We start from the raw sequence: 57671 nt of genomic DNA on the forward strand, positions 1-57671 counted from the left end.
TAACCGTGGATATTGCGGTTGTTGGTTGACGCTGTGTGAAGTGGATATAATTTAGACCTGAAAAGAATTACTTCTTCCGTTTTTAGTGGTGAGTGATGAAGATCACTTGCTGCGTGACAAGTTACGCTTGGCAGCCATAGCGCGTTGGACCCACGCCTTCCCATTTCGAACAGGACCGTGAAACGACGTAGCGCCGATGATAGTGAGCATTGCGCTTGTGAAAGTAGGACACTGCCGGGCACCCCACAGGAAGCCCCTGATCTGACGATCAGGGGCTTTTTACGTTTGGGGAAGAGAAAACACCGAGCCAAAAATTCCGAGTGGAAGACCGCAAACCCTCCACAAACACTTCCTGCCATTCAGACTGCTGTCATTGCGCGCCTGATACACATCCCCCTGTCAACTGACTCATGCGAGTGCGACCAGGGCCTGACGCGCCCAGGCGGCGAAGGCCTCGGGGGCGAGGAGTGGGGATGGGGCTTCGCTATTCAGTAAGGGATCTCCTGCGGGAGTTGCCGGATCTCCATGGTGGCGGTGCCGGTGTCGTCCACGCTTTGCAGTAGCACCGGGAAGCCCCACAGGTTGGTGAAATGCTGTAGCGTCTGCTGGCTGAGACGTAGCTGGTCACTGGCGTTATTGCCTGTGGGCCGTTTCTCCATGGGCAGACGCATGTCGTGGGAGTTACACCGGCTCCTCACAAGGGGGCTGGCTACTCGCCCAACCTTGGCATGCTTTCGTGTTTTCGCTGTCGTATTCAGTCCCCAACAGCACTTAACGTGTTGCCTGGATCATGTACTAATTACAGCCAGCTGATACTGGCTTATGCTTATGTTTTAAGGCTGCATGTGCATGGTTCATGCGTGATCTGCGACAGCCTCTATCTGAACTCGGGTAATTTCTTCGCCTGTAAAATCCGCACTTTTTGTAGTAAGTCTCCAGAAATCTTTCTCCAGCATTGCTCATGCTGAGTTCACATGTTCATGTATGTAAGTCTTTGAAATTAAATAGTTAATATTGGTTTCGGATGTTTGTGTGAATGCTATGTCTCCTTTTGTTTCAATTGTTACAGTCAATTAAAAAATACCGAAATGTGCCATTAACGCAAGTGCGGTTTCATGTGTCCAATCCCGGCATAAATCTGCAGTTCCAGATGAATGCCAGGTACGAATCTGCAGAGGCAAACAATGTATTTGCAATGCAAATTCATCTAAAAAACTACTTTAGAGGACACTACCATGAAATTTCAAAAAACGATTCTTGCGGTTGCACTGTCTGGCCTGACTTTGTCTGCTTACGCAGCTCAACCTATCATTGGTCTGATTACCAAGACAGAAACCAACCCGTTTTTCGTGAAAATGAAAGAGGGCGCTGAGCAGTCTGCCAAGCAGTTGGGTGCGAAACTGCTGACCGCTTCTGGCAAGTCTGACGGTGATAACGCAGGTCAGGTTACTGCGATTGAAAACATGGTAGCTGCAGGTGCTAAAGCCATTCTGATTACCCCTAGTGATTCTAAAGCCATTGTGCCTGCCATCAAGAAGGCGCGTGAGCAAGGCGTGCTGGTGATTGCACTGGACAGCCCGACTGATCCGGTTGACGCCGCTGATGCCCTGTTTGCAACAGACAACTTTGCTGCCGGTATTCTGATTGGTAAATATGCGAAAGCAGCTGAAGCTGGTAAGCCTCTGAAGATTGCGACACTGGATTTGTTCCCTGGTCATCCAGTGGGTATTGCTCGTCATAACGGTTTCCTGGCGGGTCTGGGCGTGCAGGGCATTACTACCAAGACAACCGATCTGGCCAAACCTGCTCAGGTGGTTTGTATGGGTGACAGCTATGGTGACCAGGCTAAGGGCCAGACCGTGATGGAAAACTGTTTGCAGAAAAACCCGGACATCAATCTGGTGTACACCATCAATGAACCTGCCGCAGCTGGTGCATACAAGGCCTTGCAGGCTGCTGGCAAAGAAAAAGACGTGATGATCGTGTCTGTGGATGGTGGTTGTGATGGTGTGAAAAACGTGAAGTCTGGTGTCATTGCTGCAACCTCTCAACAATATCCGCTGAAGATGGCTGCCTGGGGCGTGAAAGCTGGTGTGAACTATGCCAAAACCGGTAAGAAAGTTTCCGGTTATGTTGACACTGGCGTGACCCTGATTGCGACTAAGAAACTGGCGGGTGTTGATTCTAAAGATGCAAACTTCGGTATTAATGCATGCTGGGGTACCAAGTAAGCGGATGGCTTGATATAGCCATGTCTGGCAGGGTTTGCGCTTCTCCCCGCATGCCTTGCCAGTCTGTTAGACGATGCGCCGGCTGGTTGATGATGGCTGGCCGGTAATCAGAGGTGTGCAAAATGAAAAAGATATTTCACCAGATTGCGACGATTCCTGCGGCAGGTGCGTTCCTGGCGCTGGCAATCGCCTGTCTGTTCTTTAGTATGCAAAGTGACCGGTTCTTGTCCGGGCAGAATTTCTCGTTGATTCTTCAGCAGGTGATGGTGGTTGGCGTGATGGCGATTGGCCAGACGCTGATTATCCTGACGGCGGGGATTGATTTGTCTTGCGGCATGGTGATGGCGCTGAGTTCGATCATCATGACCAAATTCTTTGATGCATACGGGTTGAATCCGTATCTGTCGATCTTGTGTGGTCTGGCGGTTGCCATGCTGTTTGGCTGGTTTAACGGCATGCTGGTAACCCGCATCAAACTGCCACCGTTTATTGTGACCCTGGGAACAATGAACATTGCTTTTGCGATTACCCAGGTATATTCAGGCGCCCAGACGGTGACCAATGTGCCGGCTGCGCTGACGTTCTTTGGTAATACCTTCCATATTGGCGGCACCACACTCTCTTACGGGACCTTGTTGCTGGTAGCTCTGTATGTGTTTGTGTGGTGGTTTTTGCGGGATACGGCTCCTGGCCGGCATGTGTATGCTGTGGGTAACAGCCCGGAAGCCGCGCGTCTGACCGGTATTCCGACTGACCGTGTCTTGCTGTGGGTTTATACCATTGCCGGCTTGTTCTACGGGATTGCTGCGTTGCTATCTGTGGCCCGAACCGGGGTGGGTGATCCGCAAGCGGGGCAGACGGATAATCTGGACAGTATTACGGCGGTTGTACTGGGTGGTACCAGCTTGTTTGGTGGTCGTGGCGTGGTATTGGGCACATTGATTGGTGCCGTGATTGTGGGTGTGTTCCGTAATGGTCTGACACTGATGGGTGTGGCTTCTGTCTACCAGATTCTGGTGACGGGTATTCTTGTGATTCTGGCTGTGGCAACTGACCAGATGTCTCGCAAACGGGGGTAATCATGAATAACAGTACGCAACAATCGCAAGTACCACTCGTATTGCAGGCAAAAGGGCTGATCAAGCGTTATGGTCATGTGACTGCGCTGGACGGGGTGGATCTGGAGTTGCGCCAAGGCGAGATTCTGGCCGTCATTGGTGATAATGGTGCCGGAAAGTCTTCTCTGATCAAGGCGTTATCTGGGGCGATCGTACCGGATGAGGGTGAAATCCTGCTGGATGGCAAGCCGGTACATTTCAAGAGCCCGATCGATGCGCGTAAACAGGGTATCGAGACGGTGTATCAGGATCTGGCTGTGGCCCCTTCCATGACCATTGCCGAGAACCTGTTTCTGGGGCGTGAAATTTTGAAGCCTGGCATTCTGGGTACCCTGTTCCGGGCGCTGGACAAGAAGAAAATGCTGGAAGATGCCATTGCGCACATGCAAGACCTGAAGATTGGTATTCGTTCGATGAAGCAACCGGTTGAGACCTTGTCTGGCGGTCAGCGCCAGGGGGTGGCAGTGGCGCGTAGTGCAGCGTTTGCCCGGCATGTGGTGATCATGGATGAGCCGACTGCGGCGCTGGGTGTGAAAGAAGGCAATATGGTGCTGGAACTGATCCGCCGGGTACGGGACAAAGGCCTGCCGGTGATTCTGATCAGCCACAACATGCCGCATGTGTTTGAGATTGCAGACCGGATTCATATCCAGCGTCTGGGTCGTCGTGCCGCAGTGGTGAATCCGAAAAATATCGGTATGTCTGATGCCGTGGCCGTGATGACCGGGGCGATGAAGCCTGAAGAACTGGGGAGCGAAGCACATGCTTAAGGGAATTGATCCGTTACTGTCGCCTCAGTTGCTGGCGGTGCTGCGCGAGATGGGGCACGGGGATGAAATTGCGGTGGTGGATGCTAACTTTACTGCTGCTCGGTTGGCCAAGGGTAAACCGGTAATCCGTCTGGATGGCATTACGCTGCATCGCGCATGTGAAGCGATTCTGTCGGTACTGGCACTGGATGCTGCTGTCGAGCAGCCGGTATCTTTCATGAAAGTATGCGATACGCCGGATGACTTTGTCTCTTCCGTGCAGGAAGAGGTGATCAATCTGCTGGTGTCTGAAGGATATGCCGAAGCATCACAGTGTGAGCCGATTGAGCGCTTTGAGTTTTATGACCGGGTAGAGAATGCATATGCCTTTGTGCAAACCGGTGAGCGGAGAACTTACGCTAACTTCATCTTCAAGAAGGGCGTGATTTAGTTCCGGTTTCATTTAATCTCCTGTTTGTTTTTGGGGCTGTACCTGACCACCGTAGGTGATTGGCGTACAGCCTTTTTCTTTGCCTGTTGTTCCGGAATGTTCATCAATTTTTGTGGAAGGAGGCGTGGATCATGGTGCCTGATTTTCTGTTGTCATTGACGGGGTCTTTTGCAATGCCGGCGGCCGAGAACCCGACCGTTGCGATGATGGAGGCGGCGTATCGTCACCATGGTTTGCCTTGGCTGTATATCAATTGCGAGGTTGCCCCGGAAAATCTGGCGGATGCCGTGCGCGGCGCACGGGCCATGGGCTGGCGCGGCTTTAATTGCTCGATTCCTCACAAGGTAGACGTAATCAGGCATCTGGACGGGTTGGGAAAGTCTGCGGCCTTGATTGGTGCTGTGAACACGATTGTCCGGCGTGGCGACTTGCTGATTGGCGAAAATACCGATGGCAAAGGCTTTGTGCAGGCGATGAAGGAGGTGATTGACCCCGCAGGCAAACATGTCTGGATCTTTGGTGCGGGCGGCGCGGCCAGGGCCGTGAGCGTAGAGATGGCGCTGGCCGGTGCGGCAAAGATTACCATTGCCAACCGTGGGGCAGAACGGGGGCTGGAGGTGGTGGATTTGCTAAATCGGCATACGCCTGCCAAAGCAGCGTTTCACGCTTGGCACTCGGAGGTGTCGATTCCGGCGGAGACTGACATCGTGATCAATGCCACATCCATCGGCTTGTATCCGCATACGGAGCAGCGTTTAAACCTGGATGTTGCATCGCTTCGTCCGGAAATGGTGGTGGCGGATGGTATTCATAACCCGCCCCGCACGCATTTGATCCGTGCGGCCGAGGCGAGAGGATGTAGGGTGCTGGATGGTCTGGGCATGCTGGTGAACCAGGGGGCTATTGCGATTAAATACTGGACCGGGATAGACGTAGAGGTGAGCGTCATGCGGCAGGCCCTGAGCGAGATATTTGATGCATAGCACAGGGACAGATACAGATTTTTACACCTGAAACATTTGCCAGATAGCTTTGGCAGGCGGCATGACATTATCCTGTGGTTTTGGATGATGAATGGGAACAGCCAGATGAAACTGTTGCAACGAACGATGTGGCGAGCCGGTTTGGTGGGGATGTTGCTTTGCATGGCGCAGTCAGAGGCAGGCCCCTTGCTGGATCGTTTGCAGACCCTCAGGCAAACCCGGGCGGAGCAGGGTGGGATGGCGGCAGTCAAACTCCCTGTTGGCGTGACTATCAAGAAAGACATTGCTTACGGGCCATTCCAGCAGCAAGGTCTGGACGTGTATGCCCCTGCACATCCGGTGGATGCGCCGATTATGATGATGGTACATGGTGGGGCCTGGCGGATCGGCGACAAAAGTAATGACCGAGTCGTTGACAACAAGGTGGCACATTGGGTCAGCAAAGGACTGGTGTTTGTGTCGGTCAATTACCGGATGTTGCCGGAGGCGAGGCCCGATATCCAGATGCAGGACGTTGCCCGTGCCTTGGCTTTTGTGCAGCAACACGCAGCTGACTGGGGGGCAAATCTGGGCAAGGTGATCCTGATGGGGCATTCTGCAGGTGCGCATCTGGTCGCATTGCTGGCGTCTGATCCCGCACCTGTCAGACAGGCTGGCGGTCGGAACTGGTTGGCAACCGTTGCACTCGATAGTGCCGCGTTTGATATTCCGGCCATTATGCGCAAGCCACATTTTGGTTTCTATGACGAGGCATTTGGTCAGGATGCGGCCTATTGGCGGCAAATGTCCCCGCTTGAGGTATTAAGTCAGCGGCCATACCCATTCTTGGCCGTTTGTTCTACCCGACGGGTCGAGTCTTGCGATCAGGCGAATACCTTTATTCAAAAGGCGGGTCGGTTGCAAGGGATGGCACGCTTGCTGCCGGTTGATATGTCTCATGCCGAGATTAACGAGCAGCTAGGGCTGGAGAGCGAGTATACCCGGCAGGTGGATCAGTTTCTGTCGCAGCAGGATGCACGCTTGCAGCTGTTACTGAACCCTGGCCGCTAACGGACTAGTTACTCCATTGCTGAACCGCGCGCTTCAGGTGTTCGAACGTAATCGGTTTGCTCAGAAAGTCCGTCATGCCGGCTGCCAGGCAGTTTTCCCGGTCGCCTTCCATGGCATTGGCGGTCAGTGCGATGATCGGGGTCTGGAAACCCGCTTCACGGATACGGAGGGTGGCTTCAAAGCCATCCATTTCAGGCATCTGGCAATCCATGAAAATCAGCTCGAACGGTTTCTGCTGCACGGCTTTCACGGCTTCCAGTCCATTGGCGGCAATATCGGGCTCAATATTGAGTTTTGCCAGCATTTTGCGGATCACCAGCTGGTTGACCAGATTGTCTTCTACCACCAGTACTTGCAACTGGCGTGATGGGCTGCTGGCTTCGAGTACATGGGGTTCAGACGTTGCCGGTGGTGTTGCCTGTGTCAGTAAAAGCTCAAAAGAGAAGGTCGACCCTACCCCCGGTTCGCTGACACAGGTGACATCGCCTTGCATCAGTCTGGCCAGCTGGCGGCTGATGGCCAGACCCAGACCTGTTCCGCCAAAACGGCGGCTCATCGAACTGTCTGCCTGGGTAAACTGGTCAAACAGGGTTGGCAGCTGTGCGGCTGCAATGCCGATCCCCGTATCCTGGATATCCATTCTGACCCGCAGCTTGTCATCCGCGGCCATCCACTGGGTTCTGACCAGAACGCCACCCGTTTCGGTAAACTTGAGCGCATTGCTCAGCAGGTTCAGCACAATTTGCCGGATACGGGACATGTCACCCATAAACCAGTGCGGCATGTCGTGCGGGTAGGAAAACTCCAGCTTCAGGTGCTTTTCCCGTGCTTGGGGGACCAGTAGTTCAATGCATTCATGAATGGACTGCCGGAGGTTGAACGGTACCGATTCCAGCGCCAGCTTACCTGCTTCAATCTTGGAAAAATCCAGAATGTCATTGATGATCACCAGCAAGGCTTTGCCTGAATTCAGGATGGTCTGGGTGAACTCTTCCTGCTCAGGTGCCTGTTCGGTCTGCTGCATGAGCTGCGCCATGCCAAGAATGCCGTTCATGGGAGTGCGAATCTCATGGCTCATGGTGGCCAGAAACTCGCTCTTGGTCTTGACGGCCGCTTCGGCGGCATTCTTGGCCTGGATCAGGGCTTGTTCCGCGATCAGCCGTTCGCTGATATCCCGCATGGTGGTGGAGTAATACTCCGGGAATCCGTTATCGCCCAAGTGCGCAATCACCACTTGCGAGACACTGATCACTTCGCCTGTTCGTGTCATAATCGCGGTCTCGCCAGACCAGGCTTTGGACATGAACGCCTGCGGAATTGCTTCGTTCATGACCGTATCGACCACACTGGCCGGGATCAGCGTCGACAGGGTCAGGTCAGACAGGTTGTCCTCTGGGGCGTAGCCCAGCATCTGGCGACCTGCGGGGTTGATATAGGTAATGTTGCCATCCAGCGAAAACGTGGCAATGAAGTCGGTGGTGGTTTCGATGATGGAGCGTTGAATCCGGTTGACCACCTGGGTTTCTATGGATTCTTCTGCCGGCACAGCCGCTTGCTCGCCGGTTGAGGCCTCCGTCGCAGGACCAATATCCCAGAAAGCATCATCCGCGGATGGGGGCTGTGGTGCATCCGTGGCGCTAAGGGTAGGGTCATGACTGACAGGGGCTGGCAGAAATAGCAGGGAGGCCACCAGTATGCACACCGCTACCGGCCAGAACCAGTAAGAAAGACTGATGGCCAGCAGGATGACAAACCACAGGCGAACGTCTCTTAAGCGTTGGCTGACATGAAAGCGGTATGAATGATCTATCTGCATAACTGTATTTATATAGCGTATCTTTCCTCGCTGCTCAAGGTTGTTGACGGGGTGGGAAACCGCTTTATGCAGGCATATTGTCCCAAAGCAAGGAAACAGCATGACGCTTAGCCTGATGGCACTTGCCGGACTGTTTGCCAGCAGTTTTGTCTCGGCCACCATTTTGCCGGGTAACTCGGAAGTTGCGCTGGTGGCGCTTTTGCACCAGTGGCCTGCACTATGGCCATGGGCCTGGCTGCTGGCAACCATTGGCAATACCATGGGCGGTATGACTACCTGGTGGCTGGGCCGGCGGGCGCCAACCCCCAAGGCGAGCAAGACGGTTGAATGGCTGGACCAACATGGTGCGCCGGTCTTGCTGCTTTCCTGGGTACCGTTGATTGGAGACGGCCTGTGCCTGGCGGCAGGATGGTTGCGCCTGCCTTTTTGGGCCTCGCTGCTCTGGATGGCGCTGGGTAAAGCCGCCCGTTATGGTGCTTTAATCGTCATCGCCAGAAACCTTCTGTGAGCCTCTCAGGCAGTCAGGCAGTGGGTTGTATGAAATTTTCTATATAACCCTATGAAAAATATGGTAATTTAATTCGCTTTTACCAAAAATACTTGTTTGTCAAGCCTAGGCAAATCACCTATAACATAGCAAAATACGACTATAAATTTTCTAAATCCGCCCTGGCTTGATCATGACCGCTCGTTTGCGCGAAATTCCGTACAACTATACTTCTTTTTCTGACCGTGAAATTGTAATCCGTCTGTTAGGCGCCCCCATGTGGGATATGCTCGATTCGCTGAGGACCGAGCGCAAAACAGGCCGTTCTGCCCGTATGCTGTTCGAGGTACTGGGAGACATCTGGGTTGTCGAGCGCAATCCGTACCTGCAAGACGACTTGCTGGATAACAGCAAACGGCTGTCTGCGCTGATTGACGCGATGTATCACCGTTTGCACGAGATCGAAAAGCGCAACACAGAAGGTGCGCCTGCTGATCAGGTAGAAAAAGTGAGCCAGTTGCTGGCCTCTGCCCGTGAAGCTGTCAAACGCTTTGCCGAAGGGTTTGAAGAGACCCGTACGCTGCGCAAGCAGATCCTGAAACGTCTGTCCGGCATTACCCGCAAGGACAGCATCTGTTTTGACGGTCTGGCGCGTGTCAGCCATGTGACCGATGCCACTGACTGGCGCGTGGAATACCCGTTTGTGGTGATCAGCCCGGACAGTGAAGAAGAAATCGCGCCGCTGGTGCGTGCCTGTATCGACCTTGGCCTGACCCTGATCCCGCGTGGTGGTGGTACCGGCTATACCGGTGGTGCCGTGCCGCTGACCCGTCTGAGTGCCGTCATTAATACCGAAAAACTGGATACCTTGGGCGAGATCGAGCATCTGGTGCTGCCAGGGCACCAGGACAAAACCGCGACCATTCGCGCCGGTGCGGGTGTGGTGACACGCCGGGTTGCCGATGCCGCGGATGGCGCTGGATTGGTGTTTGCCGTTGATCCAACCTCTATCGATGCGTCCTGTATTGGCGGTAACGTGGCCATGAACGCCGGTGGCAAGAAAGCCGTGATCTGGGGTACCGCGCTGGATAACCTGGCCTGGTGGCGCATGGTGGATGTGAATGGCCGCTGGATGGAAATTACCCGGCTGGATCACAACCGCGGCAAGATTCATGACGTTGAGTCCGTCAGCTTCAAGATTGTCCGCTTTGGTGACGATGACAAGAGCGTGGTCAGCGAAGAGATCCTGACCATTCCGGGCAGTACCTTCCGCAAGACCGGGCTTGGCAAGGATGTGACGGACAAGTTCCTGGCCGGTTTGCCGGGCATCCAGAAAGAGGGCTGTGACGGGCTGATAACGGCTGCGCGTTTTGTGCTGCACCGTATGCCAGCGCATGTGCGGACTGTGTGTCTGGAGTTCTTTGGTGAAGTTAGCCGCGCGACACCGGCCATCGTTGAAATCAAGGACTATCTGGATGCGCATCCGGACGTGCAGTTGGCGGGCCTGGAGCATCTGGACTGGCGCTATGTGCGTGCCGTGGGTTATGCCACCAAGGCCAAGAGCCGTGGCCGCCCGAAAATGGTGCTGATTGCCGATATCGTGTCTGACAATGAAAATGCGGTTGGCGAGGCAAGCTCCCATGTGGTGCGTCTGGCCAATGCCCGTGGCGGCGAGGGTTTTATTGCCGTGACGGCAGAAACCCGCAAGAAATTCTGGCTGGATCGTGCCCGTACTGCGGCCATTGCCAAACATACCAACGCCTTCAAGATCAACGAGGACGTGGTGATTCCGTTGCCGCGCCTGGGGGACTACTCCGACGGCATCGAGCGGATCAACATCGAACTCTCGATTACCAACAAGCTGGAATTGCTGGACAAGCTGGCCGAGTTTTTCGAGAGCGGCAACCTGCCGCTGGATGAAGCCGATAGCCAGGTCAGCCACGAAGAATTGATTGGCGAGCGCGGTGCAGATGCACTGTCACTGATCGGTGCAACGCGTGAACGCTGGCAGTGGATTCTGGACCATCTGGATTCACCATTCGAAGCCTATACCGGCAAGTATCCGGATGCGCCGCTAGAACGCGCGCTAGCAGCCGATGAAGACATGCCGCAGAGCGTGTTCCATTCGCTTCGCGATTTTGTGTTGCGCGTCAGCTGGAAACGCGAGCTGCTGGACGACCTGCAAAGCCTGTTTGCGGGCCGCACAGATGCGCCGGTGCTGGATGGCATTGCCAAGCTGCATCAGCAGGTGCTGCGCGGCCGCGTATTTGTGGCGCTGCACATGCACGCTGGCGACGGTAACGTGCACACCAACATTCCGGTGAACTCGGATAACTACGCCATGCTGCAACGTGCCCACAAGGCTGTGGCCCGCATCATGGAACTGGCACGCAATCTGGACGGGGTCATTTCCGGCGAACACGGTATTGGTATTACCAAGTACGAATTCCTGCAAGACGCCGAGATTCGCCCGTTTATCGAATACAAACAGCGTATCGACCCGAACGGCCATTTCAACAAAGGCAAACTGCTGCCGGGTTCTGACCTGACCAACGCCTACACCCCGTCATTCAACCTGCTGGGCGCCGAGTCACTGATTCTGGAAGCCTCCGAGATCGGCAATATCTCGGACATGATCAAAGAGTGTTTGCGCTGCGGCAAATGCAAGCCGGTCTGTGCCACGCATGTCCCGCGTGCCAACCTGCTGTATTCACCGCGTAACAAGATTCTTGGCGTCGGCTTGCTGACAGAAGCCTTCCTGTACGAAGAACAGACCCGTCGCGGTATTTCCTTCCGCCATTTTGACGAACTGGGAGACGTAGCTGACCATTGCACGGTCTGCCACAAGTGCGTGAACCCTTGCCCGGTCAAGATTGACTTTGGCGACGTGACCGTGGCCATGCGCAACTTCCTGCGCGCAGAAGGCAAAAAGAAATTCAACCCGGGGACAGCGCTTGGCATGGCGTTCCTGACCGCCAAAGACCCGGCTACCATCAAGATGATTCGTGGCGGTCTGGTCGGTGCGGCCTACAAGGCCCAGCGATTGGCTAACAAGGTTGGCAAAAAACTGGGCGTAGTACAGACCCAAACGGCAGCGCCACCTTCCACGGTAGGCAAGCCGACGGTCAAGTCACAGGTGATTCACTTTATCAACAAGCCCATGCCAGGCGGCTTGCCCAAGAAGACATCGCGTGCTTTGCTGGATATCGAAGATCCGGCCATCGTACCGGTGATTCGTAACCCCGCCAGAACGGCGGAGGACAGTGAAGCCGTGTTCTACTTCCCGGGTTGCGGCTCCGAGCGCTTGTTCTCGCAAGTCGGGTTGGCCACCCAGGCCATGCTGTATCACGTTGGCGTACAAACAGTACTGCCGCCAGGCTATCTATGCTGCGGCTATCCACAAACCTCGTCCGGCTTCAAGGACAAGGGCGATGCCATTACCACCGAGAACCGGGTGCTGTTCCATCGCGTGGCCAACACGCTGAACTATCTGGATATCAAGACGGTGATCGTGTCGTGCGGTACCTGCATGGATCAACTGCAGAAATACCAGTTCGAGCAGATTTTCCCCGGATGCCGGTTGATGGATATTCATGAATACTTGATGGAGAAGGGTGTCAAGCTGGAAGGCGTGAGCGGTACGCGCTATATGTACCATGACCCTTGCCATACGCCGATCAAGATTCATAATCCGCTCAAGGTGGCTAACGAGCTGATGGGTACGCAAGTGGACCTGAATGCCCGTTGTTGCGGCGAGTCCGGCACGTTTGCGGCTACCCGTCCGGATATTGCGACCCAGGTACGTTTCCGCAAGGAAGAGGAAATGCGCCAAGGGGCAGAGAAGTTGCGTGCCGAAAGTGGTGATGCCAACACGCCGGTCAAGATTCTGACCTCGTGCCCATCTTGCCTGCAGGGCTTGTCGCGTTACAACGATGATGCCAACACCTCGGCCGATTACATCGTGGTCGAGATGGCTAAACACCTGCTGGGGGCCGAATGGATGGCCGATTATGTGAGCCAGGCCAGAAGCGGCGGGGTAGAACGTATCTTGCTGTAAGGCGTGCCTGATGCCGACCCCAAAGCCGCACCTATTGAAAAACAGGTGCGGCTTTTTTGTGTGCAGGTCTGCGGCAAAGCGGGCGGCCGCCAAGGTCGTCAACGATACCTGGCATGGGCGAATGTAATGTAACTTGGATAACTGGACACACGAGTCATCCCTCATGGTAAAGATATGTCTTTGCCAAGAACGTTTGTGTTTTCGGGTGGTCTGTATCTTATCCGGCGGGCTACATGGCAGGGCTGCTTCCCCGATGTATTAACACATTGTATTTGTGATGCATGCGCGTCATAATTATTTTATTGTCATTCAGGAGACGGGCGTGACTGAGCATCAACCATGCGAATTGTGTCAGGGAACGGGTGGGACCATGTTATGGCAGGATGGAAGATGCCGCGTTGTTCTGGTGGCGGATGCAGATTATCCCGGCTTTTGCCGCGTGATCTGGACAGAACATGTCAAAGAAATGACGGATCTTGACGAGACGGAGCGCTTGCACCTGATGTCGATTGTCTTTGCTACCGAGCATGTCATCCGGACGGTCATGAACCCGGACAAGATCAATCTAGCCAGTCTGGGCAACATGACCCCCCACCTGCACTGGCATGTGATTCCCCGTTTTGAGCATGATCCGCATTTCCCTCAACCCGTCTGGGCGACCCGGCTGCGGGATGCCGATGCCACCTGGCACCATGAAGCGCTTTTGCCACGGCTCAAACAAGCGTTAATCCATTTACTGGGGCAGCCAACATCATGATAAGCATGCCCTACAGTTTGCAAGTACCTTCCCCCAAAGGTGAGCCTGCTGGCGCATTTAGCGATGCGAGGGCCGCCAAGCTATGGCTGCAACAGACCCCATTACTGAATACACCCGTGGCGCAGGTGCAGCTGCTGGGCTATATGCGGCAGTTGAACCAGGTGGTGTTGTCTCATCGGGAACGCCTGAAAATCCTGGAGTTGCTGCGGGAGCCGGTGATCATGGTGCAATCGGTCGAGGGGCAGAAATATGTCGCCCGACCATTGCCGTTTGCGACCGAGCAGCAAAAGCAATGGGATCTGGTCTGCGAACTCTGGATTGAAATGCTGTATGGCTACTGGATCGTGCAGGATGCGGCCAACAAGCATGACCCCGATGCACTGGAATTTGCGGCCTTTTCCGGTCAGCGAATGATCTATTTCATCAGCCGCTGGATTTACGAGTTCTATCTGACCTACCGTAAAGTACCGGGCATGATCTGGGCCTTGCTGCACCAAACCTATCAGACGGCCCAACGCGAGGGCTGGGTGGACAAAAAGGTCCGGGATACCCATCTGCCGGGCGGAGAGGGCTCGGTGTCCATGGCACACATGTTTGCGCAGGTGATTTTCCTGTCGCAAGCCAATACCAGCAAGCTGAGTATCAAGCAGCTGGCATTTGTGGATGCTTTGCTGTTTGTCTGGCGGGACAAGTGCAGTGTGTCGACGGAAGCCGATCTGTCAGACAAGTATGAACCGTTTACCATTGATCTGGAGAGTACGTCTGCGGTGTCGTTGCCGCATGAACGGGTCTCTGAGGAAGTCTGCTATTTGCACCGGGATGCCTTGCTGGTCAGTCTGGCGAAACGCATCAAAATGCTGAGAGATGGCCAGGCGTGGGATTTGCCACAGCTGACGGACATGTTTCTCCCTGCCGGTGGCTTGCCGTTCCTCACCTTGCTGTACAAGTTTTTGTCGGAGAAGCGTGGGCGCGTTTTGCCGCGACATCAGGCAAATGAAGAGGTACTGCTGGGGGGCGACTGGGGGCAGATATACAGCCAATTGAGCGGTATGCTGTTTGACGCCAAGGACAGCGCGCCAGAGCTGAGTGCCAAAACCCTCGCCGAGTTCCAGTTGTTTGGCAAAAGGGCGAGCGAAACTTACCACGCGCGGGAATATCGTCCGCAAGTGCTGCCTGCGCTGGAGACCTGGTTGCTGAAGGACCAGAGCACCAGCGGGCTGGGCTTGATGACCAGGCAGACCATTCAGCGCTGGCAGCAAAACCAGCTGGTGATTTTGCAGCGGACCGGGCAACAACCTGTCATGGGTGTGGTCAGACGACTGTTGTTTGATGATGACGGAACTGTCGAGCTGGGGTTAAGCAGCTTTGGCGGGTTGCCAGTCGCGGCGGTTGTCCGGGCGACTGGGGCGCAGGCACTGGCGGTTGCACCGCAGCCTGCCGTGATGCTGCCCGCATTTTCTGACCCGCAGCAGCAGGAAATGATATTGATGCCGGCCGGATTGTTTCACCCCGGCAATGTGGCGCAGATTATCTGTGATGGCAAAATCCGCCAGGCCAGACTGGTCACGCTGATCGAGCGAGGTCACAATTTTGACTGTTACCAGTTCGACTGGACATAACCCCGGATCAGTCGTTCATCCGGGGTGTCAGCGGCATGACTGGGGATTATACTCTTTTGACCAGTTTCTGGACTGAGTAGACAATCAGTAGAATGACGGCGCCGGTCACCATGCCGGCCAGTATGTTCGCTACTGACGGCAGCGTCGCGGCAAAGAATGCCGGGGCGCTACCGAGCGGGTGGCTGACATAGTCATGCCACGCCGGGATGCCATGAGTGACAATGCCTCCCCCCACCAGAAACATGGCAATGGTGCCGCCGACGGATAGCACTTTCATCATCTTGGGCGCCGTTGCCAGCAGCAGCCTGCCAATCACGTGGCGGATACGCCCAACGTGGCTGGTGGCAGACTGGCGACACAAATACAGACCCGCATCATCCAGCTTTACAATGCCGGCCACAAAGCCATAGACGCCAATGGTCATGGCAATGGCAACGGCTACCAGCACCATGACCTGTTGCAACAGGGGCGCATGAGAAATGGTGCCCAAGGCAATCACAATGATTTCGGCCGACAGGATAAAGTCGGTACGAACGGCCCCATCGATTTTTTCTTTCTCGAATGCCACCATGTCCGTGCTGTCGGTTGACACGGCCTCCAGCAGCGCCTGATGGTGTGCTTCGTCCTCGGCCGGGCTGTGCAGCCACTTGTGCGCCAGTTTCTCGACACCTTCAAAGCACAGGTAGGCACCACCTATCATCAACAGGGGCATGACGGCCCACGGGATCAGCGCGCTGATGAGCAACGCCGCCGGTACCAGAATCGCCTTGTTCTTGAGTGAGCCTTTGGCAACCGCCCAGACAACGGGTAGCTCCCGCTCGGGTTCGATGCCGGTGACCTGCTGGGCATTGAGGGCGAGGTCATCCCCCAGTACCCCGGCGGTCTTCTGGGCTGCTGTCTTGCTCATGACGGCTATGTCATCCAGCAGGGTGGCGATATCATCAATCAGGGCAAAAAAACTGCTTCCGGCCATGGTTTGTCCGTTGGTAGGTAAGGGATATGGGTTTTATGGCGAGACGAATCAGCCTTCTGCCAGCCAGGCCGCCGCTTGCGGTGCAAAGTAGGTCAGAATGCCGTCCGCGCCTGCCCGTTTGAAGGCCAGCAGGCTCTCCATGACACAGGCTTTTTCATCCAGCCAGCCATTCTGGAACGCGGCCTTCAACATCGCGTATTCCCCGCTGACCTGATAGGCAAAGGTGGGGACGCCAAACTCGTCTTTTACCCGGCGCACAATGTCCAGATACGGCATGCCAGGCTTGACCATGACCATGTCGGCGCCTTCCTGGATATCTAGCGCCACTTCATGCAGGGCTTCGTTGGTATTGGCCGGGTCCATCTGGTAGGTATATTTGTTGCCTTTGCCGAGATTGCCGGCAGAACCGACGGCGTCCCGGAACGGGCCGTAGAAGCTGGATGCATATTTGGCAGAGTAGGCCATGATCTGCGTGAGTTCGTGACCCGCTGCATCCAGTGCGGCGCGGATGCGACCGATGCGGCCATCCATCATGTCGGATGGTGCCACTACGTCAGCGCCTGCCTCTGCATGGCAGATGGCCTGTTTGCACAGGATATCGACGGTGATTTCATTCAGGACATAGCCTTCGTCATCAATCACGCCATCCTGACCATGGCTGGTGTACGGGTCCAGTGCGATATCGGTGATGACGCCCAGTTCCGGAAAACGGGATTTCAAGGCTTTGATGGTTTGCGGTACCAACCCTGCCGGATTATAGGCTTCTTCGGCCAGCAAGGATTTGCGGCTGGCATCGACAACCGGGAACAAGGCCAGGGCCGGAATACCCAGTTTGACACATTTCTCTGCTTCAACCAGCAAGCGGTCAATGCTTTTTCGCACCACGCCCGGCATGGAGGCAACGGCCTCTTCACGGTCTTCACCTTCCAGCACAAACACCGGATAAATCAGGTCGTTAACGGTGAGTGCATGTTCCCTGACCAGATTGCGGGAGAAGGCATGACGACGTAAACGGCGCATGCGGCTGGCGGGGAATGAGCGTGGCAGATTCATGTGAGCGTCCTATTTAAGGTGTGATACGCAGATAACAGATATAATCCCGATATTGTAAACGAATATGCCCCATCTCCGCAGCGTCGGATAGGATGGGCTTGGAGTAGATGGACATGAGCGACGACCGACAGCATGAATTCTTTGCCACTTGCCCGCGGGGGCTGGAAGGGGTGCTGGCCACCGAACTGACCGGACTGGGGGCGCAAGAAGTCGCGCCGCTGGCAGGCGGAGTCAAGTTTGCAGGTACCTGGATGACCTGTGCCAAAGCCAACCGCCAGAGCCGGGTGGCCAGCCGGATTCTGTGGCGTTTGCGCCAGGCACCGTATCAGTCCGAACATGACGTCTATCGTACTGCCCTGGCGTTGCCATGGGCGCAATGGTTTACCGAGCAGGAAACCATCAAGGTGAGCGTATCGGCCACCAAATGCCCGCTAAACAGCCTCGACTTTGTCACGTTGCGCATCAAGGATGCCATTTGTGACCACTTCCGTGAACGTACAGGCGTCAGGCCCAGCGTGGATACCGCCAATCCGGATCATCGCATTTATGCGTTTCTGGACGCGAGAACCGTGACGTTGTATCTGGACACTTCTGGCGAAGCGTTGTTCAAGCGCGGTCTGCGTCAGGTACAAGGCGAAGCGCCGCTGAGGGAGAACCTGGCCGCCGGCATTCTGATGCTGACCGGTTGGCAGGCGGATGACGGGCAGGGCAGTTGTCAGCCTTTGCTGGATCCGATGTGCGGTAGCGGTACCTTCCTGATGGAAGCGGCGCAAATGGCGCTAGGGATTGATGCCGGCCGCGGACGCGAATTCGGGTTCGAACGTATCAAGAATTTCCCACATGCGGCCTGGCAAGCGTGGCGTGACGAGCGTGATGCGATGCCTGTCAATATCCGGGCATTGCCGATCTTTGGCAGCGACAAATTCGGCGATGCACTGAAACTGGCGCATTACAACCTGGAAAATGCCGGTTTGCGTGATGTAGTGGCCCTGAAACAGTGCGATGTACTGGAAGTCAATGCGCCGGCTGAGAATGGCATCTGGGTGACCAACCCGCCATACGGGGTACGGATTGGCGAACAGGCCGCGCTGCAGGCCATGTACCCGCAACTGGGCGATGTCATGAAGCAGCGCTTTGCCGGTTGGCGCTGTTACTTCTTTACTGCTGACCCGGCGCTTGCCAAAGGGGTGCGACTCTCTGCCAGCAAGCGGACAGTATTGTTTAACGGCGCGCTGGAATGCCGTCTGTTTGAATACAAAGTCATTGCCGGTAGCAACCGTAAACCGGAAACCCCTGTCAAAGAGGATTGATGCATGTCTTGGAGCACGTTGATTTCTGCGGACGCCTTGCTGTCCATTCCTGCTGATAAAGTCATTGTGGTGGATTGCCGTCATCAGTTAACGGACCCGGAATATGGACGGCGAGCGTATGCTGCCGGCCATGTGACCGGCGCGCGCTTTTTTCATCTGGATGAAGACCTGTCCGGTACCAAAACGGGTGTGAATGGTCGTCATCCTTTGCCGCCAGCCGACGTGCTCGCCACCAAGCTGGCTGCTGCTGGCATCCATAACGACACCCAGGTGGTGGCGTATGACGACGCAGGCGGCATGTATGCGGCCCGCTTGTGGTGGTTGTTACGCTGGCTGGGGCACGAGTCGGTCGCCGTGCTGGATGGCGGTCTGGCGGCCTATGAACGGGTCGGTGGCGTTTTGACGACAGAGGTGCCTGTACCGGTTGCCGGCAGTTTTTCCATTCGCCCATCGCTGGAAAAGACCGTCTCTGCGACGGATATCCTGACCGCTGACAGTCATCTGCTGGTGCTGGATGCCCGTGCTCCGGGACGTTATGCCGGTGAGGGCGAAACCCTTGACCCAGTGGGTGGGCATATTCCAGGCGCACGTAATCATTTTTTCCAGCAGAATCTGGATGCCGATGGCCGCTTCAAGTCGCCGGACGTGTTGGCGGCTGCATTTGCGGGTGTGCTTGCCGGTACACAACCGGATCAGGTCGTAAACCAGTGCGGCTCTGGCGTCACTGCCTGCCATAACCTGCTGGCCATGCAATATGCCGGTTTACCGGGGGCCATGCTGTATCCGGGCTCCTGGAGCGAATGGTGTGCGGATGCCACCCGTCCGGTGGCGATTGGTCCCAATCCGTAAGCGGTTATCAGGCTTCAAACTGGTGGAGTGAGAGCTGGTGCTGGTGGAGATGCAGATAACCCCAGTGCTGGCCGTGCCAGTCGGGCAATACCCAGCGTGTGCGTGTTTGCTGGTCTAGCTGCACATGATGGCAGGCAGGGCGGTGGGTGTGCCCATGAATCATGACGCAGTCAGGGTGCGCTCTGAACAACGCTGCCACGGCTTCTGGATTGACATCCATGATCTGCATGGATTTGATCTGTTTTTGCTGTTCGCTCTGGGCGCGCAAACCATTGGCAATCTCACGACGCTCCGTCAGCGGTTTGGCCAGAAAGCTGGCCTGCCACTCAGGTGAACGAACGTGCTGCCGGAATTGCTGGTACTGAGCATCATCTGTGCACAGCTCATCACCATGCAGTAGCAGCAGGCTCAACTGGCCAATGCGAAGCAGATGGGGGGCGGCAATCAGCCGCATGCCGGCCTGACGGGCAACCTCCGAACCCACCAGAAAATCCCGGTTGCCATGCATGTAATACAGATTCACGCCGCGATCGGATGTTGATGTCAGGGCAGCAATAATCTGCTGGTATTCGGGCGCAACGGCCGCATCATCCCCAATCCAGGCATCAAAAAAATCCCCCAGCATATACAGTTGATCGCCACTTTTTAGCGTGGGCAGCCAGGCCAGAAAATTCGAGGTCTCAGCCAGGGTTTGGCCGGAAAGATGCAAGTCAGAGATGAAGTAGATGTCTGGCACGGCAGGGTACCGGTAGGTGAGGGGGCAACGCTGGTATCGCCGGAAAACCCGTGAGGCATTCCGGCGATACAGGGGACAGCTTAGTCTTCGATCAACTCGGCTTTATCGATCACGACGTCTTCTTTCGGCACGTCCTGATGGAAGCCGGCATTACCGGTTTTGACTTTGCGGATTTCATCCACGACATTTTGGCCTTCGGTCACTTTACCGAAAACGCAGTAGCCGAAGCCCTGGGAGGTCGGTGCACGGAAGTTCAGGAAGTCATTGTCGGCCACGTTGATGAAGAACTGGGCGGTGGCGGAGTGAGGATCCGGTGTACGGGCCATGGCAATGGTGTAGCTGTCGTTTTTCAGACCGTTGCTGGCTTCGTTCTCGATCATGTCACGTGTTTCTTTTTGTTTCATGCCTGGTTCGAAACCGCCGCCCTGAATCATGAAGCCATCAATTACACGGTGGAAAATGGTACCGTCGTAGAAGCCGGCTTTGACGTATTCAACAAAGTTGGCTACCGTTTTCGGCGCTTTTTCGGCATCCAGCGCAATTGTGATATCACCAAAGCGGGTGCTCAGTTTGACGGAAGTAGACATTAGGATTCCTTTACTAAAATGGCTGTCTGATTATGTGTGGTGTGTTGCTCGGGGCGACATTGCGGATACGGACAAGGCCACCCGGGGCATCAGGTCGTCTTTTTCTTGACGACTTTTTTCTTTACTGCCGGTTTTTTTGCCGGGGCTGCCGGGCTAGCGGGCGCGGCCTCTGCAATGCGGGTAATGGATTCAATCACGACATCGTTAGTCGGTACGTCATCAAAATTACCCACAGCATGGGTCGGTACGGTCGATATTTTTTCTGCGACCTCATACCCTTTGACGATTCTGCCGAACACGGCATAACCGATATAGTCCGGTTGCGGCTTGTAGAAGTTCAGGTGCTTGTTGTCGTTCAGGTTAATGAAAAACTGGCTGGTGGCTGAGTCTGGGTCGTTGGTGCGTGCCATGGCCAGAGTGCCCGGCTTGTTTTGCAGAAGCGGACTGGCTTCATTCTTGATCGGGTCATGTGTCGGCTTTTGTTTCAGGCCAGGGGCAAAACCACCACCCTGAATCATGAACTTGGCAATGGTACGGTGAAACACCGTCCCGTTATAAAAGCCGCTGTCGACATAGCTGAGGAAGTTCTTAACGGTGAGCGGTGCCTTGTCGGCATACAGCTCGGCCACCAGTGTACCGGTGTTGGTCTTGATTTCGACCATCGGGTTGTTGGCATACGCAACACCCACTAGCAGTGCACAGGCAGCCACCATGCTTTGGCATAAAAACTTCAGTTTCATAGGGTATCCTTAATGCTCAGGAAGCATCTTCAAAAACAATTTTCCAATTGCCATCAATGCGCTGCCAGTACTGGCGTTTCATACTGGTGCCACTGGCGACATTACTCTGATAAGACTGTTCAAAGGTGGCGACCATCAAATCCGGTTTGCCTGGGTAAGCCAGCAGGCTCAGGTTATCAACCTTGACCTTGACCCATTTACGCGTGGCATTGACCGCCATTTTTTGCGCTTTCCATGCCGCCAGATCCATGGCGCCCGACTTGAACGTATTGGCATAATGGGTCAGGTAGCGGTTGGTATCCAGACTTTCCCAGTCTTTCCGCCATTGTTCTACCTGACTCTCCAATACCTGTTTAGTCTTGTGGTTTTCCAGAGAGTTCACCCAGTTGAACTGCTTGCTGATAATCACCGGTGTTACGCCTACCTGAAGGTATTTCTTCAGGGCGTTCAGATCCGGGTTGGTCAGGGCTACACAGCCATTGGACGACAGGGGCGGGCGGCTGTAGGTGCCGGACGGGCTGCCGTGCAACCAGATGCCATGCCCGGTTCTGCCTTCACGACGATCCCACTCATTCGGATAATTGAGCGGGAAGGCGGCATCGCCATACATGTCTGGCAGGGTGCTCTTTGGCAGTTCCGAGGTGACAAAATACACGCCCAGCGGGGTCCGCTGGTCGCCTTCGACATACTTGTCGTAACCGTTCTTGCCAATGGTGATATAAAAGTCATCCACCCGTTTCGGCAAGCCGTTGTCATTTTCGTACACGTACATGCGAGACTTGGTCACGTCGACTGCCAGCAGGTAACGCTGGGCCGGGGACATTTTGACCACATTGGCCGGAATCTGGTCAGCCGGCACATCGGCCGTGTAATGACCGATCCGGACCTTGGCTTCATGCCGCAGGTCATTGAGTGCATCTTGCTGGATGGCGGTCAGGTTGCCCAGATTGGAAATGGGCTGCTGGCGGGCCAGTAGCAGGTCGCCCTGGATCAGGTGCGCCAGTTTGTAGTTGGGGTACTCGGTCAGCAGCTGGTTGAGCATGCGCTGCGCATTCTCGAGGTCGCCCTGGCGCATGAACGAAATCACACGAATCAGCTGCTCTTCCGGCCGTTTGTGGCCTTGGGTCAGCGGAATTTCGCCAAGATGCTGAATGGCAGCCGCATCCGCGCGGATGCTTTGCGCCGGATGCAGGGAAATATTCCCCATGGAGCTCATGGAGGCTGCCGGCAATACCGTCAGAATCAGTGCACAGGTACGTTTGATCATGATGCCCGCGCTGGATAGGGTTTTCTTATGTGGCACGATACTTAACGACCGACTCGTTCTTCAATGATCACCCAACGGTCGCCGCTTTTGCTAAGCACCAGTGTCTTGGGGGTGACGCTCTTGAGTGCATCGGACTTGTAAGACTGGCTGAAGGTAACCTTGGCCGTCTTGTCATCAATAAAGGTGACCGACGGCTCATTGATACCGACCGCAATCGATTTGGGGGCCGAGATGCGGTCTTTGCGCTCGCTCTCCCAGTCTTTGCGGCTCAAGCCTTTAGGCGGGTGGAAGTCTTTGCCATAAGCGCTAAGGTAGGACGATACTCTCTGGCCGGACCAGGCCTGTGCCCAGGATTCGACGGCGCGAACCACCGGTTTGCTGTCACGTGGCGTGTCGGCCACTGGTTTTGTGTCCGGTTTGGCATCCGCTTTTGCGGTGGTATCAGGCTTGGTTTTGGTATCTGCCGGTTTGGTGGCGGTATCCGGTTTTGCCTTGGCATCCGCTACCTTGATGGCAGGCTTGGCGGCGGCATCTGCCGTTTTGCTGGCATCCGGCAACTTGTTCTCTACCGATTTTGCATCGACCGGTTTGGCAACCGGGATGGTTGTTGTGTCAACCGGTTTGACCGGCGGTGGTGTTACAGGCTTGGTACTGACATCGACCGGCGCAATGGTGGCCAGTTTGACCGGATCAGCGGCTGGGGCAATCTTGCCGCCCCCGCTCTTGCGGGAGAACAGCTCACGCACCATCGTCAGCTTGATCTGGGCATTGGCATTGCCCTTGTCCAGCTGCAACGCTTTGCTATAGGCCTGACTGGCCATCTCGGCGTAAATGTCGCCCAGGTTTTCGTGGGCAGTGGCATAGCTTGGATGGGTCTGGATGGCCATTTGCAGCGCCTGACGGGCTTTGTCAAACTGCTTTTGCTGTGCGTACAGCACGGCCAGGTTGTTATAGGGTTCTGGCAGGTCCGGGAAGTCTTCGGTCAGAGCCTGGAATACCTTGATGGCGTCCGATGATTTGCCAAGCTCGGCCAATGCCAAACCTTTGGCGAAACGTACCTGGGCATCTTTCGGGAACTTGACCAGATACTGGTTTGCCCGGTCGACGGCTTGGGTGCTTTGTCCTTGCTTGATCAGTTTGCCGATTTCTTGTGCTTCATCGGCCAGTGCAGGCAAGGCAGCCAGGGCAAGGCAGATAGGCAGGAGTCGCAAGGCGCTAATTTTCATGGCAGGTAGTGGCTTTTCAAATCTCGGTTAAACTGGTGGATTCTACCAACACCTGATAGGTACTACAATTGCATCTTGCCCGCTTTGCGCTTTCTACACGCCTTTTGCAACAAAAGGCGTGCTGCAGAAGCCTGAGGCGATTCATGTTTGATTGCTGACTATGCTCGGTTAATTGCGATCTGTTGTTTGAGCATCCAAATATCTTAATGAAAAGCCAGGTAGAAGCCAGTCATTGCCAGCGTGATCAGGGTGATCGGTACGCCGACACGTGCATGGCATCGCCAATCAATCGTGATTTTCTGTCTGGCCGCCGCATCGATGACAATGATATTGGCGATGCTGCCGACAATCAGCAAATTGCCTGCAAAGGTACTCGCTAGCGCAAGTAAAAGTCCGCTCGTCTCGTGATTTGCGACCGGTAGCAGCAACATGACGGCAGGAACATTTGACACCAGATTGGATAGGACGAATGTGGCAAAAAACAGGTGTGATGTCTGTTCTAATTGAATGCCTTTTTGAGCCAGAAACTGGATGGATTCCGCACTGATGCCGGTTTGTTGGAACGCATGATTGACCACAAAGAGGCTCATGAAGAGTACCAACAACTCCCAATCTACCAGTCCCAGCATTTTGCGGGAATGCAGTTTTCGGCTGGTCAATAAAATCCCCGCGCCAATTAACGCGACATATTCCGTAGGCCAGGGCCCCACAAGGAAGGCGATTAATAATCCTGCTGCGACGAGCAGTCCTTTTGTCGTTTGCCAGGGGTCAAATGGCATTAAGTCATCAGTGCCCAGGCTAGGTGAAGCAGGGGTAGATGAATCTAAGGCGTTGAGTTTCCATTTACCTTTGGTTTGCCAAGCAATGAGCGCCCAGCAAATGAATAGTCCGAGGGCGACAGGGATGATGGCATCTAGGAAATAGGCGCCAAAAGATATTTTGAGCGATTGGCCGATGAGCATGTTTTGAGGGTTGCCAATCAATGTTGCCGCGGATCCGATATTGGCTGCACATGCAAGGGCAAGAAGGTAGGGAATGGCCGCTACTTGCCGTTTTCTGCATACATCAATTAAGACAGGGGCTATCGCTAAGCAGACGATGTCATTGCTGAAAATCGCGGATAGGACGGCGGTAACGATAATTAAAGCACCCAAAAAACCTGCAGGGCCGACCCCTAGCCGACCTAGTTTATGCGTGATCCAGTCATAAAATCCTCCCAGGCGCATCTGAGCAGAAACCACCATGAAGGAAAAAAGCAGGATGATTGTTGGCAGGTTAATTGCTTTTACCGCCTCATCCAAACTCATGGCATTGATACTGATGATCGCGATTGCACCGAGTAACGCAACGCCTGTTCGGTCAAGCTGAAGAAATGGCAAGCCACCCAGGATCATGCCTATGTATACGATGAGAAAAATAATCAGGATTGAAAGCGTCATTGTCCAGTGTGTCTTTGAAGATAGGCAGGTAAAAATTATACAGCAGTTCGGTTGAGCAACTGGTGATGTACGTATTACCCCGGTTCATCTTGTTTTTACTGGCGGAGCGCCGTGTGGTGTTACCCCGATTCGACAAATCAAAACCGCTTGCATGGTCGCTGCGCATCAGGTCGATGGATCGCGTGTCGGCCCGCTCAAGTGAGTTGGCAAGCCAGTGTGTACCGTTCTTCATGGATGCCAGACTGGGTGGCTTTATGCATGAGGCGCGGTGTATGCCATGTTCCGCGGTTAACGGTAAAATGCAGTGGGCAACGGTTTGATTCAGGTTTGGGCGTGTTTCGGGTAGAATTAGCATATTCCTATTGATGAGTCTCTTTTGAGAACTGTGCCCAAGACATGAGCGACACACCTGTAATCTCCAACTTTATCCGTAACATCATTGATGCAGATATTGCTGCCGGTAAACATGCCTCCATCGTTACCCGCTTTCCGCCCGAGCCAAACGGCTACCTGCACGTAGGGCACGCCAAATCCATTTGCCTGAATTTCGGACTGGTACAAGGCGATGCGTCATACCCGGGGGTCTGTAACCTGCGTTTTGACGATACCAACCCGGAAAAAGAGTCCGACGAATATGCGCGCTCCATTGCGGCCGATGTGGCCTGGCTGGGGTTCCAGTGGAATGGCGAGATTCGGCATGCGTCGGATTATTTTCCGCAGTTATACCAGTACGCCGTCGAGCTGATCCAGAAAGGCCTGGCGTATGTGTGCGAGCTAAACGCTGAAGAAATGCGTGCTTATCGCGGTTCCCTGACCGAGCCGGGTAAAAACAGTCCTTATCGCGACCGTACGGTGGAAGAAAACCTGGATCTGTTCACGCGCATGAAAAACGGCGAGTTTGCCGATGGCAGCAAAACCCTGCGCCTGAAAATCGACATGTCATCCGGCAACGTGAACATGCGCGATCCGGTCATCTACCGGATCCGTCGTGCGCACCATATCCGCACGGGTGACGACTGGTGCATCTATCCGATGTATGACTATACCCATTGCATTTCAGATGCGCTGGAAGGCATTACCCATTCGCTGTGCACACTGGAGTTTGAAGACCATCGCCCGTTGTACGACTGGGTACTGGACAATATCTCGATTGATTGCCATCCGCGTCAGTATGAATTCTCGCGTCTGGAACTGCTGTATGCGCTGACATCCAAACGCAAGCTGAACCAGCTGGTCACCGAAGGGATTGTGTCCGGATGGGACGATCCGCGCATGCCAACCATTTCCGGTATGCGGCGTCGCGGTTATTCGCCGGAAGGCATCCGTCTGTTTGCCCAGCGTTGCGGTGTGTCCAAGAGCGAGAACGTCATTGACTATTCCGTGCTGGAAGGTGCCGTGCGCGAAATGCTCGAAACCCAGGCGCCGCGCGTGATGGCCGTGCTGAATCCGATCAAGGTCACCCTGACCAATTTTGAAGCGGGCGTGACCGGCTCGCGCAGCGCGCCATTCCATCCGCATCATCCGGAGTTTGGCGAACGTGAAGTGCCTATCGCCAAAACGATTTATGTCGAGCGGGATGACTTTGCCGAAGTGCCGCCGGCTGGCTGGCAACGCCTGACCCCAGGCGGGGAAGTGCGGTTGCGCTACTCCTATGTGATCAAGTGTGACGAAGTGATCAAGGATGCGTCTGGCCAGGTGGTAGAGCTGAAGTGTTCTATTGATCCGGCCACGCTGGGCCAAAATCCGGTGGGCCGCAAGGTCAAGGGCGTGATTCACTGGGTATCTGCCGAGCATGCGATTGAGGCTGATGTCCGTCTGTATGACCGCCTGTTTACCGAACCACGTCCGGATGCCGTACGTGGCGCGGATGGCGAATATGTGGACTTCAAGCAGTTCATCAATCCGGCATCGCTGGCGACAGTGACAGCCTATGTGGAAGCCTGCGTGAAGGATGCTGCGCCAGAAACCCGTTATCAGTTCGAGCGACTGGGGTATTTCTGTACCGACCGCTTTGAACATGTGGCAGGGCAGCGTCCGGTATTTAACCGTACAGTCACCCTGAAAGACTCATGGGCCAAGGAGCAGGGCTGATGTCTTTGTTTGCGCCGTATCCGGCCGGAGAACGATGTTGATTGGCTGAATGGATGTGCATTCTGCACTCGCCGTCAAAGGGCACCCCGCTGGGGTGCCTGTTCTGTTTAATAGACTCTGTTAACTTCCCGGATGTGACAGAGCTTGAAAAAGTGAAATCCTATGCTGTCTCTGTATAACACGCTGACCCGTCAAAAAGAGCAATTCGTCCCGATCGAGCCTGGCAAAGTGCGCATGTATGTGTGCGGGATGACCGTTTATGATTTCTGCCACATTGGCCACGCACGCATGCTGGCCGCCTTTGACGTGATCTATCGCTGGTTGTCGGCCACCGGGCTGGAGGTGACCTATGTTCGCAACATTACCGATATCGACGACAAGATCATCAAGCGGGCGGCCGAAAATGGCGAAACCATTGGTGCGCTGGTCGAGCGATTTGTCGGCGCGATGCATGAAGATACTGCCCAGCTGCGCCTGCTGCCGCCGAGCTTTGAGCCACGGGCAACCGAGCACGTGCCGGGCATGGTGGCGCTGATCGAAAAACTGATCGCCAACGGGCGGGCGTACCCTGCAGCCAACGGCGATGTGTACTATGCCGTGCGCGAATTTCCCGATTACGGCAAGCTTTCCGGCAAGTCGCTGGACGACTTGCGGGCTGGCGAGCGGGTGGGGGTTGACCCTTACAAGCGCGACCCGCTGGATTTCGTGCTCTGGAAAGCTGCCAAGCCGGGCGAGCCGAGCTGGCCATCTCCATGGGGTGAAGGTCGCCCGGGCTGGCATATCGAGTGCTCGGTCATGAGCTGCCATCATCTGGGTGAGCATTTTGACATTCATGGCGGTGGTGAGGACTTGCAGTTCCCGCATCATGAGAACGAGATTGCCCAGAGCGAGGGGGCGCATAACCATGCCTATGTGAATTACTGGCTGCATAACGGCTTTATTCAGGTCGATGGCGAGAAAATGTCCAAGTCTCTGGGCAATTTCTTCACGATCCGCGATGTGTTGCAGCACTTTGATGGCGAGGTGGTGCGGTTCTTTATTGTCCGCAGTCATTATCGCAGTCCTGTGAACTACTCCGACAAGGTGCTGGAAGATGCGCAGCAGGCACTGACCCGACTGTACACGGCGCTGCGCGGGGTGGAGCTGGCTGCAGACCATGGCATTGACTGGTCACAATCGCAGGCAGCGCGCTTTAAGGCAGCCATGAACGATGACTTCAATACCCCTGAGGCCGTTGCCGTGCTGTTTGAACTGGCAACTGAAGTCAACCGCTCCAAGGATCCGGCAACGGCGCGTTTGTTAAAGCAGCTGGCGGGTGTGCTTGGTTTGCTGGAGCGCGATCCTACCGAGTTTCTGCAGGCCGGCAAAGCGGATGAAGGCGGTTTGACACCTGACGCGATCGAGACGCTGATTGCAGAGCGTTTGGCTGCGCGTAAAGCCAAGAACTTTGCCGAGTCAGACCGTATCCGGGATGCCTTGCTGGCAGCGGGCATTGTGCTGGAAGACGGTCCGCAAGGAACTACCTGGCGCCGCCAGTAAGCCATTGTCGCTGAGGGTTGAGGCAACAAAAAACCGCCTGCAAGATGCAGGCGGTTTTTTGTTGGTAAGTCGTGGTTCAGACGGTTATAGGGCTTCGCAATGAAAACGGCCCTGGGCAACGCGCTGGGCGCCTGTCACTGTATTGTGGATGCCTTTACTGAGGGCGTCGAAGACCACTTTGCTGGTGCTGCCGCTGCAGTATGGCTGCGTCACGTTCTCAATGGCGGTTTGCAGGTTGCTGGTCAGTCCCAGCGTGCTGATCGCTACGGTAAAGGTCCAGTCATTCTTGCCCAACCGCGTCACGTTTCTGTCAAAGCTAAGCCCGTTTTGCCCCCCGAGCCACAGGCCGGTATCAATGGCTTTTTGAGGTATGCAGCCGGTTAGCAGAAGCACAATAAGCAAACAGAGGGTTGTCCTCAGAAGGTTCATGGATTTGGCCGTTTGTTGACTGGATATGTTGTTCTGATGGCATGTCAGGACAATCCCTGCATGCCTTACGTGGTTCACAGTGTATTGCAAGCGGGTGTTTCTATAAAGAGGGTGGTTCTTCGGGGTTTTCGGGTCTGTGCATGGTCTTGGCAGCAGGAAGTAGTGAACGGCTGATCCATTCAGTATCCACGCCCAAGGCCATTTTTTGTGGATTTCTGGTGGTTTTTGGGAGAATCTCCCACCACTTGCCTGCAGCCAAGTGGCATGACATGCGAGTTTATATTTTACTTTCTAAAGCAGCGCTATCTCATTCATTTTAAAGGATATTCACAAAAAAAGCTTTGCGCGCTAAGTCTTTGTTGCATAAGGGAAAAATCTTGTTTTCTACCTTGACCATAGGGTCTTTTTTCTCTATAGTGGTAAAAGGTGGGAGAAAGTGGGTTTTTGTGGTGGTTTTTCCCTTGTCAGACAAGAGAGGTTTCCGTGAGTTTTCGGGGTAGTGCAACGCTAAATCTGGATAGCAAGGGGCGCTTGGCGATCCCGGCACGCTATCGCGATGCGTTGGCCGAAATTTCTGCCGGCAAACTGGTCTTGACTGCAGACCCGAGCAAGTGTCTGTTGCTTTATCCAGTGACAGAATGGGGTCCCATCGAAGAGAAGTTGAACAGTGTATCCAGTTTCAATCCTCAGTTGCGTGCTTACCAGCGTGTGGTTGTGGGTTATGCAGAAGATGTGGAAATGGATTCTGCGGGGCGCATTCTGGTTTCTCCGGAGTTGCGCACATTTGCCGGGCTGGACAAGCGTGTGGTGCTTATCGGGCAAGGCAAGAAATTTGAATTGTGGGATGAACTTGGTTGGCAGCGGCAGTGTGATGTGGCACTGGAATACAGTGCTAACGGGATGCCTGCTGAGCTTGAAGGGTTCTCTCTATAATGTCTGCACCAACTACACACGTCACCGTGATGCTTCAGGAAGCGGTGGCGGGGCTCTCTGTAAAGCCAAACGGTATCTATGTTGACTGCACCTTCGGGCGGGGCGGTCACAGCCGTTTGATTCTCTCGCAATTGGACGCCGGGGGGCGTCTGATTGCGTTTGATAAAGATCCTGCGGCCATCGCAGAGGCCAGTCTTGTCAAAGATCCTCGTTTTCATATCGTTCACGCACCATTCGGAGATTTTGCGGCCGAACTGGATCGGCTGGGTATTGCCCGCGTGGATGGTGTGCTGATGGATCTGGGTGTGTCATCACCGCAGCTGGATGAAGCTGAACGGGGGTTCAGTTTCCGGTTTGATGCGCCTTTGGATATGCGTATGGATAACACCCGTGGCCAGACGGCTGCGGATTGGATCAATACTGCCGCTGAGGCAGACTTGTCGAAAGTGATCAGGGATTATGGTGAAGAGCGGTATGCTAAACAGGTTGCAAGCGCGATTGTTGCTGCGCGCAGCCAAGAGCCCATTACCACAACCCGGCAACTTGCCAAGGTCGTGGCGTCGGCCGTCCGTACACGCGAGCAGGGTCAGGACCCCGCGACGCGCACCTTTCAGGCTGTACGGATTTACATCAATCGCGAGCTTGAAGAGCTCACGCTAGTTCTGCCACAGATTATCAGCCGCCTGAATGTGGGCGGACGTCTGTCGGTCATCAGCTTTCATTCGCTGGAAGATCGTATAGTCAAGCATGCATTTCGTGATGCAGTAACAGTGGATACCCTGCCAAGCAGACTGCCTGTCAGGGCGGATCAACTGGCGCAGCCTGAGGCTCGTCTTGTGGGTAAAGCCATGAAGGCCTCTGCAGAAGAAGTGCGTTCCAACTCCCGCTCGCGCAGCGCAACACTGCGTGTCCTGGAAAAGTTGGAGGGCAAGCATGTTTAAACTGAATCTCATGCTGCTGCTCATCGCCATTGTATCCGCACTGTCCGTGGTGACTTCCCAGCACAAGGCACGTCGTCTGTATGCGGCGTACCAGCAGGAAGTAAAGCAGAGTCGCCAGTATGGGGAAGACTACGACAAGCTGCTGCTTGAACAAAGTACCCAAGGGATGCACTCCCGCATCGAGCGCGAAGCGCAAGGTGCACTGAAAATGAATACGCCCGCGCCGGAGCGTACCCGCGTTGTCACCTCGGATGGCGATGCCGTCCTGGTTGTTCCACCGAAAGAGGAATGACCATGGCCCGTGTCCGTTACGCGAATCCTGACCTTGCCCTTAAATTACCAGCCTGGCGTTCAGCCCTGGTTTTTGGCCTTTTGGGGGCCGGCTTCTTTGCCCTAGTGGGCCGCTCATTGTATTTACAGGTCCAGCAGGATGTGTTCTTGCAAAAAGAAGGTGAAGCACGCTATAGCCGCATCATTCCGCTGGTGGCCAAACGTGGTGTAATTACCGACCGTAATGGTCTGACCCTGGCCCGTAGTGCGCAGGCGGCGAGCGTCTGGGCTAATCCGGCTGAATCCGACGGCATTACCGCCGCCCAATACACGATGCTGGCTCAGGAACTGGGCATGAGCGAAAAAGACATTCGTGCCAAGTTTGAAGACAAGAGTCGTGGCTTTGTCTATCTAAAGCGTCGTATCAATCCGGAAATTGCTACCCGTCTACTGGCACAGAAAATTCCTGGTATCTACCAGCAGCCCGAATACAAACGGATTTACCCTGCCCATGAAGTCATGGCGCACATTGTCGGCTTCACTGACCCGGACGAGCATGGTCAGGAAGGCATTGAACGGGCAAAAGATGCCGTGCTGGCCGGCAAGTCCGGCAGCTGGGGTGTAATCCGCGACCGCCGTGGTTTTGTGGTGGAAGACCTGGGCAATAAAGTGCCGCCAAAAGACGGTGAAACCGTCACGCTGTCTATCGACAGTGACATCCAGTATCTGGCTTTCCGCGAGCTGGCGGCCGGTGTATCTGCCGCCAAGGCCAAGGCGGGCGGCGTTGTGGTGCTGGATGCCCATACGGGTGAGGTGCTGGCGCTGGCCAATGTGCCAACTTACAACCCGAATAACCGTGGCACTATCGTGCCCGAAAACATGCGTAACCGGGTGCTGACAGACCAGTTCGAACCCGGTTCCATGATGAAGCCGATTTCGATCTCGGCCGCGCTGGATGCTGGCATCGTCAAGCCAGAGTCAACATTTGTGACCAACGGCAGCATGCAGATTGCCAACCGCACGATTACGGATACCCACAATTACGGTGTATTGACCACCGCTGGCGTGATTCAGAAGTCCAGTAACATTGGTACGGCAACCATCGCCCTGAAAATGAGCCCGGAAATGATGTGGAGCATGTATGACCGCGTCGGCTTCGGCAAGATACCCGCCACGGGTTTTCCGGGAGAAGCCAAGGGCCGTCTGCGCCCGTTCAAGACCTGGAAGCCGGTTGAGCAGGCCACCATGGGCTATGGCTACGGGATTTCCGTCAGCCTGATGCAGATCGCCCGTGCCTACATGATTTTTGCCAATGATGGTGCAATCCGGCCCGTCAGCATCCTCAAGCAGTCTGCCCCGGGCGCGGCGACGCAGGTGATCAAGCCTGAAACCTCCCGCGAGATGCTGAAAATGCTGGAGATGGTCACGCAGCCAGGCGGTACGGCTCAGCTAGCGCAGGTGGTGGGCTACCGCGTCGGCGGGAAAACCGGCACCGCCTACAAGCACGCGGCTGGCGGCTACTCAAAAGACAAATATGTGGCGTCATTTGTTGGCGTGGCACCTATTTCTGCGCCACGTGTCATCGTGGCGGTCATGGTGGATGAACCAGACCCTACCAAACACTATGGCGGCCAGGTTTCTGCCCCCATTTTCAGCAAAATTACGGCAGGCATCATGCGCAAACTGGGCGTACAGCCCGATGCTCCTGCACAAACCGTTGTGATCCCAGGTTTTGATGAGCCAGAAGCGGAGACGGGGCTATGACAAACACAGCACTCATCGATCAATTCCGTGCATTAACTGCCAACGTAAACGCCCTGGTGATCGACAGCCGCGAGGTGTTGCCCGGCGCTGCTTTTTTTGCCTTGCCTGGTGAACACGGAGATGGCCGCGATTACATCCCGGCCGCCATTGCCGCAGGGGCGACACTGGTGGTGTGGGAATCTGAGGGATTTAGCTGGCAACCTGACTGGCAGGTGGCTAATCTGGGTGTCGCAGATCTACGGCAAGCGATAGGCTGGCTGGCTAGCGAGTTTTATGGGCATCCTGCCGAGGGGATGTCCTTTGTTGGTGTTACGGGTACCAATGGCAAGACATCTTGCACGCACTGGCTGATGCAGGCCTTTGATCTGCTGGGGCGCAAAACGGCCGTGGTTGGTACGGTGGGTAACGGGTTTGCCGGTCACCTGACCGAAGCGACGCATACCACACCAATGCCGATTGCGTTGCAGCAGTTGCTGCGCGACTTCAAGGCAGCAGATGCCCAAGTTGTTGCGATGGAAGTGTCATCGCACGCGCTGGAGCAAGGTCGTGCCAACGGCGTGCCATTTTCAACCGCGCTGTTTACCAACCTGACACGTGACCATCTGGATTACCACGGCGATATGGCAGCTTACGCTGCGGCCAAGGCCCGGTTGTTCAAGTGGCCAAACCTGAAACATGCCGTCATCAATGCTGACGATCCATTTTCTGGTGAATTGCTGACCATCGCGGAAGCTCATCAGGTCAAGGTACTGACCTATGGCATTTCGCAGGGGGATATCCATTGCTCCCGCATTGCGATGGATCTGAATGGACTGGATCTGGATATCCAGACACCAGAAGGCGTTATTCGCGTCCAGAGCGGGTTGATTGGTGAGTTCAACATTTCCAACCTGCTGGGGGTGCTTGGCGTACTGTTGGCAGAAGGTGTGGCGCTGGCTGATGCGGGTAAAGTCCTTGGCCAAATCCGCAGTGTTGCGGGGCGGATGCAACGCGTTGGCGGGCAAGACCAGCCGCTGATTGTCATTGATTACGCGCACACGCCCGATGCCTTGGAAAAAGCACTGACCACCCTGAAGGTGGTGTTGCCTGAAGGCGGCAAACTGTATGTGGTCTTTGGTTGCGGTGGTGACCGTGACAATGGCAAACGCCCTGTGATGGGCGGAATTGCCGGGCGCATCGCAGATGTCGTGATTGTAACCAGCGATAACCCAAGAACCGAAGATGCCAGCACCATCGTCCAGCAAGTAGCAGCTGGTGTGGATGAAAACCCGCACGAGGTGGTCATCGACCGTCACCAGGCAATTCGCCGTGCCGTTGCGCTGGCCAAGGCCGGTGATATTGTGCTGATTGCCGGTAAAGGGCATGAGGACTATCAGATTATCGGCAAGTCCAAGCATCATTTTGATGATGTCGAAGAAGCTTGCCTCGCGCTTTTGAATGCCCCCGACGACACGATGACCACGCTGCATGTGGCGGCCTTGGCGGTTGGTGGAGCACTTCGGGGTGCTGATGTTGCATTTAACCATGTCACGCATGACACGCGCGCTGTTCAGCCTGGCAGCCTGTATGTTGCCCGCAAAGGCGCAGCCATGGATGGCCATGCGCTGATTCCTCAGGCACTTGCTGCCGGTGCCGTAGCGGCACTGGTGGAAGATATCCCGGCAGAAGGTTACGGCTGCCCGGTCATTCAGGTCGCGAATACGGATCTGGCGCTAGGCAGACTGGCGGCCTGGTGGCGTGGCAGGTTCCGCATTCCAGTGGCCGCCATTACTGGCTCCTGCGGCAAAACCACCGTGAAGGACATGCTGGCATCAGTGTGTGCTTCCGCAGTCGGGGCGGCCAATGTGGTAGCCACCGAAGGCAGTTTCAACAACCATACCGGTTTGCCGCTGACCTTGTTGCGCCTGCGTGACAATCACCGCTATGCCGTGATTGAAATGGGCATGAATCACCCTGGCGAAATCGCCTACCTGACCCAACTGACACGTCCTACCGTTGCTATGGTGAATAATGCACAGCCTGTCCATCTGGAAGGCGTCGGCTCACTGGACGGTGTCGCCCGTGCAAAAGGCGAGATTTATGCCGGTCTGGCACGAAATGGCACCGCCATTGTCAATGCAGAAGATGCTTACGCACCTTACTGGAAATCCCTGAATACCCAGCACAAAACTGTGACGTTTGGCTTTGAAAATGCTGACGTTACCGTTTCCGGTGAATGCCTGCCCCTGGAAAGCCATATCTGCTTGCATGGTGCCCAGGGAGATTTCAAGACCACGCTGCCTACGCCGGGCAAGCACAATGTACTGAACGCTGCAGCCGTGACTGCTGTTGCACAGGCACTTGGCCTGGCGGATCAGGATATTGCGGCGGGTCTGGCGAACTACAAGGGTAGTAAAGGGCGTCTGCAGCAAAAGCCGGCCCGTTTCGGTGGCCGCCTGATCGACGATAGCTACAACGCCAACCCGGCCAGCATGCGCGCCGCACTGGATGTGCTGTCTGCACTGGATGGGCAGCGGATTTATGTGATGGGCGGCATGGGCGAACTGGGTACGGATAGCAAGGCACTACATGCTGGTGTGGGTGAATATGCCCGCGGCAAAGTGGAGCATCTGCTGTGCTGGGGCGGCGATAGCGCCGAAGCTGCAGCCGCATTTGGCCCGAACGGACGATATTTTGAAGATTTTGATGCCTTGCTGGCCGCGCTGGATGCGCTGGTGTCCCCAGATACCACCATGCTGGTGAAAGGTTCCCGTTCCATGAAGATGGAACGGGTGGTAGAACATTTTATCAAGGAGGCCTGAGTGTTATTACTACTGGCACAATGGCTAGGGTCTGAAGTCCGGGCTTTTAACGTCATCAACTACATTACCCTGCGCGGCGTTCTGGCCATGCTGACTGCTTTGGCCTTCTCTCTGTTGCTGGGCCCTGGCGTGATCCGCAAGCTGACCGAGCTGAAAGTTGGCCAACCCCTGCGCGAAGAAAAACTGACCACGCACGTCACCAAGGTCGGCACCCCGACCATGGGCGGTACGCTGATTCTGGTCTCGATTGCCCTGACTACCCTGTTGTGGGCCGACCTGCACAACCACTATGTCTGGCTGCTGCTGTTTGTGACCTTGGGGACCGGTGTAATCGGCTTTATCGATGATTACAAAAAGGTGGTTTACAAAAACCCGGCCGGCTTGTCCGGTAAAGCCAAGATGCTGGGGCAAAGCATCATCGCCCTGATTGCCGGTTACTGGCTGGCAACCCACGGAACGTTTTCTCTGGCTGCGTTCAAAGAAGCGGGCGCCCAGACTACGCTGATTGTGCCTTTCTTCAAAACCATCGCATTCCCGTTTGGCGTGGGTGGCTTCATGGTGCTGACGTATCTGGTGATTGTGGGCAGCAGCAATGCGGTGAACCTGACCGACGGGCTGGATGGTCTGGCCATCATGCCATCCGTGATGGTCTCCGGTGCACTGGCCATTTTTGCGTACGTGGCCGGTAACGTGATCTTCTCCAAATACCTAGGGTTGCCGCATATCCCCGGTTCAGCCGAGGTGGTGGTGTTCTGTGCCGCGCTGGTGGGGGCCGGGCTCGGGTTCCTCTGGTTCAATGCCTATCCTGCCGAAGTCTTCATGGGCGACGTTGGGGCGTTGGCCATTGGTGCTGCGCTGGGCACGGTAGCCGTCATTGTCCGTCAGGAAATCGTGCTGGCCATCATGGGGGGCGTATTCGTGATGGAGGCAGTATCGGTGATGTTGCAGGTGGCTTATTTCAAGTACACCGGGGGCAAACGGATTTTCCTGATGGCGCCTTTGCACCATCACTATGAGAAAAAAGGCTGGAAAGAAACGCAAGTTGTCGTGCGTTTCTGGATTATTACCATGATGTTGGTGCTAGCTGGTCTGGCAACCCTGAAACTGAGGTAATCATTATGTACGGCAATCAACGGGTACTGGTTCTGGGAATGGGTGACAGCGGGTTGTCTGCATGTCGCTGGCTGGACGCGCACGGCGCAACCGTAACCGTTGCCGATAGCCGTCAGTCGCCGCCGCAGCTGGCGCGTTTTCAGCAAGACATGCCGCACATGACGCTGCATCTGGGGCCGTTTGACGACATGATCTTTGGCGGAATCGACTACGCAGTCGTCAGCCCGGGTGTGCCAATTTCTGACCCGGCCATTGCCCGTGCCATCGCTCGCGGCATTCCAGTGATTGGTGATGTGGAGCTGTTTGCCCGCTGGATCGCTACCTGGCCCAGCAAAGTGATTGCCATCACCGGGTCTAACGGCAAGAGCACCGTGACCAGCATGGTCGGGCATCTGTGCGAAAAGGCCGGTCTGAAAACGGTTGTAGCCGGTAATATCGGCCTGCCAGTACTGGATGCTCTGGAAGCATGCGAAGAAGACCGAGCAGATGGTGCCGGTTACCCTGATGTGTTTGTGCTGGAACTCTCCAGCTTCCAGCTGGAAACCACGCAAAGCCTGCGTTGCGAGAGTGCCACCGTCCTGAATGTGTCAGAAGACCATCTGGACCGCTATGACGGCATGGACGGCTACGCCGCTGCGAAAGCCAGAATCTTTGCCCATAGCAAGGTACAGGTACTGAACCAGCAGGATGTACGCAGCCTTGGCATGCAGAAGCCTTTGCAAAAAGTGCTGACATTTACGCTGAATACACCAACCGATCCAAACCAGTTTGGTTTGCTGGATCAGGGTAAAGGCATTCAGCTGGCCAAGGGGAATACGCCGCTGTTTCCGCTTATTGATCTGCCACTGGCTGGTCTGCATAACGCAGCCAATACCCTGGCAGCGCTGGCACTGATCGACGGCGCAGACATCCCGCTAGCCAGCGTGTTGCCGCATATCCGCAGCTTCAAAGGTCTGGCACATCGCGTCGAGCCGATATTAACGCTAAATGGTGTCACCTTCATTGATGACTCCAAAGGGACCAATGTCGGGGCAACAGAAGCGGCACTAAAAGGCATGACCGAGCCGGTACTGCTGATTGCCGGCGGCGATGGCAAAGGACAGGATTTTACGCCGCTGCGTGATGCCATTCTGCAATCCGGCAAAGCAGTGTACCTGATCGGCAAAGATGCCGATGCGATTGCCGCAGTACTTGCCGGAACGAGCATTCCGCTTAGCCGCCATGACTCGCTGGAAGCTGCGGTTGAGGCGGCCTGGTCCAATGCCCGCGAAGGGGATGTGATCTTGCTGAGCCCGGCTTGCGCCAGTCTGGACATGTTCCGGAATTATGCCCACCGGGCAGACGTTTTTATTGAGGCTGCACATGCAATTGCAGCCAGGACTCAGGGGTAGTGGTTCACATGGGCATTTCTTTCCGCCAACTTCGCAATCGGCCGCAGCCTGCTGGTACTGACCAGTGGCTGGTGTGGTCCGTATTGTTATTGCTGGCGATTGGCCTGGTGATGGTGTATTCGGCATCGATTGCCTATGCGGCAACCGACAAGGATACCGGCTACAGAATGACTTATTACCTGGTTCGCCAGGCCATCTTTTTGGGGGTCGGCTTTGTTGGCGGGTTTATCGCCTACCAGTTCCCGACCCGTATCTGGCAGCAGTACGCACCGTATGCCTTCCTGTTCGGCCTGGCGTTGCTGGTTTTGGTACTGATTCCGCATGTTGGTCGCGAAATCAACGGTAGTAAGCGCTGGCTGGGTCTGGTGGTCATCAACCTGCAGCCTTCCGAGCTGATGAAGCTGTTTGCCGTGCTGTATGCCGCAGACTACACCGTCCGCAAGGCCGCTTACATGCATAGCCTGGTAAAAGGCTTTGTGCCGATGTTTATGGTGATGCTGATTACTGGCGGTCTGTTGCTGTCTGAGCCGGACTTTGGTGCATTTGCCGTGATTACTGCCATTGCCATGGGGTGCCTGTTCCTGGGTGGCCTGAACGGCATGCTGTTCATTGGCCTGATCGTGTTTCTGGCGGTCGGGTTTGTGGCGCTGGTGCTGTTCTCTCCCTACCGTTACGCCCGTTTGGTGGGGTTTCTTAACCCTTGGGCTGACCCGCTGGGCAAAGGGTATCAGCTGTCTCACTCCCTGATCGCGTTTGGCCGGGGTGAATGGCTGGGTGTAGGGCTGGGTGGTTCCATCGAGAAACTGTATTACCTGCCAGAAGCACATACCGACTTTTTAATGGCGATTATTGCCGAGGAGCTCGGGTTTGCCGGGGTGGCCGTGGTGATCTTCCTGTTTGTGGTGATGATCTGGCGCATTTTCGTGATTGGCAAGCAAGCCATGAAGCTGGAGCGCTATTGGTCTGCACTGGCAGCCTATGGGGTAGCCATCTGGCTGGGGTCACAGTCCATCATCAACATGGGCGTGAATATGGGCTTGTTGCCAACCAAAGGTCTAACCCTGCCGCTGATGAGCTTCGGTGGTTCCGGTGTGGTGGCCAACCTGGTGGCACTGGCCCTGGTGTTACGAATTGACTGGGAATCCCGTCAGATGATGCGGGGGTATCAGGTATGAGTCAGAAAACGGCAATGATGATGGCAGCCGGTACCGGCGGACATATCTTTCCGGCACTGGCGGTAGCCAATGCGCTGGCGGCAAAAGGCTGGAAGATTGTCTGGCTGGGTACGCCCGGCGGCATGGAAAACCGGCTGGTTGAGCCGCATGGCTACCCGATGGTGCATCTGGATATCAAGGGTGTGCGCGGCAATGGTGTCATGCGCAAGCTGATGACCCCGCTGATGCTGGCCAAGTCTGTGCTGCAGGCGCGTACCGCCATGCGCCAGCATCGTCCGGCCGTAGTGGTCGGGTTTGGTGGTTATGTGGGTGTGCCGGGCGCACTGGCCGCAAAGAGCATGGGCGTGCCGCTGGTCATTCACGAGCAAAACGCCATTGCCGGCCTGACCAACAAGCTGACGTCCAGACTGGCCAATGTTGTGTTACAAGCTTTCCCTGGTGCATTTGCCGGTGTGCAGAAAGCCAGAACCGTCGGGAATCCGGTTCGTGCTGACATCCGTACCATTGCCGACCCGGCGGTCCGGTTCGCAGGGCGTCAGGGTGCATTGAAATTGCTGGTGGTGGGTGGGAGTCTCGGTGCCAAAGTGCTGAACGACACCGTGCCCAAAGCCATTGCCAAACTACCCGACAATCTCCGCCCGGTCGTGATTCACCAGTCAGGCGAGAAACAGATTGCCGCCCTTGAGGCTGCCTATACCGAGGCTGGCGTGACGGCCAAAACGGTGCCATTCATCCAGGACATGGCCAGTGCGCTGGCAGATGCAGATCTGGTGATCTGCCGCGCGGGCGCGCTGACCGTCAGTGAGCTGGCCGTTGCCGGTGTGGCGGGCATGTTTGTGCCGCTGCCTCACGCCGTAGACGACCATCAGACGGCTAATGCCAAGTCGCTGACAGATACAGGGGCTGGCTGGCTGCTGCCACAGGGCCAGTTAACCGACGATGTATTGGCTTCACTGCTCAACGGGCTGACAAGAGAAGAACTGCAGAAACGGGCGACGATTGCCCGTCAACATGGATTGCCGCATGCAACAGACCTGGTCGTGGCTGCATGTGAAGAGGTGGCCAAATGAAACATAAAGTAAAACATATCCATTTTGTCGGTATCGGTGGCGTCGGCATGTCCGGCATTGCCGAGGTACTGCTGAACCTGGATTTTGATGTCACCGGCTCCGACCTAGCTAGCAACGCTACCACCCAGCGGCTTGAGGCCGCAGGTGCCAAAGTGTATCTCGGACATGCTCACGGGCAGATCCAGAACGCCGATGTGGTGGTCGTCTCCAGCGCGGTGCACGAAGACAATCCGGAAGTGATGGATGCGCGTGCCGCTGGCATTCCGGTCGTGCCACGCGCCATGATGCTGGGCGAACTGATGCGCCTGCGGCAAGGGATTGCCGTCGCAGGGACGCACGGCAAAACCACCACCACCAGCCTGGTGGCCTCCATTCTGGCACGTGCCGGGCTAGACCCGACCTTTGTGATTGGCGGGCGGCTGAATGCGGCCGGCAGTAATGCCAAGCTGGGAACGGGGGATTTTCTGGTGGCAGAAGCCGATGAATCGGATGCCTCCTTCTTGCTGTTGTCTCCGGTGATCTCGATTGTGACCAACATCGATGCTGATCACATGGATACCTATGACCACGACTTTGAAAAGCTGAAAAGCGCGTTTGTGGATTTTCTGCAGCACCTGCCTTTTTACGGCCGTGCGATCCTGTGCATTGACGATGTAAACGTACGCAGCATCCTGCCTCGGATCAGCAAGCCGGTGACCACTTATGGTGTGTCCGAAGATGCGCATATCCGTGCCGAGAATATTGTGGCTGCCAACGGCCAAATGAAATTTGATGCAGTCTGGCAGAACGGAACCGAACACCGTCTGGCCATCACGCTGAATACCCCAGGGCATCACAATGTGCTGAATGCACTGGCGGCGATTGCTGTCTCTCTGGAGGTGGATGCAGATGAATCCGCCATTCAGGCAGCACTGGCCGAATTCGGTGGCGTAGGTCGCCGTTTCCAGCGCTATGGCGAAGTGACGCTGCCGGAGGGCGGTCAAATCACCCTGGTGGACGATTATGGCCACCACCCGGTCGAAATGGCGGCCACATTGGCCGCCGCGCGCGGTGCGTTCCCTGGCCGTCGTCTGGTGCTGGCATTCCAGCCGCATCGCTACACCCGGACCCGTGACCTGTTTGAAGACTTTGTGCAGGTATTGGGTCGTGCCGATGCCTTGGTGCTGGCGGAAGTATATGCTGCCGGTGAGGCGCCGATTGTGGCTGCGGATGGTCGCGCACTGGCGCGTGCTGTTCGCGTGCAAGGCAAGATCGAACCCGTTTTTGTGCCGGAAATTGCCGACATGCCAGATGCCATCCTGAGAAGCGTGGTGGATGGCGATGTCGTGATCACCATGGGTGCCGGCTCCATTGGCGGCGTACCTGCAAAACTGGTTGCAGCGAAATGAGTAAAGACATGAAACAGAAATACGGAAAAGTAGCCGTGATGTGCGGTGGTCCTTCAGCAGAGCGCGAAGTCTCCCTGATGAGCGGCAAGGGGGTGCTGGATGCGTTGCTGGTCAAGGGCGTGGATGCGCACCATTTCGATCCGCTGGAAAAACCGCTGTCAGCCCTCAAAGACGAAGGCTTTGATCGCGTATTTCTGATCCTGCATGGTCCGTTTGGCGAAGATGGCACCGTACAAGGTGCGCTGGAAGTGATGGGTTTGCCATATACCGGTTGCGGCGTACTGGCTTCTGCGGTGGGTATGGACAAACTGCGTACCAAGCTGCTGTGGCGTGCCCTGGACTTGCCGATTCCGGACTTTGTGGTGCTGGATGATGAAGCAGACTTTGCTGCCGTTGAAAAACAGCTGGGATTACCGCTGTTCGTGAAACCGGCGACAGAGGGTTCCAGTATCGGTGTGACCAAGGTCAAGCAGGCGGGTGAACTGAAAGCCGCTTATGAAGCTGCACGCCAGTATGACCCGATCGTGATTGCCGAAACCTTTATCGGCGGCGGGGAGTACACCGCCAGCGTGTTGGGCAATACCGTGCTGCCGTTCGTCAAGATTGAGCCGGCTACCGAATTCTACAACTACGACGCCAAGTATTTCCGCGATGACACCGTGTATCGCTGCCCGTGCGGCCTGTCTGAAACGCAGGAAAAAGAAATCGCCGCGCTGGTGCAAAAGGCATTCTGGGCCATCAATGGCCGCAGCTGGGGGCGTGTGGACTTCCTGATGGATGAAGCCGGTAAAGCGTACTTGCTGGAGGTCAACACGGCACCAGGCATGACATCGCACAGCCTGTTCCCGATGGCGGCCCGCCAGACCGGCTTGAGTTACGAAGATGTGGTGTTGCGGATTCTGGACACCACACTGCCAAGTGAGGTGGCATGATGCTGCGGCCAGCCCGTCTGGTGAGGTGCTGATTCATGTGGGATAAGCCACAGGCCCTGAATGCGCTATCAAACCTGCTGTATGGTCTGATAACGCTTGCCGTGCTCTATACCGTCGTGTTTCTGACCGTCAACTCCGGTGCTTTCCCGCTAAAGGAAATCCGGGTTGAAGGCAAGCTGTCACACATCAGCCGGGAGCAGGTGCAGTACATCGCCAAGCATGCCATCAGCGGTAGCTTCTTTACCCTGAGCGTGGATGGAACGCGCCAGGCTTTCGAGAAACTGCCCTGGGTTCGCCAGGTGAATGTGCGTCGCCGCTGGCCAGGGATTTTGCAGGTCGAGATTGAAGAGCACAAGGCCATGGCGCGCTGGGGCGAGACCGCGCTGGTGAATACTTCCGGTGAGGTATTCGATGCTGCCAGTGATGAAGAACTGCCAGTATTTATCGGTCCGGATGGCACGAGCGCCGATGTTGCCAAGGCCTATGCCGATTACAAGCAACTGTTTGCACCCAAGAAACTGGTGCCAGTGAAGATTGAACTTTCCCCGCGCCGTGCATGGCGGATGATGCTGTCCAACGGCATGCAACTGGTGATTGGGCGGGATGATGTAGAAGGTCGTCTGAAGCGCTTTGTACAGATTTACGACAAGGCGTTTGCCGGCCGGACGGGTATCCAGTATGTGGACTTGCGTTACGCCAACGGCTTGGCGATCAAGTTGCCACCGGAAGCCATGGCGGCCGTACTGGCCCCGGCCAAGCCAGGTACACCGAAAGCCGGCGTACCGCCCGTGACGGCCAAGAAAGACGCGAAAGAACAACAAGCCGCAAAGGCTGCGCCAGCGCAACCCGCCGGCAAGCCCAAGACCGATGCCGTGAAGAAGAAAGACGTCCCCGCATCGGCCAGGCCCGCAAAAGCAATGAAGCATCCGGATAAGCCGGCTGCTAACAAACAGGTTTAGAGCAGGAGTAAACAGGGTGAGTAAGGACAGCAAAAACCTAATCGTAGGTCTGGACATCGGCACCAGCAAGATCGTCGCGATTGTTGCTGAGTTGAAGGTCGATGGTCAGTTGGAAATCATCGGCATGGGGAGTCATGCATCACGCGGCCTGAAAAAAGGCGTGGTGGTGAATATCGAATCGACCGTGACAGCCATCCAGCGCGCACTGGAAGAAGCCGAGTTGATGGCGGATTGCAAGATTCGCGAAGTCTATACCGGGATTGCCGGCAGCCATATCAAGAGCTTCAACTCGCACGGGATGGTCGCCATCAAGGACAAGGAAGTCAGCCAGACCGACGTGGACCGCGTGATCGAGACCGCACGTGCCGTGAACATCCCGACGGATCAGCAGATTTTGCACATCCTGGAACAGGAATTCATCATTGATGGCCAGGAAGACGTCAAAGAACCGCTAGGCATGAGTGGCGTGCGTCTGGAAGTCAAAGTGCATATCGTGACCGGTGCAGTCAGTGCCGCGCAGAACATCATGAAATGCGTACGCCGCTGCGGGCTGGAAGTTGCCGACCTGATCTTGCAGCCATTGGCCTCTGCACATGCCGTGCTGTCTGAAGACGAAAAAGATCTGGGCGTGTGCCTGGTCGATATCGGCGGCGGTACCACGGATATCGCTGTGTTCACCGAAGGCGCTATCCGCCATACCGCTGTGATTCCGATTGCCGGTGACCAGATCACCAGCGACATCGCCATGGCATTGCGCACGCCAACCAAAGAAGCAGAAGACATCAAGCTGGCCCACGGCTGCGCCTTGCGTCAGTTGGCCGATGCCAACCAGATGGTAGAAGTGCCGGGTGTGGGTGATCGTGGTCCTCGTCAGTTGTCGCGTGCGACGCTGGCAGAAGTTATCGAACCGCGCGTAGAAGAACTGTATACCCTGGTGCAGGCCGAATTGCGTCGCAGCGGGTTTGAAGATCTGCTGTCTTCCGGCATCGTGATTACCGGTGGGTCCAGCCTGATGCCAGGCATGGTGGAACTGGGTGAAGAAGTGTTCCACATGCCGGTGCGTCTGGGGGTTCCCCACAACGTGCTGGGGTTTGCCGAAGTGGTGCGCAACCCGCGCTATGCCACCGGTGTCGGCCTGCTGATGTTTGGCAAGCAACAGAGCCAGCGTCACCAGATCCAGCGGATGCAGGGCGCTTCTGTCGGGCAGATTTTTGCCCGGATGAAGAGCTGGTTCCAGGGCAATTTTTAATGTTGGGCGCCTGTGAGTGCCAAAAACGGTTTTTTTGATATCAAAAATGTTAAGAAACCTAGATTTTTAGCGGCTTACAGGCAAATTGGGCTCCCTCTGCAGGATGCAGATGGGATAAAATAGCTGTTTTACTCGGGCAACAAGGAGACAGACTCATGTTTGAGTTGATGGAAGAAACAAAACCGGCCGCCATCATTAAGGTGATCGGTGTTGGTGGTTGCGGGGGCAATGCCATCGAGCACATGATTAATGCAGGTGTGCAAGGGGTGGATTTCATTTGCGCCAATACGGACGTGCAAGCACTCAAGCGCAGCGCGGCCAATGATCAACTGCAACTGGGTATCAACCTGACCAAAGGTCTGGGTGCCGGTGCCAAACCGGAAGTGGGCCGTGCCGCAGCAGAAGAAGATCGCGAACGCATTGCCGATGCCATTCGTGGTGCCAACATGCTGTTCATCACAGCAGGTATGGGTGGCGGTACCGGTACCGGTGCAGCACCCGTAGTTGCCGAAGTTGCCAAAGAAATGGGCATCCTGACCGTGGCGGTGGTAACCCGTCCGTTCAGCTATGAAGGCAAGCGCCAGCGCGCTGCTGCATCAGGTATTGAAGAACTGCAAAAGCATGTTGATTCCCTGATCATCATCCCTAACGACAAACTGATGCAAGTGCTGGGCGATGACGTCTCCGTCCAGGAAGCTTACAACGCAGCTAACGACGTATTGCACGGCGCAGTGGCCGGCATTGCCGAAATCATCAATTGCCCAGGCCTGGTTAACGTCGACTTTGCCGACGTGACCACCGTCATGAGCGAAATGGGGATGGCCATGATGGGCTCCGCATCTGCGCATGGCGTGGATCGTGCCCGTATTGCTGCCGAACAGGCCGTTGCCAGCCCGCTGCTGGACAATGTCGACCTGCGCGGTGCCCGCGGTATTGTGGTCAACATCACGGCATCCAGCTCATTCAAGATGCGCGAGATGAACGAAGTCATGGCAGTTATCAATGCATACGCTGCAGATGATGCAGAAATCATCTTCGGTAACGTGTTTGATGAAAACATGGGTGACAACCTGCGTGTAACGCTGGTGGCCACTGGTCTTGGCATGGCGGTCGCTCGCAAAGAACAGCAACCGATGAAACTGATCAAAACCGGTACCGATAACGTTGGCATGGAAATTGACTACGACGCACTGGACAAACCCGCCGTGATGCGTGGTAACCGTTTCAGCAGCCGCTCCCATGTAGAGCCAACCAGCTCTGCCATGCTCGATACGCTGGATATTCCTGCGTTTTTGCGCAAGCAGGCTGACTAAGGTATTTGAAAGGGGCATGTATAGCCAGGGTTGATCACCTTCATTGATATTACCCATCACCAGTCCCCCGGCTGGTTGTTACAATAGGGAGTATCAACGATGGTAAACACAAGATGATTAAGCAACGCACTCTCAAAAGCCCGGTCAAGGCAACGGGAATAGGACTCCACTCCGGCTGCAAAGTCGATGTCTGGTTGCATCCTGCCCCTGTTGACCATGGCATTGTCTTCCAGCGTACCGACTTGCCCGGTACACCGTGTATCCCGGCGAAGCCCGAGTTCGTCAACGATACACGCCTGTCATCTACGCTGGTGGATGGAGATGTGCGTGTCGGTACGGTAGAGCATCTGATGTCTGCCCTGGCCGGTCTTGGGATCGACAATCTGACAGTGGCACTTTCCGCCCAGGAAGTGCCACTGATGGATGGTTCTGCCGCCCCTTTTATCTACCTGATCCAGCAAGCTGGCGTGGTAGAGCAGAATGCCGAAAAGCAGTTTGTACGTGTCAAAAAACCGGTACGTGTCGAAGTCGGTGACAAGTGGGTTGAGCTATTGCCACACAATGGCTACAAAGTCTCGCTGACCATCGAATTCCGGCATCCGGCCATTCAGAAATCTGACCAGACCGTCGCCATTGATTTTGCCAATGCATCTTTCATTGACGAAATCAGCCGGGCGAGAACCTTTGGTTTCATGCATGAAGTCGAGTGGATGCGCAGCCAGGGATTGGCGCTGGGCGGAAATCTGGACAATGCCGTGGTACTGGACGAATACCGCGTGCTCAATAGCGAAGGGCTACGTTTTGAAAACGAGTTTGTCCGGCATAAAGTGCTGGATGCCATTGGTGATTTGTACTTGCTGGGGCACCCGTTGATCGGGGAGTTCCGCGGTTACAAGTCTGGCCATGCCCTGAATAATCAGTTGCTTCGCAAGATGCTGGCCGATGTCAGTAATTACGAAGTCGTCACTTTTGCGGTCCCGGAAGAGGCGCCAGACTCTTTCCATCGCCTGCAAACAGCCAATATTTCCCCAGCGATATAAATTAGCTATTTGTCTGCTGTATCCGTGTCAATCGTGAAAAGTACGATTAATAACCGTATTTTTCGCAGAATTTCGTCGATCTGGCAGAATAGTTATTTGCCGCGATGATGTTGAATCAGTCTGAGCAGAGCCTGTTGCACACTGCTACCTGCCGGTAATTCGGCAACGGCTTCATTGAGGCTTCCCAGTGCTTTTTTGGAAAGTCCTGTCTTTGGCGGTTTGGGTAATGGCCGCGGAATCACGTTTTGCACAACGACTTTGATTGCGCTAAGCTGTCCGTCTCCCAGTGCCGGGTTTTGTCTGGGCTGGTTGAGTAACTGCACCAGAGTCGGCGTGAATTGTCTGAGCCGGGCGGCGGCTGTGCCGTGCGGTACGGCAACCACCAGTGCGCCATTCTCCAGCTTCATGACAAACACCATGCCTTGCAACGGACCAGGCAGATAGCGGTCCAGCAGGTGTTGCCAGGCAAGCAGATAGTCTGTCGCGGACAAGAGTCGAGACAATTCAGTCTGGCCGGAGGAGTAAGAAAGGGCAGTTTTCACCTGGTCGATTCTACGCTATTTGGCTCTGGAAGACATGTATAACCGTGCATGACAGGTGGTATTCGCTGTTCCATTTCTGGATTGGATCGGGCTCACGGGTGTCCGGGGCCGGGATGAGGTGCCAGAGAGCGCCGTTATCGTAACAAACGCAACATCATGCAAGCATGCGTGATCCGGAGAATCTATGGAAATTATCCTCATGACTTCCAGAACCAGCCGTGTTCGGCAGTTGAAGCTGAACAAATGGCAGGCATGGATCGTGTTGCCCGGTGTCCTGCTGGGAACGGTGCTGGGGCTGTTGATGGTCTTCTGGCTGTTGCTGCAGTTGGTGCCCGGTCTGCGAGAAACCATTTTGCTGGACATGCTGGATGCCAGTACGGTTGCTGAACAAAGGACCGGGCGACAAAAGGATGCGCTGGATGTGCTGGCGCTGCGTGTCGGGGAAATGCAGGCACGCCAGAATTTGCTGAACCTGCATCAGCAAGCGCTGGCCAAGCAGTACGGTCTTGAATTGCCGGTCGCAAACCTGCCGCCTTTGCCGCAAGGCGGGCCGGAAGTTCCGCTGGGCAAACAGATGTCATCACTGAGTAATCAGGCCGCAGATCTCCAGTACCAAATCAACAAGTCTGCCGCCGACCACCGGCTGCTGAATGACTGGCTGGCCATGGGCAAGCGCATGAAATACCAGTTACCCGGGCAGATGCCGCTGGACATCGGTGCTTTCACCTCCAATTTCGGGGCGCGTTCAGACCCGTTTACCGGACGCCAGGCCATGCATGAAGGCATCGACTTTGCTGCGCCGGTCGGTACGCCCATCCATGCGGCGGCAGCCGGTACGGTTGTTTCTGCGTCGTTTCATAATGCGTATGGCAATCTGGTCGAGATTGACCATGGTGCCGGTATCAGCAGCCGTTACGCCCATGCCTCCAAACTGATGGTGAAACAGGGCGACCATGTAAACGCAGGGGACGTGATTGCGTTGGTAGGAAGTACGGGACGTTCGACAGGGGCGCATTTGCACTTTGAAGTGCGTTTCAAGGGTGAAGCAGAGAACCCGAGCCGCTTTTTGCCGGCTGCAGCCGGTTAATGCATGGAAAACCGGCATGTCCTCTTGTTTTTTGACGAAATGTCCTTATTTACTGTAAAAATGCAAGCGAGTGTGACGGTTTTTGTCCAGGATGTATCGACTTTATCGTGGTAAAAATGACGTGCGGCGTTGCGACAATCCTGCTAAGCAGTTAAAGTGACGCGTTTAATTTATTTAATTTGACTGGTCTTGGTATAGCCATGCTATCGATGATCCAGAATACTAATGGCAACAAAGCGCCACAGAGTAACCAATACCCATGATTTCTTCGCTCCTCAAAAAAGTTTTTGGTAGTCGTAATGAACGGCTGATTAAACAATACTCACAGATCGTCAAGCAGATCAATGCGCTAGAGTCCAGCATCGCCCAGTTAAGCGATGATGAGCTTCGGGCGAAGACGGAATCATTCAAGCAGCAAGTGGCCAACGGGACGACGCTGGATGCGATTCTGCCAGAAGCGTTTGCAGTATGCCGTGAGGGCTCCAAGCGCGCGCTGGGCATGCGTCACTTTGATGTTCAGCTGATTGGCGGCATGGTGCTGCATTTTGGCAAGATTTCCGAGATGCGCACCGGTGAAGGCAAAACCCTGGTGGCGACCCTGGCGGCCTACCTGAATGCACTGTCCGGCAAGGGCGTGCATGTGGTGACGGTAAACGATTACCTGGCAAGCCGGGATGCGGCCTGGATGGGGCGGCTGTACAACTTCCTCGGCCTGTCTGTCGGCGTCAACCTCAGCCATATGGGGCATGAAGAAAAGCAGGTGGCCTATGCGGCCGATATTACCTACGGCACCAACAACGAATACGGCTTTGATTATCTGCGCGATAACATGAAGCATTCGCCAGAAGAGCGTGTGCAGCGTGCCCTGAATTATGCGATTGTCGATGAGGTGGATTCGATCCTGATCGATGAGGCACGTACCCCGCTGATCATTTCTGGTCAGGCCGATGACAATACCGATATGTATTATCGGGTCAATGAAATCATTCCTTTGCTCAAGCGCCAGGAAACCGAAGACGGTGAAGGCGACTTCTGGGTGGATGAAAAAGCCCATAGCGTGCTGATGTCCGAAGCCGGTCATGAGCATGTGGAAGCCATTCTGGTGGAACGTGGCCTGCTGGCTGCCGGTCGCAGCCTGTACGAAGCAGCCAACATCACCCTGATGCATCTGATCAATGCAGGCCTGAAGGCCCACCACCTGTATCACCGCGACCAGCATTATGTGGTTCAGAACGGTGAAGTGGTGATTGTGGATGAGTTTACCGGCCGTCTGATGGCGGGGCGTCGCTGGTCGGATGGCTTGCACCAGTCGGTAGAAGCCAAAGAAGGGGTCGGCATTCAGAAAGAAAGCCAGACCCTGGCTTCCATTACTTTCCAGAACTATTTCCGCCTGTACAACAAGCTGGCGGGCATGACCGGTACGGCGGACACCGAAGCCTTTGAATTCCAGCAGATTTACGGTCTGGAAACCGTGGTGATTCCAACCAACAATGCCGTCAAGCGCAAGGATTTTCTGGATCAGGTATACCGTACGGCGGATGAAAAACACCGTGCGATCATCATGGATATCAAGAGCTGCCGCGAGCGCCAGCAGCCGGTCCTGGTGGGTACTACTTCTATCGAGAACTCCGAGCTGTTGTCTTCTCTGCTGGAAAAAGAGGGTATCCCGCACAATGTGCTGAATGCCAAGCAACATGCCCGTGAAGCCGAGATCATCGCTCAGGCCGGTTTGCCAGGTGCCGTTACCATTGCGACCAACATGGCCGGTCGTGGTACGGATATTGTGCTGGGCGGTAATATCGAAAAAGAACAGGACGCGATCAAGGCCGATGAAACGCTGGATGAAGCGGCCAAAGCAAGCCGGCTGGCAGAACTGAAACAGGCCTGGGGCGTACGCCACGAGGCGGTGCTGAATGCCGGTGGTTTGCACATTATCGGTACCGAGCGGCATGAGTCCCGTCGTGTGGATAACCAGCTGCGTGGTCGTGCCGGTCGTCAGGGTGACAATGGTTCTTCGCGTTTCTACCTGAGCCTGGAAGATCCGTTGATGCGGATTTTTGCCGGCGATCGCATTGCAAAAATCATGCAGTTCCTGAAAATGCCGGAAGGTGAGCCGATCGAAGAAAAGATGGTCTCTCGTGCGCTTGAAGGTGCCCAGCGCAAGGTTGAAGCCCGTAACTTCGATATCCGCAAGCAGTTGCTGGAATACGATGATGTTTCCAATGACCAGCGCAAGGTGATCTACGCTCAGCGTAACGAACTGCTGGAAGCCAGCCATATTACTGACACCATTACTGCCATGCGTGGTGATGTGCTGAGCCAGCTGGTGTACCGATTTGTACCGCTGGAAGCCGTGGAAGAGCAGTGGGAGCTGGAAGAGCTGGAGCGTACATTACAGGCGCAATACACGCTGGAACTGCCGGTGCGCGAGTGGGTGAAAGCGGACGAAACACTGGATGCAGAAGGCATTGCCGCGCGTGTCGTGGCTGCTGCCGATGCCATTTATGCCGAAAAAGTGGCCATGGTGGGTGAAACCTCCATGCAGCAGTTTGAGCGTAGCGTGATGCTGCAAGTGATTGACCAGCGCTGGCGCGAACACCTGGCCGCGCTGGACCATCTGCGCCAGGGGATTCATCTGCGCGGTTATGCCCAGAAAAACCCGAAACAGGAATACAAGCGCGAAGCATTTGAACTGTTCTCCGATATGCTTGATGGCATCAAGGAAGAAGTGACCCGCGTACTGGTTACCGTGCAGGTGCGCTCTGCCGAAGAGGCGGAAGAAGCCGCAGAAAGCATGCTGGAAGAAGACTCAACCGATAACATGCACTTCCATCATGCAGACTACGATGAAGCGCTGGCAGAGGATAATGAAGGCGCAGAAGAAGGCGCTAACGCCGGCGGTGCTCCCTTTGTCCGTGCCGGTGAGCGTGTTGGCCGCAATGACCCGTGTCCGTGCGGCTCTGGCCAGAAGTACAAACATTGTCATGGCAAGCTGGCCTAAAAGCTAACGTCAGACGACAACATCGCCGGCTATATGCCGGCGATGTTGTTTGTTGTTGCGTCCGTGCCGGGTAGGCAGGCCATGGATCAACTATACTGCAGGCTGTATGCGGTTTTCAGGATTCGGTGAAGGCGACCGGATGGGCCCGCGAATCTGTACCTGAACATGTGTTTTGCGTTTTACCTGATGTAGATGCCGGAGAGATCGAGATGTCTTTATGTGTAAAGTGTCATACCCAGCTGGTGCCGGGCAAGCCGTTCTGTCATCACTGTGGTGCCCCGCAGCCGGATATTTCCGTCTATAAGGCGTGTCCGACCTGCGGTGCAGCCAATTTGCATGCGGCAGGATATTGTGTGGATTGTGGCCAGGCATTTGCGAATGAAGAAGCGGAGCCTGCTGATCAGGCAATCCCTGAAGAAATCACGGCGGTGCAAGCTGAGCCAGTGGATGTCCCGCTTGCATTGGCGACTGCTCCGCTGGCCCATAAGGTGCGCGTTGGCGGTTTGCGGGGCTTGATTCAGCACCGGGAGCTGCCGTCCCCACAAGAAATGAAGCGCTGGCTGGTCATTGCCGGTGTCGTGGCCGTGATTGCCATGATTTGCATGTTCCTGGTGATCTCGCTCAGTGGGGGTGAGCAAGCGGCTTCTTCGGCAGAGGCGGCTGCCAGCGTGCAGGTGCAACCTTTGAACGGCGCGGTGGTCCAAGCGGGTGAGCTGGCGCCAGGCGCAGACAAGCCACGTAACGGCATTGTGCCCAAAGCGGTCACCTCGCTGGGCGGCGGGGGCCAGCCTGCTGCCGAGACGGAGGCCTCCGATGTGGCAAATACCGCACCTGCGGATGCGGCTGCCCCGACAGGAGATGTGAAGGCGGACAGTGCAACCACGAAACCTGCCGCCACGCACGGGGCGGACCAGACGGCAGCGCCGGCAGCAGATACCTCAGCTGCGGACAAACCCAAAGTGGCTAAACCGGCTGCGCATGACCCGGAAGTGGATGCAGCCCGCAAGGCCATGAATGAATTTCTGAAGCAGCAACCCTAAGCCACAAGGCACAGGGAAGGGCTGCATAGGCGAAAGGGAGGTTTGAAATGCAACAGTTCATGTCTCGATCTTGGACGCATGTGTTGTACCCTGTGGTGGCGGGCAGTCTCCTGCTGAGTGCTTGCGCGAATAACAACCATGCGCAGAAAGATGCGACCGCAGGTGCGGCTATTGGTGGTGCTGGCGGTTATGTGCTTTGCAAGCTGACGGGTGGTTCTGACAGTCATTGTGCCAAGTTTGCGGTGGCGACCGCCGTAGTCGGCGGGGTGATTGGCTGGCAGCATGGCAAGGAAAAAGATTTGCAGGAGGCGAGAGCCTTTACCGACTCGCTGAACAAGAAGGGGATTCCTGCCTACACCGAAACCGCCTATGCCCGGCAAACGGATGCTTCCGGACAGACGGCGACCGTGAACAGCGTGAAGCGGGTTGGGTTCCCGATCCGGCAGACCATCAGTGCCAAGGATACGGACATGGTCACGGCGATCCGTGAAGTGGGGCGCCGTGCCGCCATTGCCAGCAAGACCGAACCCTACCAGGTGGTGGCAGTAGTCCCGGCCAGCAACAGGACGCAAGTCAGCCAGTGGATTCAGGAAGGCATCAATCAGGCGGGCAGTAGTGGCAAAGCACCTGCAGTACTGGTGGTGGACGCCAAAACGCTGAAAGAGGCGGGCATTTATTATGCACCGACCAATGACAAGCAGTTCATTTGAACGTACGGGGTAACGCTTGATTGGCTGACCAAGTGTGACCGTGCGGGTGGCCCGTGGGTGAAAAAAAGCAGGTCAGGCAGGCGTCTGTCCTGCTTTTTGCTTGTCCAGTGCCCAGCGGATATGCTCTTGTACCAGAGGGCTGGCGGTGGGAAGTTTGGCTTCCAGCGCACGGATGATTTCCGGTGAGCTGGGGGCATTACCCAGGCCAATGGCCAGATTGCGCTGCCACTGTTCATGACCGATGCGATAAATGGCGCTGCCAGCCATCTGTTTCTGGAACGTGGCGTCATCCCACTCGAACAAGGTCAGCAGCTTGACGTTATCAAGACCGTGGCGGATGTCGAAATCTGTCAGTGTGGTTTTCTGGGCAAAGCGGTTCCAGGGGCAAAATAGCTGGCAGTCATCGCAGCCATAGACGCGATTGCCGATCTGCTCACGAAACTCCACCGGAATACTGCCTTTGAGTTCAATGGTCAGGTAGGAAATGCAGCGCCGGGCGTCGACCTCATACGGGGCGACAATGGCACCCGTAGGGCAGACGTCCATGCATTTTTGGCAACTGCCGCAATGGGGCTGGACGGGCGCATCGACAGGCAGTGGCAGGTCGGTGAGGATTTCTCCCAGGAAAAAGTACGAGCCCTGTTCCCGTGTCAGCAGCAGCGTGTGTTTGCCGCGCCAGCCTATCCCCGCTTTGCTGGCTAGCGCGACTTCCAGGATGGGCGCGCTGTCAGTGAAGACCCGGTATTGATGGGTCTGCTGTGACAAAGCCAGAGCATCCTGGATCTTGCGCGCCAGTTGCTCCAGCCGTTGTTTGAGCACTTTATGGTAGTCACGCCCCAGGGCATAGCGGGAGATGTACGCCTGACCATTGGCATCCAGCTGTGTCAGGCTGTCGGCGGGCAGTTCGGACAGGTAGGGCATGCGGGCGCTGATGACGCGTACGGTACCGGGTAGCAGTTCGGACGGACGGGCGCGTTTTAGCCCGTGTCTTGCCATATAATCCATCTCGCCGTGGTAGCCTTTGGCGAGCCAGGCTAATAATTCCGGCTCGGCAGCCGATAAATCCGTATCGGCAATGCCAATCTGGCTGAATCCCAGTTCGAGCCCCCAGTGTTTGATATCTGCCACAAGACCTGTCAGGAGGTCTGTGGCTGGCGTAGAGAAAGTGTTTTCATGTTGCATGAACCAGATCATACCGTGATGCAGGAATTTTTGCCTGATGAGCCTGCAACGCAGGCCGCAGGCGCGCGTCTGGCGCAGGTTTTAAAACCGGGCATGGTCATGACCCTGTCAGGAGACCTGGGTGCGGGCAAGACAACCTTGACCCGGGCCATCCTCCGGTCCATGGGGGTTAATGGCAGAATCAAGAGCCCGACCTATTCTTTGGTTGAACCTTACGTAATTTCTAACTTATACTTGTATCACTTTGATTTTTATAGATTTGAAGATCCGGACGAGTGGGAGGCCAGTGGTTTCCGCGATTGCTTCCGTGAAGACAGCATTTGCCTGATTGAATGGCCTGAAAAAGCAGCAGGCAGCTTGCCTGCGCCGGATATAGCGTTGACGCTGTCCTGGGTGGGGGAGGGCCGCTCTTTACAGTTAAACGCCTTGAGTAAGGCGGGAAAATTATGTTTAAACCAGTACGCGCAACTTACCTGACTGAACCCTTGCCGCAAGTGCGGCAATTGAGACGCCGTTTCCTGCAGATGGCGGGGGCCTCGCTGTTGCTGACGGTTCATCCTGTCCGGGCGGCGGCGCCGGCCATTTTGTCGGTCCGCGTCTGGCCTGGTAGCGACTATACGCGGGTGACGCTAGAGTCCAGTACACCGCTGGATTACAAATCGTTCAGCGTGAAAGACCCGGAACGGCTGGTGCTGGATATTGACGGGGTGGATCTGACAGGCCCGTTGACCCAGCTGGCGGGCAAAGTGAATGAGTCTGATCCGTACATCAAGCTGCTCCGGGCGGGCAAAAACAAGCCGGGAACGGTGCGACTGGTGTTCGAGCTGAAAGTATCCGTCAAACCACAGGTATTCCGGCTGCAGCCGATTGGTGAATATGGCAACCGGCTGGTGGTGGACTTGTACCCGGAGAACCCGGCGGACCCGTTGCTGGCCTTGTTGCAGGACAAACAACAGGATGCCGCTGCCGCACCTGCGGAAGATGCCAGAGCCCAGAACGGACGCAAACAAGCGACGCCTGATGATGATGTGCCGGATGCCTCTGCTAACAAGGGACCGATTTTCACCGTGATGATCGACCCGGGCCACGGGGGGGAAGACCCTGGTGCCATCGGCAGCCGTGGAACGCATGAAAAAGCCATTACGCTGGCCATTGGCAAGCGTTTGCGCCAGTTGATCAATGAGCAGCCCAACATGCGGGCGTCCATGACCCGGGATGCAGACTTCTTTGTGCCCTTGGCTGACCGAGTCCGCAAGGCACGCAGGATCAACGCCGACCTGTTTATTTCGATCCATGCCGATGCGTTTCTGACCCCTACCGCCAAAGGTTCGTCCGTGTTTGCGCTTTCCGAAAACGGGGCGTCGTCTACGGCGGCCAAGTGGCTGGCGAAAAAGGAAAACGAGGCGGATCAGGTGGGCGGGGTGCGCATGAGTGTGGGCGACCCGTACCTGAAACGTACCTTGTTTGATTTGACGCAGACCGCTACCATCAGTGATTCGCTTAAACTGGGCAATTCGGTGCTGGGCGAGATTGGCGGGATCAATCGTCTGCACAAAGGGGCCGTGGAGCAGGCCAGTTTTGCCGTCCTGAAAGCGCCAGATATTCCGTCCATTCTGGTGGAGACCGCGTTTATTTCCAATCCGGATGAAGAGGCCAAACTGCTGGACGAGGCTTATCAGGACAAAATGGCGCGCGCCATTCTGAACGGCATTCGCAAGTTTGCCGCCAAAAACCCGACCGCGGTCAAACTCAAGGTCGCTTCTGCCAGTTCCTGATCACCCGAATGGTTCGCAGGCGCGGCAAGTTTTTATGGAGTAAGCCATTATGGCACGCATCATTTTTTTCCTGTTACTGGCGGTGCTGGCGTACATGCTGTTAAAGCGTATTGCCGCCAGCAGCCGTCAGGCGCCGGGTGAAGATACCAGTACTCGCGAACGTTTTCCGGCGTCTGCCAAGGATGAGGATACGGTTCGCTGTGAAGAATGCGGCGTGTACATGCCGCGCTCTGAAGCGCTGATGACGCAGGGCAAGTTCTACTGTGATACGCATCGTCCCAAAGCGCATTAGCATGTATGTCAGTTCCCGCTTCCAATACCAGTGACCAGCACTGGCGATCCCTCCAGTATTTTTCTGTTTACCGTCTTGTCGTTATTGCGGCGCTTGCCTTCCTGCCTTTGCTGGTGCGGTGGGTGTCTCCGACGGCACATGCGACC

At 55.6% G+C, this 57671-nt stretch carries 50 protein-coding genes and 1 rRNA gene (1 of these 51 running past the window's edge); 38 read left to right on the top strand and 13 right to left on the bottom strand.

Translation table 11 applies throughout. From position 1 onward, the window contains the following. Positions 1-126: 126 nt before the first annotated feature. Positions 127-240, top strand: a 5S ribosomal RNA gene (rrf, locus tag F552_RS0111515). A gap of 248 nt (positions 241-488) precedes the next feature. Here the strand turns inward: rrf and F552_RS0111520 are convergent. Beyond that, entirely contained in the window at positions 489-659 is a 171-nt protein-coding gene (locus F552_RS0111520) for a hypothetical protein (protein WP_156802304.1), read from the bottom strand. A 576-nt stretch (positions 660-1235) separates the two neighbouring features. On the opposite strand from F552_RS0111520, the gene F552_RS0111525 reads away from it, so the two are divergent. The 6 genes from F552_RS0111525 to F552_RS0111550 all read left to right on the top strand — a co-directional run bounded on the left by F552_RS0111525 (position 1236) and on the right by F552_RS0111550 (position 6582). Next, positions 1236-2231 carry a sugar ABC transporter substrate-binding protein gene (locus F552_RS0111525; RefSeq protein WP_018151896.1) on the top strand — a complete coding sequence of 332 codons (996 nt, stop codon included), beginning with the start codon at positions 1236-1238 and terminating at the stop codon, positions 2229-2231. Positions 2232-2353: 122 nt separating this feature from the next. Beyond that, positions 2354-3310, top strand: a complete 957-nt coding sequence (locus F552_RS0111530; protein WP_018151897.1) for an ABC transporter permease — start codon at positions 2354-2356, stop codon at positions 3308-3310. A gap of 2 nt (positions 3311-3312) precedes the next feature. Continuing rightward, positions 3313-4119, top strand: coding sequence for an ATP-binding cassette domain-containing protein (locus F552_RS0111535; protein WP_018151898.1), 807 nt, complete (start codon positions 3313-3315; stop codon positions 4117-4119). Continuing rightward, positions 4112-4549: an RbsD/FucU family protein gene (locus tag F552_RS0111540; protein ID WP_018151899.1), complete on the top strand. Its 438-nt coding sequence runs from the start codon at positions 4112-4114 to the stop codon at positions 4547-4549. Before F552_RS0111535 ends, F552_RS0111540 begins: the two co-directional genes overlap by 8 nt. 131 nt (positions 4550-4680) lie before the next feature. Further along, the gene (gene aroE / locus F552_RS0111545) at positions 4681-5532 is read left to right on the top strand and encodes a shikimate dehydrogenase (RefSeq protein WP_018151900.1); all 852 of its coding nucleotides are present in this window, start codon (positions 4681-4683) and stop codon (positions 5530-5532) included. A 105-nt stretch (positions 5533-5637) separates the two neighbouring features. After that, positions 5638-6582: an alpha/beta hydrolase fold domain-containing protein gene (locus F552_RS0111550; RefSeq protein WP_211208272.1), complete on the top strand. Its 945-nt coding sequence runs from the start codon at positions 5638-5640 to the stop codon at positions 6580-6582. A gap of 4 nt (positions 6583-6586) precedes the next feature. On the opposite strand, the gene F552_RS19215 is transcribed toward F552_RS0111550, so the two are convergent. Beyond that, complete coding sequence (locus tag F552_RS19215) at positions 6587-8398, bottom strand: PAS domain-containing hybrid sensor histidine kinase/response regulator (RefSeq protein WP_018151902.1); 1812 nt, start codon at positions 8396-8398, stop codon at positions 6587-6589. Positions 8399-8498: 100 nt separating this feature from the next. Here F552_RS19215 and F552_RS0111560 point away from each other — a divergent pair, with 100 nt between their 5' ends. The 4 genes from F552_RS0111560 to F552_RS21140 all read left to right on the top strand — a co-directional run bounded on the left by F552_RS0111560 (position 8499) and on the right by F552_RS21140 (position 15318). Next, positions 8499-8906, top strand: a complete 408-nt coding sequence (locus tag F552_RS0111560) for a YqaA family protein (RefSeq protein ID WP_026182645.1) — start codon at positions 8499-8501, stop codon at positions 8904-8906. Positions 8907-9078: 172 nt separating this feature from the next. Continuing rightward, the gene (locus F552_RS0111565; protein ID WP_033375508.1) at positions 9079-12942 is read left to right on the top strand and encodes a DUF3683 domain-containing protein; all 3864 of its coding nucleotides are present in this window, start codon (positions 9079-9081) and stop codon (positions 12940-12942) included. A gap of 322 nt (positions 12943-13264) precedes the next feature. Further along, positions 13265-13699 carry an HIT family protein gene (locus tag F552_RS0111570; RefSeq protein ID WP_026182647.1) on the top strand — a complete coding sequence of 145 codons (435 nt, stop codon included), beginning with the start codon at positions 13265-13267 and terminating at the stop codon, positions 13697-13699. A gap of 5 nt (positions 13700-13704) precedes the next feature. After that, positions 13705-15318, top strand: a complete 1614-nt coding sequence (locus tag F552_RS21140) for a cyclic-di-GMP receptor FimW-related protein (protein WP_018151906.1) — start codon at positions 13705-13707, stop codon at positions 15316-15318. Positions 15319-15364: 46 nt separating this feature from the next. Here the strand turns inward: F552_RS21140 and F552_RS0111580 are convergent, their stop codons facing one another. Next, positions 15365-16291: a DUF808 domain-containing protein gene (locus F552_RS0111580; protein ID WP_018151907.1), complete on the bottom strand. Its 927-nt coding sequence runs from the start codon at positions 16289-16291 to the stop codon at positions 15365-15367. Positions 16292-16339: 48 nt separating this feature from the next. Beyond that, positions 16340-17344, bottom strand: coding sequence for a porphobilinogen synthase (hemB, locus tag F552_RS0111585; RefSeq protein WP_026182649.1), 1005 nt, complete (start codon positions 17342-17344; stop codon positions 16340-16342). A 113-nt stretch (positions 17345-17457) separates the two neighbouring features. On the opposite strand from hemB, the gene F552_RS0111590 reads away from it, so the two are divergent. Together F552_RS0111590 and F552_RS0111595 are read left to right on the top strand one after the other, a co-directional pair. Further along, positions 17458-18654 carry a THUMP domain-containing class I SAM-dependent RNA methyltransferase gene (locus tag F552_RS0111590; protein WP_156802307.1) on the top strand — a complete coding sequence of 399 codons (1197 nt, stop codon included), beginning with the start codon at positions 17458-17460 and terminating at the stop codon, positions 18652-18654. Between the two features lie 3 nt (positions 18655-18657). Continuing rightward, complete coding sequence (locus F552_RS0111595) at positions 18658-19503, top strand: sulfurtransferase (RefSeq protein ID WP_018151910.1); 846 nt, start codon at positions 18658-18660, stop codon at positions 19501-19503. Between the two features lie 7 nt (positions 19504-19510). Here the strand turns inward: F552_RS0111595 and F552_RS0111600 are convergent, their stop codons facing one another. The 6 genes from F552_RS0111600 to F552_RS0111625 form a co-directional block, all read right to left on the bottom strand. After that, entirely contained in the window at positions 19511-20239 is a 729-nt protein-coding gene (locus tag F552_RS0111600) for a UDP-2,3-diacylglucosamine diphosphatase (protein ID WP_018151911.1), read from the bottom strand. Positions 20240-20319: 80 nt separating this feature from the next. After that, positions 20320-20826 (bottom strand): peptidylprolyl isomerase, encoded by a 507-nt coding sequence (locus F552_RS0111605; protein ID WP_018151912.1) that lies wholly within the window; start codon positions 20824-20826, stop codon positions 20320-20322. An 89-nt stretch (positions 20827-20915) separates the two neighbouring features. Then, positions 20916-21566 carry a peptidylprolyl isomerase gene (locus tag F552_RS19220; protein WP_018151913.1) on the bottom strand — a complete coding sequence of 217 codons (651 nt, stop codon included), beginning with the start codon at positions 21564-21566 and terminating at the stop codon, positions 20916-20918. Positions 21567-21582: 16 nt separating this feature from the next. Then, the gene (locus F552_RS0111615) at positions 21583-22833 is read right to left on the bottom strand and encodes a L,D-transpeptidase Cds6 family protein (protein WP_018151914.1); all 1251 of its coding nucleotides are present in this window, start codon (positions 22831-22833) and stop codon (positions 21583-21585) included. A gap of 41 nt (positions 22834-22874) precedes the next feature. Then, on the bottom strand, positions 22875-24059 hold the full coding sequence (locus F552_RS0111620) for a tetratricopeptide repeat protein (RefSeq protein ID WP_018151915.1): 1185 nt from the start codon (positions 24057-24059) through the stop codon (positions 22875-22877). 203 nt (positions 24060-24262) lie between these two features. Then, positions 24263-25498, bottom strand: coding sequence for an anion transporter (locus F552_RS0111625; RefSeq protein WP_018151916.1), 1236 nt, complete (start codon positions 25496-25498; stop codon positions 24263-24265). 396 nt (positions 25499-25894) lie between these two features. Here F552_RS0111625 and F552_RS0111630 point away from each other — a divergent pair, with 396 nt between their 5' ends. Then, entirely contained in the window at positions 25895-27589 is a 1695-nt protein-coding gene (locus F552_RS0111630) for a glutamine--tRNA ligase/YqeY domain fusion protein (protein WP_018151917.1), read from the top strand. A gap of 162 nt (positions 27590-27751) precedes the next feature. Next, a complete protein-coding gene (gene cysS / locus F552_RS0111635) occupies positions 27752-29128 on the top strand; it encodes a cysteine--tRNA ligase (protein ID WP_018151918.1) in 1377 nt (458 codons plus the stop codon). 84 nt (positions 29129-29212) lie between these two features. On the opposite strand, the gene F552_RS0111640 is transcribed toward cysS, so the two are convergent. Beyond that, positions 29213-29530 carry a hypothetical protein gene (locus F552_RS0111640; protein WP_018151919.1) on the bottom strand — a complete coding sequence of 106 codons (318 nt, stop codon included), beginning with the start codon at positions 29528-29530 and terminating at the stop codon, positions 29213-29215. 510 nt (positions 29531-30040) lie between these two features. On the opposite strand from F552_RS0111640, the gene mraZ reads away from it, so the two are divergent. The 15 genes from mraZ to lpxC all read left to right on the top strand — a co-directional run bounded on the left by mraZ (position 30041) and on the right by lpxC (position 47896). Beyond that, positions 30041-30490: a division/cell wall cluster transcriptional repressor MraZ gene (gene mraZ, locus F552_RS0111645; RefSeq protein ID WP_018151920.1), complete on the top strand. Its 450-nt coding sequence runs from the start codon at positions 30041-30043 to the stop codon at positions 30488-30490. Next, complete coding sequence (rsmH, locus tag F552_RS0111650; RefSeq protein WP_018151921.1) at positions 30490-31431, top strand: 16S rRNA (cytosine(1402)-N(4))-methyltransferase RsmH; 942 nt, start codon at positions 30490-30492, stop codon at positions 31429-31431. Before mraZ ends, rsmH begins: the two co-directional genes overlap by 1 nt. Then, positions 31424-31723, top strand: coding sequence for a cell division protein FtsL (gene ftsL / locus F552_RS19225; RefSeq protein ID WP_018151922.1), 300 nt, complete (start codon positions 31424-31426; stop codon positions 31721-31723). The genes rsmH and ftsL overlap by 8 nt, the downstream gene beginning before the upstream one ends. A gap of 2 nt (positions 31724-31725) precedes the next feature. After that, a complete protein-coding gene (locus F552_RS19230; protein WP_211208273.1) occupies positions 31726-33465 on the top strand; it encodes a peptidoglycan D,D-transpeptidase FtsI family protein in 1740 nt (579 codons plus the stop codon). Next, entirely contained in the window at positions 33462-36266 is a 2805-nt protein-coding gene (locus F552_RS19235; protein WP_018151924.1) for a UDP-N-acetylmuramoyl-L-alanyl-D-glutamate--2,6-diaminopimelate ligase, read from the top strand. The genes F552_RS19230 and F552_RS19235 overlap by 4 nt, the downstream gene beginning before the upstream one ends. Then, positions 36267-37379, top strand: a complete 1113-nt coding sequence (mraY, locus tag F552_RS0111670) for a phospho-N-acetylmuramoyl-pentapeptide-transferase (RefSeq protein ID WP_018151925.1) — start codon at positions 36267-36269, stop codon at positions 37377-37379. It begins immediately after the preceding gene. Between the two features lie 5 nt (positions 37380-37384). Beyond that, the gene (gene murD, locus F552_RS0111675) at positions 37385-38770 is read left to right on the top strand and encodes a UDP-N-acetylmuramoyl-L-alanine--D-glutamate ligase (protein WP_018151926.1); all 1386 of its coding nucleotides are present in this window, start codon (positions 37385-37387) and stop codon (positions 38768-38770) included. An 8-nt stretch (positions 38771-38778) separates the two neighbouring features. Beyond that, positions 38779-39945 carry a putative lipid II flippase FtsW gene (gene ftsW, locus F552_RS0111680; protein WP_018151927.1) on the top strand — a complete coding sequence of 389 codons (1167 nt, stop codon included), beginning with the start codon at positions 38779-38781 and terminating at the stop codon, positions 39943-39945. Continuing rightward, entirely contained in the window at positions 39942-41015 is a 1074-nt protein-coding gene (murG, locus tag F552_RS0111685) for an undecaprenyldiphospho-muramoylpentapeptide beta-N-acetylglucosaminyltransferase (protein ID WP_018151928.1), read from the top strand. The genes ftsW and murG overlap by 4 nt, the downstream gene beginning before the upstream one ends. Beyond that, positions 41012-42403 (top strand): UDP-N-acetylmuramate--L-alanine ligase, encoded by a 1392-nt coding sequence (gene murC / locus F552_RS0111690; RefSeq protein WP_018151929.1) that lies wholly within the window; start codon positions 41012-41014, stop codon positions 42401-42403. The genes murG and murC overlap by 4 nt, the downstream gene beginning before the upstream one ends. Before the next feature lie 8 nt (positions 42404-42411). Beyond that, positions 42412-43335, top strand: a complete 924-nt coding sequence (locus F552_RS0111695) for a D-alanine--D-alanine ligase (RefSeq protein ID WP_018151930.1) — start codon at positions 42412-42414, stop codon at positions 43333-43335. Positions 43336-43370: 35 nt separating this feature from the next. Beyond that, positions 43371-44294: a cell division protein FtsQ/DivIB gene (locus F552_RS19240; RefSeq protein ID WP_018151931.1), complete on the top strand. Its 924-nt coding sequence runs from the start codon at positions 43371-43373 to the stop codon at positions 44292-44294. Between the two features lie 16 nt (positions 44295-44310). Continuing rightward, the gene (gene ftsA / locus F552_RS0111705) at positions 44311-45543 is read left to right on the top strand and encodes a cell division protein FtsA (protein ID WP_018151932.1); all 1233 of its coding nucleotides are present in this window, start codon (positions 44311-44313) and stop codon (positions 45541-45543) included. A gap of 155 nt (positions 45544-45698) precedes the next feature. After that, on the top strand, positions 45699-46856 hold the full coding sequence (ftsZ, locus tag F552_RS0111710) for a cell division protein FtsZ (RefSeq protein ID WP_018151933.1): 1158 nt from the start codon (positions 45699-45701) through the stop codon (positions 46854-46856). A 113-nt stretch (positions 46857-46969) separates the two neighbouring features. Continuing rightward, a complete protein-coding gene (gene lpxC / locus F552_RS0111715; RefSeq protein ID WP_018151934.1) occupies positions 46970-47896 on the top strand; it encodes a UDP-3-O-acyl-N-acetylglucosamine deacetylase in 927 nt (308 codons plus the stop codon). A gap of 92 nt (positions 47897-47988) precedes the next feature. On the opposite strand, the gene F552_RS19245 is transcribed toward lpxC, so the two are convergent. Then, the gene (locus tag F552_RS19245; protein WP_169333598.1) at positions 47989-48438 is read right to left on the bottom strand and encodes a DciA family protein; all 450 of its coding nucleotides are present in this window, start codon (positions 48436-48438) and stop codon (positions 47989-47991) included. A gap of 184 nt (positions 48439-48622) precedes the next feature. Between F552_RS19245 and F552_RS0111725 the strand changes: the two genes are divergently transcribed. The 4 genes from F552_RS0111725 (at position 48623) to F552_RS19250 (ending at position 54276) form a co-directional block, all read left to right on the top strand. Further along, entirely contained in the window at positions 48623-49525 is a 903-nt protein-coding gene (locus tag F552_RS0111725; RefSeq protein WP_018151936.1) for a M23 family metallopeptidase, read from the top strand. Positions 49526-49784: 259 nt separating this feature from the next. Beyond that, positions 49785-52526, top strand: coding sequence for a preprotein translocase subunit SecA (secA, locus tag F552_RS0111730; protein WP_018151937.1), 2742 nt, complete (start codon positions 49785-49787; stop codon positions 52524-52526). 209 nt (positions 52527-52735) lie between these two features. Continuing rightward, complete coding sequence (locus F552_RS0111735; protein WP_026182651.1) at positions 52736-53566, top strand: zinc ribbon domain-containing protein; 831 nt, start codon at positions 52736-52738, stop codon at positions 53564-53566. Positions 53567-53625: 59 nt separating this feature from the next. Further along, entirely contained in the window at positions 53626-54276 is a 651-nt protein-coding gene (locus F552_RS19250) for a YMGG-like glycine zipper-containing protein (protein ID WP_156802309.1), read from the top strand. A gap of 72 nt (positions 54277-54348) precedes the next feature. On the opposite strand, the gene queG is transcribed toward F552_RS19250, so the two are convergent. Next, positions 54349-55458, bottom strand: a complete 1110-nt coding sequence (gene queG / locus F552_RS0111745; protein WP_033375513.1) for a tRNA epoxyqueuosine(34) reductase QueG — start codon at positions 55456-55458, stop codon at positions 54349-54351. Here queG and tsaE point away from each other — a divergent pair. The 4 genes in view from tsaE to F552_RS19255 are tightly spaced (at most 49 nt apart) and all read left to right on the top strand, a layout consistent with a single transcriptional unit that may run on beyond the window. Next, positions 55450-55935 (top strand): tRNA (adenosine(37)-N6)-threonylcarbamoyltransferase complex ATPase subunit type 1 TsaE, encoded by a 486-nt coding sequence (gene tsaE / locus F552_RS0111750; RefSeq protein ID WP_018151941.1) that lies wholly within the window; start codon positions 55450-55452, stop codon positions 55933-55935. The two genes, queG and tsaE, sit on opposite strands and share 9 nt — an antisense overlap. Continuing rightward, positions 55905-57233 (top strand): N-acetylmuramoyl-L-alanine amidase, encoded by a 1329-nt coding sequence (locus tag F552_RS0111755; protein ID WP_018151942.1) that lies wholly within the window; start codon positions 55905-55907, stop codon positions 57231-57233. The genes tsaE and F552_RS0111755 overlap by 31 nt, the downstream gene beginning before the upstream one ends. Before the next feature lie 49 nt (positions 57234-57282). Beyond that, entirely contained in the window at positions 57283-57525 is a 243-nt protein-coding gene (locus F552_RS0111760) for a PP0621 family protein (protein WP_018151943.1), read from the top strand. 5 nt (positions 57526-57530) lie between these two features. Continuing rightward, positions 57531-57671: the 5' portion of a two-component system sensor histidine kinase NtrB gene (locus tag F552_RS19255; RefSeq protein WP_018151944.1), read on the top strand. It continues 1428 nt past the right edge of the window; the window shows 141 of its 1569 coding nt (coding positions 1-141); it begins with the start codon at positions 57531-57533; its stop codon lies beyond the right edge, outside the window.

The organism is Leeia oryzae DSM 17879 (genome assembly GCF_000376945.1).
GTDB lineage: Bacteria > Pseudomonadota > Gammaproteobacteria > Burkholderiales > Leeiaceae > Leeia > Leeia oryzae.

Excerpts from the sequence above, each read along its gene's own strand:
- lpxC (WP_018151934.1), top strand. The coding sequence starts at position 46,970 with ATGATTAAGCAACGCACTCTCAAAAGCCCGGTCAAGGCAACGGGAATA.
- F552_RS0111630 (WP_018151917.1), top strand. The coding sequence starts at position 25,895 with ATGAGCGACACACCTGTAATCTCCAACTTTATCCGTAACATCATTGAT.
- ftsW (WP_018151927.1), top strand. The coding sequence starts at position 38,779 with ATGGGCATTTCTTTCCGCCAACTTCGCAATCGGCCGCAGCCTGCTGGT.
- hemB (WP_026182649.1), bottom strand. The coding sequence starts at position 17,344 with ATGAATCTGCCACGCTCATTCCCCGCCAGCCGCATGCGCCGTTTACGT.
- aroE (WP_018151900.1), top strand. The coding sequence starts at position 4,681 with ATGGTGCCTGATTTTCTGTTGTCATTGACGGGGTCTTTTGCAATGCCG.
- F552_RS0111540 (WP_018151899.1), top strand. The coding sequence starts at position 4,112 with ATGCTTAAGGGAATTGATCCGTTACTGTCGCCTCAGTTGCTGGCGGTG.
- F552_RS0111735 (WP_026182651.1), top strand. The coding sequence starts at position 52,736 with ATGTCTTTATGTGTAAAGTGTCATACCCAGCTGGTGCCGGGCAAGCCG.
- ftsL (WP_018151922.1), top strand. The coding sequence starts at position 31,424 with ATGTTTAAACTGAATCTCATGCTGCTGCTCATCGCCATTGTATCCGCA.
- F552_RS0111530 (WP_018151897.1), top strand. The coding sequence starts at position 2,354 with ATGAAAAAGATATTTCACCAGATTGCGACGATTCCTGCGGCAGGTGCG.
- rsmH (WP_018151921.1), top strand. The coding sequence starts at position 30,490 with ATGTCTGCACCAACTACACACGTCACCGTGATGCTTCAGGAAGCGGTG.
- queG (WP_033375513.1), bottom strand. The coding sequence starts at position 55,458 with ATGCAACATGAAAACACTTTCTCTACGCCAGCCACAGACCTCCTGACA.
- F552_RS19235 (WP_018151924.1), top strand. The coding sequence starts at position 33,462 with ATGACAAACACAGCACTCATCGATCAATTCCGTGCATTAACTGCCAAC.
- F552_RS0111760 (WP_018151943.1), top strand. The coding sequence starts at position 57,283 with ATGGCACGCATCATTTTTTTCCTGTTACTGGCGGTGCTGGCGTACATG.
- F552_RS0111620 (WP_018151915.1), bottom strand. The coding sequence starts at position 24,059 with ATGAAAATTAGCGCCTTGCGACTCCTGCCTATCTGCCTTGCCCTGGCT.
- tsaE (WP_018151941.1), top strand. The coding sequence starts at position 55,450 with ATGTTGCATGAACCAGATCATACCGTGATGCAGGAATTTTTGCCTGAT.
- F552_RS0111520 (WP_156802304.1), bottom strand. The coding sequence starts at position 659 with ATGGAGAAACGGCCCACAGGCAATAACGCCAGTGACCAGCTACGTCTC.
- F552_RS0111535 (WP_018151898.1), top strand. The coding sequence starts at position 3,313 with ATGAATAACAGTACGCAACAATCGCAAGTACCACTCGTATTGCAGGCA.
- F552_RS19215 (WP_018151902.1), bottom strand. The coding sequence starts at position 8,398 with ATGCAGATAGATCATTCATACCGCTTTCATGTCAGCCAACGCTTAAGA.
- F552_RS0111590 (WP_156802307.1), top strand. The coding sequence starts at position 17,458 with ATGAGCGACGACCGACAGCATGAATTCTTTGCCACTTGCCCGCGGGGG.
- F552_RS19240 (WP_018151931.1), top strand. The coding sequence starts at position 43,371 with ATGTGGGATAAGCCACAGGCCCTGAATGCGCTATCAAACCTGCTGTAT.
- murG (WP_018151928.1), top strand. The coding sequence starts at position 39,942 with ATGAGTCAGAAAACGGCAATGATGATGGCAGCCGGTACCGGCGGACAT.
- F552_RS0111565 (WP_033375508.1), top strand. The coding sequence starts at position 9,079 with ATGACCGCTCGTTTGCGCGAAATTCCGTACAACTATACTTCTTTTTCT.
- F552_RS0111595 (WP_018151910.1), top strand. The coding sequence starts at position 18,658 with ATGTCTTGGAGCACGTTGATTTCTGCGGACGCCTTGCTGTCCATTCCT.
- cysS (WP_018151918.1), top strand. The coding sequence starts at position 27,752 with ATGCTGTCTCTGTATAACACGCTGACCCGTCAAAAAGAGCAATTCGTC.
- ftsZ (WP_018151933.1), top strand. The coding sequence starts at position 45,699 with ATGTTTGAGTTGATGGAAGAAACAAAACCGGCCGCCATCATTAAGGTG.
- F552_RS0111725 (WP_018151936.1), top strand. The coding sequence starts at position 48,623 with ATGGAAATTATCCTCATGACTTCCAGAACCAGCCGTGTTCGGCAGTTG.
- F552_RS0111625 (WP_018151916.1), bottom strand. The coding sequence starts at position 25,498 with ATGACGCTTTCAATCCTGATTATTTTTCTCATCGTATACATAGGCATG.
- F552_RS0111605 (WP_018151912.1), bottom strand. The coding sequence starts at position 20,826 with ATGTCTACTTCCGTCAAACTGAGCACCCGCTTTGGTGATATCACAATT.
- F552_RS19230 (WP_211208273.1), top strand. The coding sequence starts at position 31,726 with ATGGCCCGTGTCCGTTACGCGAATCCTGACCTTGCCCTTAAATTACCA.
- F552_RS0111695 (WP_018151930.1), top strand. The coding sequence starts at position 42,412 with ATGAAACAGAAATACGGAAAAGTAGCCGTGATGTGCGGTGGTCCTTCA.
- F552_RS0111550 (WP_211208272.1), top strand. The coding sequence starts at position 5,638 with ATGAAACTGTTGCAACGAACGATGTGGCGAGCCGGTTTGGTGGGGATG.
- F552_RS0111560 (WP_026182645.1), top strand. The coding sequence starts at position 8,499 with ATGACGCTTAGCCTGATGGCACTTGCCGGACTGTTTGCCAGCAGTTTT.
- F552_RS0111580 (WP_018151907.1), bottom strand. The coding sequence starts at position 16,291 with ATGGCCGGAAGCAGTTTTTTTGCCCTGATTGATGATATCGCCACCCTG.
- F552_RS19250 (WP_156802309.1), top strand. The coding sequence starts at position 53,626 with ATGTCTCGATCTTGGACGCATGTGTTGTACCCTGTGGTGGCGGGCAGT.
- secA (WP_018151937.1), top strand. The coding sequence starts at position 49,785 with ATGATTTCTTCGCTCCTCAAAAAAGTTTTTGGTAGTCGTAATGAACGG.
- F552_RS0111615 (WP_018151914.1), bottom strand. The coding sequence starts at position 22,833 with ATGATCAAACGTACCTGTGCACTGATTCTGACGGTATTGCCGGCAGCC.
- murC (WP_018151929.1), top strand. The coding sequence starts at position 41,012 with ATGAAACATAAAGTAAAACATATCCATTTTGTCGGTATCGGTGGCGTC.
- F552_RS19220 (WP_018151913.1), bottom strand. The coding sequence starts at position 21,566 with ATGAAACTGAAGTTTTTATGCCAAAGCATGGTGGCTGCCTGTGCACTG.
- F552_RS0111755 (WP_018151942.1), top strand. The coding sequence starts at position 55,905 with ATGTTTAAACCAGTACGCGCAACTTACCTGACTGAACCCTTGCCGCAA.
- murD (WP_018151926.1), top strand. The coding sequence starts at position 37,385 with ATGTACGGCAATCAACGGGTACTGGTTCTGGGAATGGGTGACAGCGGG.
- F552_RS0111525 (WP_018151896.1), top strand. The coding sequence starts at position 1,236 with ATGAAATTTCAAAAAACGATTCTTGCGGTTGCACTGTCTGGCCTGACT.
- F552_RS21140 (WP_018151906.1), top strand. The coding sequence starts at position 13,705 with ATGCCCTACAGTTTGCAAGTACCTTCCCCCAAAGGTGAGCCTGCTGGC.